Source organism: Actimicrobium antarcticum (genome assembly GCF_039536745.1).
In the GTDB taxonomy this organism is placed as follows: domain Bacteria; phylum Pseudomonadota; class Gammaproteobacteria; order Burkholderiales; family Burkholderiaceae_D; genus Actimicrobium; species Actimicrobium antarcticum.
This window is the reverse complement of record NZ_BAAAZE010000012.1, coordinates 172,488-230,158: the sequence shown is the minus strand read 5'-3', so window position 1 is coordinate 230,158 and position 57,671 is coordinate 172,488. Positions and strand designations below refer to the sequence as shown.

The following is a 57,671-nucleotide window of genomic DNA, read 5'->3' as shown; positions in this document are numbered from 1 at the left end:
GCTCCACTGACATTGAGCGCCAGCGTGCGGTAGCCAACCGCCGTGTTGTTGACTCCTGTCGTAGTGGCATTCAGTGCATTCAGACCCACGGCGACGTTAAAGTTGGTGGCCGGTGCAGAATCCGACGCGAGGGCGCCCGATCCGAGACTGACGCTGCCTGCTGTAATCCACATGCTGCGGGTACCTGCTACGCTGACGCCGAACTGCCCCGCTGCCGGACGATACAGGCCGGTCGTCAAATCGAATGAAAAGGTATGACTAGGTGCGCCAGCTGTACCGCTCGCGGTTCTCAAAACGCTGGAAAGGGTCAGGTTTGTGAAGGTAGGCGAATTTACTGATCCAAGTTGTTGCGGGTTGGTGAACGTAATTGTGGCCGTAGTACCGTTACTAGCAGTGCCAAGAGTACCGTTCACGAAACTTAACGTCGTCGGCAACAACTTGCTGCCATCCGACATGAATATGTTGCCAAAAACCGGCACTGTACTGTTTCCCGTGCCACCTGAAGTGATCGGCAGTACTCCGCTCACATCGCTGGTCAGATTGACCGCAGACCAGCTCGGATTGCCCGCCGCATTGCCGTGCAAGACCGTGGTGGTAGTGCCTTGATTGGCGAAATCAGCCGATGCCAGGATGCCGCCTGCAGCGCCGGCGGCGATCCTGTTCCAGGCACCACCGGTGTCGCGGTAAATTTCATTGGTGTCGGTGCTGACATAGATCCGGTTGGCGACGCCGAATGCCGGGCGTGCAGATAGTAAACCGCTGACCGTGCCGCTGCCGAGTACCAGGTCGCCACCGGCCACCCTGAGCCCGCCGGTCAGGGCCTTGATGCCGCCGGTAACCTGCAACTGGTAACCCGACACATCATCGGCAGTCGCGCCGATGACAGTCACGTCGGAGGTGCGGCCGAGCACGACCGTGTTGGAACTCGATACCAGGGCCGCGGCGCCCAGCGCGGTGGCGTAATTAATGGTCGCCGTCGTCCCGGTCATCGCACGGTTGCCGAGGAAGGTGTTGTAGTTGCCGGCGACGTTGGCGTTGGTCGTCCCATTACCCGCATCCTGAAAACCGGCAAACCGTCCCACGGCGACATTGCCGTTACCCGTGGTGTTGGCTCGTAATGCGTTGCCGCCGAGGGCGACGTTCTCCGCACCGCTATTGTTGCTGAACAACGTCCCGTCACCCATGGCGATGTTGTCGCTGGCGGTATTGAAGAAAAGTGCCGCATTGCCGACGGCGACATTGCTGCTTCCGTTGACATTGCTGAACAAGCTGCCGCCGCCGACAGCGACGTTGCTGTTACCAGTCGTATTGAAGAGCAACGCATTCGGACCGGCGCCAACGTTGGAATTGCCCGTAGTGTTGTACAGCAGTGCCTGGCGGCCAAAGGCCGTGTTTTCATTGCCGGTGGTGTTGAACTTCAGGCTTTCAAAGCCGGTGGCGGTATTTTTGATGCCGGTGGTATTGCTGGTCAGTGCATTGAAGCCAAAGGCAGAATTTTCGATGCCGGACGTATTGGCCGTCATGGCGTTGGTACCGACTGCGGTGGCGTTAGCTGAGGTGTCATTGAGCAGGGCGCCCTGGCCGATCGAAGCGCTTCCAGTGGTGAGCCACACGCTGCGTGTGCCGGCCACGCTGGCGCCAAGCTGGCCGGTGGCCGGCAAATAAAAGCCGGTCGATGGTTGTCCCGCAAATGCATAGCCGGGTGCGGCGACAGTGCCATTGTTGGCCACCAGTTGCGGATTGACGCTGTCAACCCGGAAGGCCTCGACGCCACGCACGGAAACGCGCATCGGGACCGCCGTAGAGGCTGCCAGCGTACCGATGTTCATCAGGTACTGGGTACCACTGCCGCCCGTCGATGCCGCCGTTTCGCCGATCGAAAATGCACTCGTATTGCCGGTCAGTTGCCAGTTCCAGTTTTGTGCGTTGACACCGTTGGCGATCGTGTTGGCGGTGGTAGCTGCCGTCAGGGATGACAGCGATGCGGCTCCCGCGCTGCCGAGCGCAACCCAGGCAGAGCCGGTATCGCGATAAATGGTGTTGGTGTCGGTGCCGATATATATTCGGTTGGCGACACCGAAAGCAGGGCGTGCCGACAGCAGACCACTGACCGTGCCGCTGCCGAGTACCAAGTCGCCGCCAGCCACGCTGAGTCCGCCGGTCAATGCCTTGATGCCGCCGGTGACCTGCAACAAGCTACCGCTACCGTCATCCGTCGCAGACCCGATCAGCAGTTTGCCATCGGAAGTCAGGCGCATGCGCTCGGTATCCGGGTTGGCGGCAGCGCCAGTGTTTTTTGTACGGAACGTAATGTGATCGGTCCAGAAACCAGCATCGATAAAGCGGATCGTCGCGGCATTGCTGTTGGTTGCACCCGGATAAGTCGATGCCCCGATATCCAGGTAGCTACCGAAACCACCAACCGTCTGGATCATATTGAGCCCCGTGCCGCTGCCGGGAATCGTGGATTGGATGCCGCCGGTAACTTGCAATTTGTAGCCAGACAGATCATCGGCAGTCGCGCCAATCACGGTGGCATCAGCAGCACGACCCAGCACGATGGTATTTGGTGAGCTCACGAGCGAACCCGACCCGAGGGCGGTGGCGTAGTTCAGCTGTGTGGCACTGCCCGACATCGCGTTCGCGCCAATGAACGTATTGTTGTTGCCGGTGGTGTTGGCGTTAGCGATTGAAAAAGTAGCATCCCGATATCCGGCATTTTCGCCCAAGGCCGTATTGTTATTCCCTGATGTATTCGCATACAGCGCTGCACTCCCAAGCGCGGCATTGTTCATGCCACCCAGATTGCTAAACAATGTGGCGTCACCGATGGCGACATTATCACCGGCGGTATTAAAAAAAAGTGTCGCATCGCCGACCGCAACATTGCTTGACCCTGTGTTATTGGACAGCAGACTGCCGCCACCGACAGCAATGTTCTTGTTTCCGGAGATATTGAAGCGTTGCGAACGGGTGCCGACAGCGACGTTGCTGTTACCAGAGTTGTTGTCGTAGAGCGCTTCTCTGCCGAAGGCATTATTTTCTACCCCTAGCGTGTTTGAACGCATGGCCTGGTATCCGACCGCGGTGTTGTATTGTCCTGTCGTATTGCTAAGCAAGGCATTGCCACCGACCGCGGTGTTTTGGGCACCTGTCGTGTTCGCAGCCAGCGCACTGGCACCGATCGCGGTGGCGGTGGCCGATGTATCGTTGAGCAATGCGCCACTGCCGAACGATGCACTGCCTGCGGTGAGCCACAGGCTGCGCGTTCCTGCCACGCTGGCAGCAAGCTGGCCGGTGGCCGGCAAATAAAAGCCGGTCGATTGTTGTCCTGCAAATGCATAGCCGGGCGCAGCGACGGTGCCATTGTTAGCCACCAGTTGCGGATTGACGCTGTCCACCCGGAAGGCCTCGATGCCACGCACGGAAACGCTCAGCGGGATCGCGGTAGAGGCTGCCAGCGTACCGACGTTCATCAAATACTGGGTGCCGCTGCCGCCCGTCGATGCGGCAGTTTCGCCGATCGAAAACGCACTTGTATTGCCAGTCAGTTGCCAGTTCCAGCTCTGCGCATACGCGCCATTGCCGATCGTGTTAGCCGCTGCCGCCCCCGTCAGCGAGGACAGCGATGGCGTGATGGCGATATTGGCGGCCGCAATCAGGCGGCCCTTGGCATCGACCGTGAAGGTGGGTACCGACACGTTCGTTCCGTAGCTGCCGGGGTTCACCCCGGTGCTGGCCAGCACCAGTGCGCCCGTGGCATCGCCGGAACCATCGAACGCTACCGACCAGTTGCCGTCGCCGGTCATACCGATGTTGCGCGCGACGGCTAGCCGTGTCGCGGTATCGGCATTGCCGATGACGTTGCCGGTGATATTTCCGACCAGGTTGCCCGTGACATTGCCGGTCAGGTTGCCGGTAATGCCAGCGCTGGCAGCCAGGGTAGTGAACCCGCCAGATGATGGCGTGACGTTGCCGATCGCCGTGCCGTTGATGGTGCCGCCGGTGATGATGACGTTGTTGGCGGTATAGGTGTTGCTGGCGCTGGTCCAGTTGCTGCCGGCCGTGTTCCAGCGCCACAGCGTGTTGTCCGATTTCACCAGGCGCAGTTCGCCATCTCTGGTGCTGGTGAGCGCGCCCAGCGCAGTCATGTCCGCCACCGGGTCGCCAAAATACACGGTGCCGCCGACACCCTGGCGAATTTGCGCGGTGGAATAGCTGGCGACGAAGTCATCGTCGGTCGTCACCGCGCCGCTGGCGATTTGTGCGCAGGTGCGGTTGAACACGCCATCGAGTCCGGCCGACACGACCGCGAACGTGACCGCGCCGGTGTCGCTGGTACTGCCGGGAAGGCGGTTGGTGCTGACCGTCACGCTGCCGTTATCCCATGCGCAATAGCCGAGGTTGGCGCCGTAGCCATCGGTGATCGGCGCACCCAGGTTGAGCGGCACCAGTCCGCCACCCGCCGGGCCGGCGCCGGTCCGGAATGGTGGCGGTTCCGGGAACGGGTCGCCGTCGGTATCCACGGACGACGCAATATAGGTGGTGATGATGGTTGCTGCCTGCTTGACTGCCAGCTCTTGCGACGAGCGGCGCGACAGGTCGGCGGCGATCTTGAACGAGCCGACCAGTTCATTGGTGCGCACCGCCTGGGCTGGCAAGGCCAGCAGCAGGGTGGTGGTGATGAGCAGGCGGGGCGGCTTCATGGCGATATCCTCATGGGTGGCGGGCACGCTTGCCCGCGGTGATGGTGCATGCGCGCCGGTAACGTACTCATGGGCTCACCAGCGTGATGGTCAGCGTGTCGTTGTTACGCACGGCCTGGTCGCCAACCTTGGCAATGACGGCATCGAGCAGATTGCGGTAGAACGTCGACCCGGCGTCGAGGGCCGTGACCGCAATGCGGATGCTGGTGGCATCGTTGACATAGGTCCACGGCGTGAAGCCCGCCAGCGGCCGCGGCTTCATTGCGCTGGCGTCGCCGGACCAGATTGATAGCATCGGCTTCGGGCAAAGCAGCGAAGCGACCAGGCTATCGCCCGGCGTGGCCGGATACGACGGATGAAAACCCGTGCCGTTATTCCCATCCGGATAGACCGCCCGGCACAGCACCAGCATGTTGGCGATCAGGTCACGCTGCGCCACCATCTGGTCCTTGGTTGCATGGAAAATTTCCGCCCGGGCGTTGTTGCGTGCAGTGTTGGTCGCCACGAAGCCCAACAGTACGAACAGCGCGATTGCAAACAGCGCCGTGGCGGCGGCAAAACCGTTTGCGGGTCGGGGCGGGTGGCGGGTCATCGCAGTACTTTTCAGGCGACCCGGTAACGGGTATCGATGTACGGAAAAAACAGTTTGTCGACATCGATCACGTGACGCATCAGCCAGAACGACAGCGCCGTGCAACTGTCGCGTGTCAATGCTGGGACGAGTTCAGTGCTGTCCGAGCGGGCCAGTTGGAGGCGCGCCGTGCGGATGATGCTGCGAGCCTGTTCGTGCAATTTGCAATGGAAGGGCAGCTCGGGATAGGCGATTTCGGCCAGTTCGGCTTCTTCTTCCAGCAGCAGGGTCTCGAACTGCGTGTAGACCGTGCGCAGCCAGCGCGTCAGGTCCGGCGCATCGAGACGCTCGATCCGGTTGCCGGCGGCAGCGAGCTGCTCGAACACATTGCGGTTGCGACGGTCGAGCGCGACACTGCCGACGGCGAGGTCGGGGCTCCAGAGGGTGGGGTGGGGAACGGTTGTCATGACGGATCAATTTTCGGCGAGAGTGCTGTAGAACGCGTAGCTGTTATCGACCAACTTGATGCAACCGGTTGCCCTGCCAGTAAATGTCGGAGACAGGATGGTCGCTCCGGCCGTGGCCATCGCCGCAGCGTCGGCCAATGCGGTCTCCACCGGCACGGTAATCACGCCATACATTTGCGAGTTGACCTGCTCGCACACCTCTTTGATCAGCCCGGTCACGTAGACGATGCTATCGGCACCAGCGGTGCCTATGCCGGTGACCACGACGCTATTGTTGTAAAGCCAGAGCGAAGGGGTGGCGAATGCTTTCACCGGCGGATCTTGCTGGACGCCGTATTGCTTGATGTTGTTGAATAATCCGGTTGTCGCCGCGGTATCGAACGTCATGTTTGCAGCGATGCCGCCATCGAAAATATACCGGTTGTAGGCATCGCGGTATTCGGCACTTTGCTTGAGCAGCACCGAGCTGAACACTTTGGCACTTTCGTTCGAGAAGGCTTTTGAATTACCCCGGCTACCATAGGCCAGTGCCGCCCCGACCAGTACGATCAGCGCGATCGTGAACAGGATGATGGTGGCACCCATGCCGCGCTGGCCGGACAGGTGGTGCCGTTGAAATGATGTGGTCATGATCGTGCTCCGTTTGTCTGTTAAAGAAATGTCCGTGGAAAAACGAGTTACCGAGACTAGCTATGCAATTCGATTTTTGCTGCCGCCCTGCGTGCCTTCATGTCGTCGTTGAAGCGTTCCGCTACCAGCAAATCCTTGATTTCTCCTTCGACCTTGGTCAGTTCGGGTTTCGGATTGGCCTTGACGTCGTCGACGTACAGCACCAGCGCACCTTCGCGCACGGTGACCGGTTGCAGGCGCTGGCCTGCCTTCAGTTTCTTGACCGCGATGCCCAGCCCGTAGGGCACTTCGGCGGCCGTCAGGTAGTGCTCGCCATCCTTGCGCACCCAGGTCAGTTTTGCCATGGCGTCCTTCTCGCCGCGACCAACGCCATCGAAGACGTCCTGCGCTTCCTTGCCATCGACCGAGACAAAAAATTTCAGCTTGAAGGTGGTGAAGTCTTCGGCATTGACGCGCGTGTCGTAGAACGTCTTGACGTCCTTGTCGGTCACTGCGTTACGCACTTCCTGCGAGCGCTGGTTGATGAAGACGCTGGCCAGTACCTCATTGCGCGCACTCTGCAACGCGGTCTTTGCGGCCTGGCGGTACATCTTGTCGGCGCTGTTTGCGGCGACCACCTTGTTGATGGCGCGGTCGACCGCGACGGCCTTATCGAGTCCGGCATTGAGGAAGGGCAGCAATTCGGCTTCGGCAATTTCGGCTCCATCGACGACGGCGACAATGCGGTTGCTGCCCTGCTTGACAGTGTTCATGTCGTTGCGTGATTCTTTGGCGGCGGCCGAGCGCAGGATATCGAGACCGAAGTAGGCGCCACCAGCCAGAACCATGATGCCGACAACGATGCTGCTGATCAAAGGCTTGCTGTAACCGGACGACTTGTTCATGGTTTTTCCTTCAAAATGTTTGGACAGATGTGAGTGACTCATCGAGCGCTCAGCCCGCTGAATGAAATCGCCTGTGTGTAGCCCGTGATGTCCGCGCTGGCGGCGACGCCGCCATCGCATTTGGCGAGGCAAATCCTGCTGGCATTCCAGGCCACGCCCTGACGAAACGACTGCAGTGTGGCCAGTGCGTACATGAACTCCGGCAACAGGGCTGCGTCCTTGATGCTGATCTGTACCGAACTGCGATTGACTGGTAACGAGATGGTGACTGCCGCATTGTTCTTTGCCATGACGTTTGCAACACTCTGGTAATCGGCAGGGCCGAGCGGTTTCTTGTCCAGTAGCGGGGCGATTTTGTTGGCTTCCGAACTTTTGATATCACGCGTGACGGCTGTAATGAAGGCCGCGCTCTGGTTGGCGGCAAGTATGCTCAGCACTACTGCAGCAACGAACATCAACGGCGCAATTAGCGTGAAATTCTGGTACGCCGCCGCCATGAACGGCGCGACATGGTGGGCCGGTTTGCCGAACGCATGGGCGCGCGGAGCTTGCCGCTGATTGGTGCCGGCAACGTCAGCCGGTGCGAGGGAGGCGAATGGATTTTTCATGATCAGCGGAGTGCCTTGGCGGGAGTGTTGTTCTTCAGGGGGCGCGCAACCGGTGTGGTGCCTGCCAGCGGCGTACCCATCGAAAGGCGGATCAGGTTTTCATCGCCAGTCTGGTCGGCTTCGACCTTTGCCCCGAGCGCATCGACATAATCTTTGGTAATCCAGGCGGGCATCATCAGGATGAATTTTTCATCGCCGCTTTTCATGTCGTATTCATCGATCCAGCCGCCTGCGCGCACCACCAGCGCAGAGACTTTTTGCACGCGCGCCAATTGCTGTGAAAGCGGCGAAACAAAATCGATCCGCGTCACGGCATCGCTGACGGCATTCATGTGGGCCTGGCTCGATTTGTCGGCCGAGGCATTCTGAACCGACACACCGATTGCCGCCGCGATGTAGAGCAGCAGCGCAATGCCCGATACCATCAGCGAATATTTCGTCGTCGCCAGCGAGATATTGTCGGCAATCCGGCGATACGCGCCGGAGATCGATTCCATCGCCCACGGCTCGTCGTTCTCTACCGCATGGATGGCAACGTCCGACTGTTCGGCAAGCCAGCTGGCCATCACGTCGGGTGTGTTGGCGATCAACCGGATATGGTCGCGCGATTTTTCGATGGCCACAGCGAGCGTGACATCCTGCAAAAAATAAATACCGTCGCCGCGATGCTGCGGGTGGCCGGGCAGGGCAGCGGCCAGTGGCGTGTTGAATGAAGGAATCGAGGTGAAGGCACTCGATGGCGCGGCAAGGTAATACACGGTCTTGTTCTCACGATCAACCGCCACCAGCAAATGCATGCGTGCAGTGTCCAGCACATCCTGCGCAACCATGAAGATGCTTTTGTCGATATCGTCACTGTGCAGCGGAATCGCGCCAGCGATCATGCCGGAGTAGGCGCTCTCGAAGTTGACGGGACTAAGATTGAGCATGGCTGTCTGGTAGTCCTATAAAGAGGTCATCGAGGCCAGGCTGCCCTCGCTCTGAAGCAGGGCGACGAACAGTGCGATCAGCACTGCCGCCAGCGAAAACGCCAGGGTGGCAAAAAAGGAAAAGACCTGGAATTTTTTGGCGGCGCGCTGTGCCAGTACTTCGCGTCGCTCGGCAATGACTTCGAAGGCGCGCGCCAGCTGATGGCGATCGGCATGCGAACGAATCAGGGTCCGTTCCGAGTTTTCAAGCGGGACCTGCGCCAGTGCATGAGCCACGTCCTCACCGTCTTCGATGCGCTTGACGGCGTTGCGCCAGAAGTTCAGCACCCGGGGCACCTGTGAGGCTTTTTCGGCGATCGCAAACGTCGCCATCAGGTCGACGCCACCCCGGATCAGCGACACCGCCACCTTGGTGCTGTTGGCCATGCCGCCATGCAGGACGATGTCCTTGAGTTGCGGGATACGCTGTATCACATCATCTATTTTCTGGCGGTAGTCGCGGCTGCCATTGAGATAGGCAAACAGGCAGGCAGCGGCAAACGCCATCAGTGCCAGCGACACCACCAGCATCAGGTCATTGGCAAAGTAGGCAATCGCGATGCCGCGCTTGATGCCTTCTATTTTTGCGGGCGTGGCATTGTCGGCCATTTCCTTTTCGATGGCCGGTAGCACGGCCATCCGGTTGCCGATCAGTGACAGGACCGAGAACGCTACTTCGACGGTCGTGAATATGGCTGTCGCCATCAGGATTTTCAGGGTGCCAGCTCTGGCCTTGTAGTAGTCGATGGCCGTGTTGATTGCCTTGGACAACGTGCCGGCTTTTTCGCCAGCCTCCAGTATGGCCAATGTGGTCTGGTCGAAAAATGCCAGCGCATCCATCGCCTCCAGAAAGCTGCCACCACCATCGAGGATCAGATTGGCGAAATTCAGGCGCTGGCGCAACGGACCGTTTTCGGCTTCGATAACCAGCTTCAGCGCCTGCCCGGCACTCAGTCCGGCCTGCGTATTGAAGTAGATCGCCAGCAGAAATTGCTGTTTATAGTCGCGCGACACCGGATTCAGGAACGCCAGTGTCGGCTTGATGACGCGGATATCGACCGGAATGCCGCCGTTCTGCCGTACCTCGTGCACCACCTGTTCGGTGGTGACCGCGACGACGATGCTGCGGTGCCGAAAGTACTTGCGGGCACTGCGGTCGCGCACGGCCTCTGCATCGGCAGCAAAGGGCAGCAGATAGGTGACCGAGAAATTTTTCAGGCCGTCCATGTCAGAAGCCCGCCCGGATGGCCTGGGTGACGGTTTCCGCATCGACGACATGGCATTCGAGCAGCCGCGCCATGACTGCGTGTTTGTCGATATGCGTGACGCCGTCCATCTTGAGCACGGCCTGGAAATGATGGATCGATTCGAACAGCAGGCGCGTTATGCCGTCGCGCAACTGCGTACTGGTCGGGATGATGACGGTCTCGTGGATGGCGACACGACCACGATAGCCGGTCTGGTTACAGGCAGGACACCCGCGACGGCGCAGGAACTGCGCATGGCCATGGAAGGTCATTGCATGTGCAGTGTGCAGTTCGGCAGCCGACTCGGTATCGACCTCGCTGGCACAGGCGCAGAGTTTTGGAATCAAGCCCTGATTGACCACCACGCTGAGCTGGTTGGCGAGTACGTACAAGGCTTCCTGCTTGGTCGCAACGTCGCAAAACGAGAGCACGCGTTCGAAGGTTTGCGCAACGTTTTTGGCATGCACGGTGGCCAGCACCAGATGACCGGATTCGGCAAATTTCAGCGCGGCGCGCATGGTGTCGTTGTCGCGGATTTCACCGAGGATCAGGACATCCGGGTCCTGGCGCAGTACCGATCGTTCGAGATCGGCGGATTTTTCGTTGAGCAGCTGGTTGAGCTGAATCTGGCGGGCAAACGGCAGGATGTATTCCACCGGTTCTTCGACCGTAATCACATTGATGCGGTCACGACTGAAGTTCTGCGCCAGTGCGTACAGCGTCGTCGTTTTGCCTGAACCGGTAGGCCCCGAAATAAGCACCAGTCCGCCGGTTTTGCCGCGCACGTTGGCCAGTTGCCGGAACAGCTCATGCATTTGCAGCTGAAACGGGAACAACGCATCAAGACCGATCATCGAGGCCGGATCAAGCACGCGGATGGCGATGGTTTCGCCACCGGCGATCGGTTGAGTGGCGACCCGAAATTCGACCCCGGCGCCGGCATTGATTAGCGAGAGCCGGCCATCCTGCGCCCGCCTGGTATCCGATGCATCCATGCCGGACTCATTCTTGATCCGCGAAAACAGCGCCGCCATGATGCGTTCGGGAACCAGGTGGGTCGGCTTTAACACACCATCGATGCGATAGCTGATCCAGGCATTCGGATCGCGCAGCTTGTCCAGGTGGATATCGGAGGCGCGCAACACGATGGCTTCACCCAGCAGCGCATTGAGGGCTTGCTTCAACAGCAATCCATTGATCTCTTCGTTGCGCAGGCGTAGCGCAATCGATTCAAAGGTATGTTCTTCACGATAGATGCCGGCCAGCGAGCGAAGAATGTCGCCAATGTCGGTCGGCATGACACGCAGGGCCGTGACGCTGACTTCACAGGCGCTGATCAGGATAGCTTTGGTGGCGGCGGTCATGACTCGGGCGGCTTTGAGAATCAGAATGCCACCCTCGACATCAATCGGAAAAACGCTGTACTGCTTACACAATGACAATGGCAGCAGGCGCCGAAACAGGATCGAATCGCGCTCGCTGTCCAGCCGTTTTACGGCGAAGCCAATTTGCTCCTGGCTGGCGAATTTATTACGCGCAATGACTTCCGCCAGCAGTGCCGGCTGGCCGCTGTCGCGTGACGACTTTTGCTGACGCAGGCAAACATCGAGTTGCTGCGGCGTGATGACGCCGGTTGTCACCAGGTATTTGCCGATTTGTCCTTGCAGGCTGTTGTCCGGAGTGATGAGCGTATTCATGGCGGTCCCTGTGCTTATTGCGGTGGCAACGCTGGCGGATTCAGGGGAGGCACATTGGTGCTGTCGGTTTGTGGCGCTGATGCGCTGCGTGTTTTGGTTTCGACGGAAATGCTGCGTTTGTAGGCCGGGTCGGGCCGCTCCAGAACGATGGCGGGCTGTGCCGGGCTGCCGGAGGTTTCCAGTTCGCCAACGAAAATAATCGCGCGGCGTTGGGTGTTTTCCTGAACCCGATAGATAACGACCTGTCGGTTGCTGATACGTGCCAGCAGGCTGCCAACGTTGCCGGTTGCCTCGAATGACTCGCCATCCCTGAGCATCAGTGCCTCATTGCGGGCGGTTGGCTGGCTCTGCGACGATATCGCGCCGAATGGCACGGGCGCCATGCTGCTGCCCACAGGTTGTAGTCCGGCAGCAGCCGGATTGAGGCCGATGCGCTGTGCCTGCGAGCGTCGCAGCACGGCCTCTTTGCCGCTGATGGCCGATACGTAAAAGGTAGCGAAGCGTTCTTTCAATTCGTTGAGTTCCCGGGCAGCGGCGTCATCGGCATACTGCGGACCGCCGGGATTACCGGATATGGGCGGATAAGCAGCTGTTGCGCCGGGATTGGTCGTGCCACGTTGCGCGTTGGCGCCCGGCAGCTGAGGAATGTCGGACGGCACCGGATTGCTGATGCTGCGCGGACGTATCAGCGGATTGGGTATCTGCATTTGTGCCGCAGCCGGCACGCTCAATGACGCCAGCATTGCAGTGCTAGCTATCCAGCGGGCGGTCATGGGGCGAGTATGCATCGTCTAGCCTTGAATAAATGGGACGTCTATGTGGTCATGTTGAACAAAACGAATCTAAAGTACCGATTTAATAATAACCAATAGTAAGTATTCTTGTGGGAATTATTTTGAGTTTTGTTGTTTGGCAACTATGCGTTCCGTCGCGCGAGATACTTTTGTTGAACACCGTGAAAACTCCCGTCCTACGGTGAGATCGCGGTGATTTCGCGGCAAGGACCAGAATGACTGTCGCGGAGGGCGGGTGGCTTGCCGGATGCGACAAGCCGGATTGGTGTCGACACTGACGAATAATGGCAACTTTGCCGAACCCGTCTCGTGGACCACCACCACCGGGACGGAAAACAGGCGCAAAATTGGTGCCCGGCGCAGAGGCCAGCTTGACAACTTCAGGTATCCACACTTACCCTTGGACCAATTCCGGATGGCCCTGCTCGTACCTGCTTTTGCGCTCTGGCCCGCTTCCATCGCTCACTGTTTCGCCTGACTTTCAAAGACTCCTGTGCCTCCTTTATCAATGATTGCAATTTTTTCTGACAAGCCTGTCGGGAATCTCCAAACCAGCTGCGCGGCGACGCGCATTCCGGCCGTGAAGGCAGCTACGGCATGACCGATCTTCAGACCAGCCTGATCGCCATTGGCGGTGCCATCGTTGCAGGCGTCATCGGCTACAACAAATGGCAGGAGTACAAGGCCAAAAAAAGTGTCGAACGGGCTTTTTCATCGACCAGTGACGATGTCCTGATGACACCCTCCAGCCGCAGTGACACGCCGGCACCAGCGCGCCAGGAACCCGGCTTTTTTGCTGCCGAGCCGGATGTGGCCAGTACTCCTGACGGCATCGTCACCAGCGACGACGCGCCACTTCCGGAAGGCGCTGCGGCATCCGCCGAAACGGTGGCCACTGCGCGCCCGATGGTGCGCAATTTGCCAGTCGATGATCTGGTCGACTGCCTGATTCCACTCACACTGGAAAACCCGCTGCGGGGCGACAAGATACTCGGCCCGATCCACAATCTGCGCCATGTCGGCAGCAAGGCCGTGCATTACATCGGCCTGCGCGAGGGTGGCGACTGGGAGGCAATTACCCATGCCAATGTGTATACCGCGTTGCAAGCGGGGGTACAGCTTGCCAACCGCGCGACGGCTCTCAATGAAATCGAATACTCCGAACTGATCATGTCCCTGCGCGCCGTGGCCGACGAGCTTGGTGCCGAACCCGATGTGCCGGACATGACCCATGTGATGCAGAGCGCGCGCGCACTGCACCAGTTCATCTCCGAATTCGATGCGCAACTGAGCGTCAACATCCAGTCCAATGGTGCACCGTGGGCCATCAATACCTTGCTCACCGCGCTGGAAAAACAGGGATTTGACCTGCGTCCGGAAGGTCGTCTGGTGATGTCTGACGGTGAGGGCGGCGTGTTGTTTTCGCTCTCGACCAACGTCACGCTGGCTGCGGACACGACCTCGCGTCTGACGCTGCTGCTGGATGTGCCGCGCGTGGCGCCGGGACACAATGCCTTCGGCGCACTGGTCGCCTGTGCCCGTTCTCTGGCGCTGCGCATGGACGGTACCGTCGTTGATGATGGCAACCAGCCACTATCGGATCAGGCACTCAGTGAAATCGCCAGCCAGGTAGACGATTTTTACGCCAACATGGAGTCGGCCGACATTCCGGCAGGATCAATGCGGGCCTTGCGCCTGTTCAGCTGACCATGGCGACAGTGTCATCGGCGGAATTCGCCGTGCGTGTCGCTGCGCTGCGTGACTTGCTGGATCGCCACGCCCACGCCTACTACGTGCTCGATAGCCCGACCATTCCCGATGTCGATTACGACGCGCTTTTTCGCGAACTGGAAGCGCTTGAATCCGCCCACCCGGAGCTGATCTCGCTGCAATCGCCGACGCAGCGGGTCGGCGCTGCACCGCTACCGGAGTTTGCCCAGGTGCGGCATTCGGTACCGATGCTCTCGCTCGGGAATGGCTTCGCCGATGAGGACATCCTTGCGTTTGATCGCCGTGTTCGGGACGGCCTGCAGGCAACTGAAGAAGTGGCCTACGCCGCCGAATTGAAGTTCGACGGCCTCGCAATCAACCTGCGCTACGAGGCAGGCGTGCTGGTCGAAGCGGCCACCCGTGGCGATGGCGCCACCGGCGAAAACGTCACCGCCAATGTCCGTACCATCCGCGGGATTCCGTTGCGGTTGCAGACCGAACATCCTCCGGCGGTCATCGATGTGCGTGGCGAGGTATTGCTGTTCAAAGCGGATTTTGCCAGCTTGAATGTACGCCAACGCACCGCCGGCCTGAAGGAATTCGCCAACCCGCGCAATGCCGCGGCAGGCAGCTTGCGCCAGCTTGATTCCCGCATTACCGCAAGTCGCGCCTTGCGATTTTTTGCGTACGGCGTCGGTGCCCTGGACGGCATGCCGATGCCGGCCTCGCATACCGCGTTGCTAGATTGGTATCGCCAACTCGGTATCCCGGTCTGTCAGGAGCGCCGGGTCGTCAGCGGCGCGCAGGGCTTGCTGGCGTTCTATCGCGACATTGGCGCGCGCCGCGCCGCCTTGCCGTATGAAATCGACGGCGTGGTCTACAAGGTCGACGCGGTGGCCGAACAGCAGCAACTCGGTTTCGTCTCGCGCGCACCGCGCTTTGCGCTGGCGCATAAATTCCCGGCCGAGGAGGCCAGTACCGTGGTGCAGGACATCACCGTCCAGGTCGGTCGTACCGGTGCCATCACGCCGGTGGCGCGGCTGGCGCCGGTCTCGGTGGGCGGCGTCACCGTCACCAATGCCACGCTGCACAACGAGGATGAAGTGCGCCGCAAGGATATCCGGATTGGTGATACGGCGATCGTGCGGCGTGCCGGTGACGTGATTCCGGAGGTGGTGTCGTTCATCGCCGAATTGCGTCCGGTCGATGCGCGCGAATTCGTGATGCCGACGGCGTGCCCGGTGTGCGGATCGCCGATTGTCCGGCTTGACGAGGAAGCCATTGCGCGATGTTCGGGCGGCTGGCTGACATGCGCCGCGCAACGCAAGGGTGGCCTGCAGCATTTTGTCTCGCGTCGCGCGATGGATATCGAAGGACTGGGCGAACAACTGATCGAGCAACTGGTGGATCGCGAAGTCATCCGTACCCCCGCCGACCTGTACAAGCTGGGACTGGTCGGCTTGGCAGAGCTGGAGCGCATGGCCGACAAATCGGCGCGCAACGTGATTGCCGCGCTGGAAAAATCCAAGGCCACCACGCTCGCCCGTTTTATCTATGCGCTTGGCATCCGGCATGTCGGTGAAGCCACTGCGAAAGCGCTTGCCGCCCACTTCGGCCAGCTCGACGCCGCCATCGCAGCGACCGAAGCCCAATTGCTGGAGGTGGCCGATGTCGGCCCGGTGGTCGCGCAGTCGATCCTGGCTTTTTTCGGCGACCCGCTCAATCGCGAACTGATCGACCAGTTGCGTGCCGCCGGGTTGCACTGGAAAGAAGGCAGCCCACAGCAGGTCCGGGCCTTGCCACAAAGCGGCAAGACTTTCGTGCTTACCGGAACATTGCCCACGCTCGGCCGTGATGACGCCGCGGCATTGATCGAGGCAGTTGGTGGCAAGGTCGCCAGCTCGGTCTCCAAAAAAACCAGCTATGTCGTCGCCGGTGCCGAGGCCGGCAGCAAGCTCGTCAAAGCCACCGAACTCGGTCTGGTCATCCTCGATGAAGCCGGCTTACTGCAACTTTTGAAAGGACAAGTCGATGCGACAAATTAAGAAAGCCGTGTTTCCGGTGGCCGGTCTCGGGAGCCGCTTTTTACCGGCCACGAAAGCACAACCGAAAGAGATGCTGCCGATCGTCGACAAGCCCTTGATCCAGTACGCCGTCGAAGAAGCCGTCGCTGCCGGCATCACTGAATTGATCTTCATTACCGGCCGTAACAAGCGTGCCATCGAAGACCATTTCGACAAGGCGTATGAACTCGAAGCCGAACTCGAAGCCGCCGGCAAGACGCAGTTGCTGGAGTTTGTCCAGAACGTGATTCCGAAACACGTGAGCTGCATTTACATCCGCCAGTCCGCGCCGCTGGGGCTCGGTCATGCGGTGTTGTGCGCACGTCCGGTCGTGGGGCTGGAGCCATTCGCGGTATTGCTGGCGGATGACTTCATGGATGTGCCGGATGGCACGGCACCGGTGCTGGCGCAGATGACGGATATTTTTTCGCGCCAGGGGTCGAGCATTCTTGCCGTGCAGGACGTGCCGCGTGCCGAAACCCGGCAGTACGGCATCGTCAGTGTGTCGCCGTATGCCAGATCGCTGGAACAGGTGAATGCAATCGTCGAGAAGCCCACCCCGGACAGCGCGCCATCGACGCTGGCAGTGGTAGGGCGGTATGTGCTGACGAACGGGATTTTTGATTATCTGGAAAATCTCGGGCAGGGCGCTGGTGGCGAAATCCAGCTCACCGATGGCATCTCGGCCATGATCGAATCGGAACGCGTGCTGGCGTATCGCTATAACGGCCAGCGTTACGATTGCGGGTCCAAGCTCGGCTACCTGAAAGCCTCGATGGCGATGGGACTGAAACATCCCGAAACCGGGGTGGCCTTTGCTGCTTATTTGAAGACATTGCTGGAGACGCAACGATGACTGTCCGAGAGATATTGAAAATGGGCGACCCGCGTTTGTTGCGGCAAGCCGAACCGGTGACCGAATTCGACACCCCCGCGATGCGTGAGCTAATTGCCGACATGTTCGACACGATGCATGCGGCCAATGGTGCTGGTCTGGCCGCGCCACAGATCGGCGTGAACCTGCAAGTGGTGATCTACGGTTTCAAGCAGAACGTGCGTTACCCGGAGGCGCCGGAAGTGCCTGAAACCGTGTTGATCAATCCGGTACTGACACCGCTGTCGGACGACACCGCAGAAAGCTGGGAAGGCTGTCTGTCGGTGCCGGGACTGCGCGGTGTGGTGGCGCGCTGGACGCAATTGCATTACGAAGGAGTCGATCAGTTTGGCGGCGTGATCAGCCGCGATGTCGACGGTTTTCATGCGCGCGTGGTGCAGCATGAATGTGACCATCTGGATGGGATTCTTTACCCGATGCGGGTGACGGATTTCAGTCGGTTCGGCTATACCAGCGTGCTGTTTCCGGAGCTGGACGGCGACGAAGACGACTGACCCGGCCGTTCACGCTGGCACTCTGGCCATGCGTGAACATCCTGTCTTCATTGACTTCAAAACACTTCATCCGCGCCCAGATAGCGCCATTCGCCGACCGGTAAATCGCCCAGCTTGACATTGCCTATCCGTACCCGTTTCAAGCCCAGCACTTTCAGACCCACCATGTCGCACATGCGACGGATCTGGCGCTTCTTGCCTTCGCGCAGGATAAAGCTCAGCTGATCGTCGTTCTGCCAGCGCACCTTGGCGGGCAATAATTCCTTGCCATCCATGGTCAGGCCATGTTGCAGGCGCTTTAGCTGATTGTCGGGCAGGCGTCCGGGACGGTCGTACTGCACGCGCACCAGATACTCTTTTTCCACGTCGGTGGTTTCGCCGATGAGCTGCTTGGCCACGCGGCCATCCTGCGTGAGTACCAGCAAGCCGATCGAATCGATGTCGAGTCGCCCGGCTGGCACCAGGCTGCGCAGCTGGGTCGGATGAAACTGTAGCGGTGCACCATCTTCGCTCCAGCGGTTTTCGGCTTTCACCAGCGTTACCGCCGGCTGATACCCGTCCTCGGCCTGGCCGCTGACATAGCCCATCGGCTTGTTGATCAGGACCGTGACCAGCTTGGATTGTTGCGCGGCTGCCTGGCGTTCGATGGTGACGGTCTGGCTGGGCAAGACCTTGCTGCCAAGTTCGGAAATGACCTGGCCATCGACTCTGACCCAGCCTTTGGCGATCCATTCATCAGCTTCACGGCGGGAGCACAGACCCAGTTCGGACATGCGTTTGGAAAGGCGGAGAGGTTCGGTCATCGTAGTGTGTCAAAAAATGGGTGGGATCAAACGCGCAGGGCGTCGAGCAAATCGGTTTCCAGCTGAATCTGGCTGCGCGCATTATTGAGCGTCGGGCCGTCCACCAGGAAAACGTCTTCGACTCGCTCACCGAGCGTCATGATCTTGGCGGTATGCAGGCTGACCCGGTAGCGGGCCAGCACGCTGGCGATGGAATACAGCAAGCCGTTACGGTCGTTGGCCGAAATCGTCAGCAGATAATACTGGCCGCGTTCGTCAGGGCGCAAGTCGACTGCCGGTGTTATCGGGAACGTGCGCGAGAGGCGCGATAAACGCCCCCGGGTAGGCGCTTGCAACGGTTCCGCACTGGTCAGAAACTGCGTCAGTTCGTGCTCGATCAGACTGATGATATCGCGGTAGTTATTGGCAAAATTGGGCTCGGTCACGAGGAACGTATCCAGAGCATAACCGTGCCGCGTGGTGTGAATTTTTGCATCCAGAATGCTGAAGTTCTTCTGGTCGAAATAACTGCAGGTCCGTGCGAACAGGTCCGGCTGATCTTTCAGGTAGACGGTGACCTGCAGGCCTTCGCCGATCGTGGCCAGGCGACATTTGACGACGGGCACCGGGCTATCGAACTTACCGTACAACGCGCGGGTTTGCCAGGCAATATCCGAGGCATCGTGACGCAGGAAGTAGGCGACATCCAGATGGTTCCACAGCTGTTCATGGGCATCGGCAGGAAGGCCGTACAGGCGCAATGTCGCCAGTGCCGCCTGCTGGCGATTTTTCAGTTCCCGATCGGCCGAGGGGGCCTCGCCACCAAGCACGCGCAAGGTAATCCGGTACAGATCCTCCAGCAATTTGCCCTTCCACGCATTCCAGACCTTGGGGCTGGTGCCGCGTATGTCAGACACCGTCAACAGATACAGTGCGGTCAGATGCCGCTCATCCTTGACCAAAGCTGCAAAAGTCTGGATCACCGCAGGATCGGACAGATCCTGCTTCTGGGCCGTCTGCGACATGGTCAGGTGATGCTCGACCAGAAACACGATCAGTTCGGTGTCTTCTTTCGATAGTCCGTGATCGCGACAGAATTTCTCGGCATCGGCCATGCCCAGTTTGGAGTGATCACCGCCGCGGCCCTTGGCGATATCGTGGAACAGGGCCGCGATGTAGAGCAGCCACGGACGTGAAAAATTGGCGATCAGCTGGCTGCAAAACGGATATTCGTGCGAGTGCTCCGGCATCGTGAAGCGGCGTACATTGCGCACCACCATCAGGATGTGCTGATCGACCGTGTACACATGAAACAGGTCGTGCTGCATCTGGCCGACGATACGCCGGAAATTCGGCAGGTAGCGGCCCAGGATGCTGGTCTGGTTCATGTTGCGCAGGGCATGCGTGATGCCCTGCGGCGAACGCAAAATGTCGAGGAACAGCGCCTTGTTGACCGGGTCGCGGCGGAATGCCGCATCGATCTTGAGGCGGGCGTGCCACAGTGCGCGCATGGTGCGTGCGGTCATCCCTTGCAACAGACTGTTTTCGGCCAGCAGCAGGAAGACTTCCAGCATCGATGATGGGGTCGTCAGGAAGGTATCTTCGCGGGCAATATCGATAAATCCGTTGATCTCATTGAAGCGCGGATTGATCGGCACCGGCACGGAAGGCATCGGCAACAATTGCGCACCGATATTTTGCAGCAGGATGGCGTTGAGCTGGGTGACCGCCTTGGCTGCCCAGTAATATCGCTGCATCAGGTACTCGCTAGCGCGACGGGTTTCGGTAGTGCTGAATCCGAACTTTTCGGCGATGGCGGTCTGGACATCGAAGACCAGCCGGTCTTCGCGCCGGTTGGTCAGGATATGCAGCCTGATCCGGATATCCTTGAAGGCGCGCTCCTTTTGTACCAGCTGACGTGCTTCAACGCTGGTGATCAGGCCACGCTGCGCCAGCTTGCGCCATGAGTCACCGAGTCCGGCAGCCTTGGCAACCCACAGAATCACCTGCAGGTCACGCAAGCCGCCCGGGCTTTCCTTGCAATTCGGTTCGAGGCTGTAGGGCGTATCGTCATACTTGGCATGGCGCTGGCGCATTTCCAGAATTTTGGCTTGAAAAAATGCCAGCGGTTGCATCGCCGCCGAGCAGCGTTCCTGCAAGAAGCGGAATAGCTTGCGATTCCCCGTGACCAGGCGCGCTTCGAGCAGACTGGTTTGTACCGTGATGTCCGCCGCCGCTTCCGACAGGCATTCCGGAATCGTGCGTATGCTGTGACCAATTTCGAGGCCGATGTCCCATAGCGTTTGTACCAGCTCTTCGAGCTTCGCTTGCAGCGCCGGGCCGGGTGCGGACTCCAGCAGAATCAGGACATCGACATCGGAATGCGGAAACAGCTCGCCGCGCCCGTAGCCGCCGACGGCCACCAGCGCAGCGCTGGCCGGCAGGCCGCATCCGGTCCACGCCTCCGCCAGCACGGCGTCGACGCTTTTGCACAGGTTCGTCAGCAGCGCTTCCGGTTTTCCGTCCAGTTCGAATTGGGCAATCAGCTTGAGCCGTTCGCTTTTGAGTTTTTCTTTCAGCGTAAGCGCAAGCGATGCCATTGTCAGGAAGCCGCGATCTGTTCGGCGGAGGTCTTGATGAACTCCGGTGGTGGCGGCATCCCTGCTGATACGGTCAGGACTTCGTAGCCGGTCTCGGTGACCAGCACCGTGTGTTCCCACTGCGCCGACAAACTGCGATCCTTGGTCTTGATGGTCCAGCCATCGCCCATTTCGCGGATTTCCCTGCGGCCCGCGTTGATCATCGGTTCGACCGTGAAAATCATGCCGGCTTTCATTTCTTCCAGTGTGCCCGGACGACCGTAGTGCAGGATTTGCGGCTCTTCATGGAAGATCGTGCCGATGCCGTGGCCACAAAATTCGCGTACCACGCTGTAGCCCGCTTTTTCGGCATGCTGCTGAATCACGTAACCGATATCGCCCAGATGCGCACCTGGCCGGATTTTTGAAATGCCGAGCCACATGCATTCATACGTAATCAGCCCGAGGCGTTTTGCCATGATCGATGGCTCGCCGATGTAGTACATGCGGCTGGTGTCTCCGTGGTAGCCGTCTTTGATGACGGTGATGTCGAGGTTGATGACGTCGCCGTTCTTGAGTACCTTGTCGCCGGGAATCCCGTGACAGATCACGTCATTGACGGAAGTGCAAATTGCTTTCGGGTAGGGTGTGTAGCCGGGTGGGCAGTAGTTGAGCGGCGCTGGAATGGTGCCTTGCACATTGACCATGTACTCGTGGCAAAGGCGATCGACTTCGCCGGTGGTAATGCCGACTTTCATATAGGGAGCGATAAAATCGAGTACTTCAGCAGCCAGGCGGCCGGCAATGCGCATGCCCTTGATATCGGCTTCGGTCTTGATGGAGATGGTGCTCATGTTAATACTCTGCCTTTCGCAAATAATACTGGTTCAGGTGCCGATTATAGTCGACCCGGTTGCACCGCCGGTATTGCGGCATTCCGCATCGCATCATCGCGATCGCGAAGCATGCTTGAATCAGCGGCAGGTTTTCGAGTACAATCGCAGGCTGTCTAGAAAAGCAATTCAAGGCAGTGCAGTAAAAATCGCGAATCCGTTCGACAAGGGTGCCTGTACTACAGCATGCAATGTTTGCATCGCCAGTGCCGGTCACCGGGCGGATTCCAGACCCCAACCCTGGAGAAAACTATGTCAGTAACAATGCGTGAAATGCTGGAAGCCGGCGTCCATTTTGGTCACCAAACCCGTTTCTGGAACCCAAAAATGGCACCGTTCATTTTTGGTCACCGCAACAAGATTCACATCGTCAACCTCGAAAAAACCCTGGCCATGTACCAGGACGCGATGAAGTACATCAAGCAACTGTCGTCCAACAACGGCACCATCCTGATGGTTGGCACCAAGCGCCAGGCGCGCGAAATCATGGCTGCAGAAGCGCAACGCGCCGGTATGCCATTCGTCGACCAGCGCTGGCTCGGCGGCATGCTGACCAACTTCAAAACCATCAAGACCTCGATCAAGCGCCTGAAAGAAATGGAAGCCTCGATCGAAGACGGTTCCGTTGAAAAGCTAAGCAAAAAAGAAGGTCTGATGTTTGAGCGCGAGATGATCAAGCTGCAAAAATCCATCGGCGGTATCAAGGATATGGGCGGCATCCCTGACGCAATTTTCGTGGTCGACGTTGGTTACCACAAAGGTGCGATCACCGAAGCTGCCAAGCTTGGTATTCCTGTCATCGGTGTGGTTGATACCAACCACAGCCCGGAAGGCGTGACGTATGTCATTCCAGGCAACGATGACTCGTCAAAAGCCATCATGTTGTACGCACGCGGTGTTGCCGATGCCATCCTTGAAGGCCGTGCCGGCGCGTTGAACGAAGTCGTCGAGGCCGTCAAGTCCGGTGATGATTTCGTTGAAGTAAGCGAGCAGGCTTAATAGTCGGTTTGATGGTGTGAGCTTCAGAAAAGGGGCAACGTGTTTTGCTCCTTTTTTTCGAGCAAAATTTTAAGCGGTATTTGATTGTGGATGGCCAAACAGGCGTCCCTCATGCAAGGAGATTGTGATGACGGTAATTACAGCAGCGATGGTTGGTGAACTGCGCGCGAAGACCGATGCGCCTATGATGGAATGCAAAAAAGCGCTGACCGAAGCCGGTGGCGATGCAGTAAAAGCGGAAGAACTTCTGCGTGTCAAACTTGGCGGCAAAGCCTCCAAGGCCGCATCGCGGGTAACAGCCGAAGGCGTCGTGACTGCCTTCATTACCGACAAAGTCGGCGCCATGGTTGAAGTCAATTGCGAAACCGACTTCGTGACCAAGAATGACGAGTTCATCGCGCTGGCAAATGCCTGCGCCAAGCTGGTTGCAGAGCACAATCCGGCGGACGTCGCCGCATTGCTGGCCCTGCCGCTGGATGGCAAGACCGTCGATGAGCAACGCGCTGCCTTGATCGGCCGTATCGGCGAAAACATGTCGGTGCGTCGCTTTGAGCGTTTCGATACCAGCGCCAAATTGGCCTCGTATCTGCACGGTACGCGTATTGGCGTGATGGTTGAATTTGACGCTGCGGATGACCAGGTAGGCAAAGACGTTGCCATGCACGTCGCCGCCATGAAGCCGGTCTCGCTGTCGTCGGACGAAGTGCCGGCCGACCTGATCGAAAAAGAGCGTTCGGTTGCTGCTTTGAAGGCCGCTGAATCGGGCAAGCCCGCTGAGATCGTCACGAAGATGGTTGAAGGATCGATCCAGAAGTTCCTGAAAGAAGTGTCTCTGCTGAACCAGACCTTCGTCAAGAATGACAAGCAAACGATCGAACAGATGCTGAAGGCCAATAGCGCTTCCATTAAATCGTTCAAGATGTTCGTGGTCGGTGAAGGCATTGAAAAGAAACAGGACGACTTCGCAGCAGAAGTGGCAGCGCAAGTTGCTGCCGCCAAGCAGGCGTAAGACTGAATAGCGGGCCGAAAGGCCCGCTTCTTCATGTACAGGGTGGTGTCGCTATCCCCGGCTGCGGAGTAGTTATCTGCAGCATGGAACGCCTGACAAATGCCACTGACCGTTATCCCGTCAGCGGCTTTTGTCAGATGCTCCAGGAGCTGATTGAAAAGTCTCCAAGCAGACCGGTTCGGATCGCTTGCCAAAAGCAAGCTGGATTTCCAGCCGGTTTGGCCTGAAAATGGCGGGCGATTGTGCCCGCTTTCCCATTCATGATCTCGACGACGAGGTCATTACAAGGAGTCCAGTTCATGAACCAACCTGCTTACAAGCGTGTGTTGCTGAAACTTTCCGGCGAAGCCCTGATGGGTGACGATGCATACGGAATCAATCGTGCAACCATCGAGCGGATGGTCGCCGATGTCGCCGAAGTCGCCGCCCTGGGTGTCGAGTTGGCCATCGTGATCGGTGGAGGTAATATTTTCCGCGGTGTCGCACCCGGTGCACAAGGCATGGATCGCGCAACTGCCGACTACATGGGCATGCTGGCAACCGTGATGAATTCACTCGCGCTGGCCGACGCGATGCGTCAGGCCGGTATTGTTGCCCGGGTCATGTCTGCCATCAGCATCGAGCAGGTGGTCGAGCCCTACGTGCGTCCGAAAGCTCTGCAGTATCTGGAAGAGGGCAAGATCGTCGTCTTCGCCGCCGGTACCGGCAATCCGTTCTTTACTACCGATACCGCAGCGGCGTTACGCGGTTCGGAAATCGGTGCACAGATCGTTCTGAAAGCCACCAAGGTCGATGGCGTCTATAGCGCCGATCCGAAAAAAGATCCGACCGCAACGCGGTATTCCACCATCACGTTCGATGAAGCGATCTCCAAGCATTTGCAGGTGATGGATGCGACGGCGTTTGCGCTGTGCCGCGACCAGAAGCTGCCGATCAAAGTCTTTTCCATCATCAAGCCGGGTGCGCTCAAACGCGTCATCATGGGCGAAGATGAAGGTACGCTGGTCCATATTTAATTTAGTCGTTACCCGAAAAAATCACAGGAGAGCAGCATGACCATCGCTGACGTCAAGAAAAGTACCGATCAACGGATGCACAAATCCATAGAGACCCTGAAGGCGGATCTGGCGAAAGTGCGTACCGGACGTGCCCATGTCGGCATGCTCGACCACATCATGGTCGATTATTACGGCAATCCAACCCAGCTCACGCAAGTCGCCAATGTGACTCTGGTGGACGCCCGTACACTCGGTGTGCAGCCATGGGAAAAAAAGATGGTCTCGGTCGTCGAGAAAGCCATCCGTGACGCCGACCTCGGTCTGAATCCATCGACTCAGGGTGACCTGATCCGCGTACCGACGCCGGCACTGACCGAAGAGCGTCGCAAGGAAATGGTCAAGCTGGTCAAGAGCGAAGCGGAAGACGCCAAGATTGCCATTCGTAATATCCGTCGCGATGCCAACGAGAATTTCAAGAAGCTGTTGAAAGACAAGGATTGTTCGGAAGACGATGAGCGTCGTGCCCAGGACGATATCCAGAAGTTGACGGACAAGTTCGTTGCCGAGATCGACAAGCTGGTCGTCGACAAGGAAAAGGAAGTGCTGACGGTATAGCCGTTGGCCAGGTCAGCCATCTTTTTCCACCATCTAATTTCGCCATGACGCATCCAAGTTCTACCGCCGCAGTGCCACCGGTTTCTGTCGTGCCCCGCCATATTGCCATCATCATGGATGGCAACGGGCGCTGGGCCACGAAGCGGTTCCTGCCGCGTGTGACAGGGCACGTCAAGGGCGTCGATGCGGTGCGCGGCACCGTAGAAGCGTGTGCGCGGCGTGGTGTCGAATTCCTCACCCTGTTTGCCTTCAGTTCCGAAAACTGGCGGCGCCCCGCTGATGAAGTGTCGCTGCTGATGCGCCTGTTCGTCACGGCGCTGGACCGCGAAGTGGCAAAAATGCATGCGAATAATATCCGCCTGAAGGTGGTTGGCGACTTGTCCCGCTTTGACGAAAAGCTGCAGGGAATGATCGACAGCGCCCACCGCCGCACTGCCAATAATACGGGCCTGACGGTCACGATCTGCGCCAACTACGGTGGTCGCTGGGATATCACGCAGGCGATGAACCAGCTGGTTGCCAGGTTTCCGGGCCGGGCTGACTTCACCGAAGAAGAACTCGCCGGCTTCCTGTCGATGTCGTATGCGCCAGAGCCGGATCTGTTCATTCGCACAGGTGGCGAGGAACGGGTATCGAACTTCCTGTTGTGGCAACTTGCCTATTCCGAATTTCACTTTACCGAGACCTACTGGCCTGACTTCGATGGCGACCAGCTTGACATTGCCATCGCCTCTTACCAACAGCGCGAGCGCCGTTTCGGACGCACCAGCGCGCAACTCGTCGATCAGAAAAAGGCATCCTGATGCTTAAGACCCGTGTCGTCACGGCAGTCATCTTGCTGGCGGTACTCCTGCTGGTGGTGTGGTCCCGTTCTTCGGAACTGTTTTTGCTGACGGCAGCCGCGTTTTTTGCCGCCGCCAGTTGGGAAATGTTGCGCTTGTTCGGTAGCAAGCGGCCACTGATCGGCGCTGCGCTATGGACCGGACTATTTATTTTCCTGATGTTCAATGCGCGCTTCGTCAACCAGAAGGTTTTTTTCGGTATCTGCGTTGCGCTGTGGCTGATCCGTTTCGTGCCTTCCCTGAAACTTGGATTGCCGGCCATGGACGGATTCGCCAACCGACTGCTCGGACTGGTGGTCGGTATTGCCATCCTGGGCTGCTTTCTGTCGATTGCCGTACTCTACAGCTGGTCGCCGCTGTATTTGCTGTCGGTGATGGCGCTGGTCTGGATTGCCGACATCGGTGCCTATTTTTCGGGCAAGGCCTTTGGCAAGCACAAGCTCGCGCCGTCGATTTCGCCGGGAAAAACATGGGAAGGCGCGATTGGTGGTGGTGTCGCCGTCCTGTTGCTGTCATCGGTCTCGGTGGTGATTCCTGTTTTTGCTGATACCTTTGCGGTACATGTCCAAGGCCGTTGGGGCTGGGGCGGGCTGATTGCCGTCATGGTGCTGTTTGTCGCAGCAAGTATTGTGGGTGACTTGTTCGAGTCGCAATTGAAGCGACGCGCCAACATGAAGGACAGCAGCAACCTGCTACCCGGACATGGCGGTGTGCTTGACAGGATCGATGCCTTGTTGCCGACACTGCCACTGGCAGTGCTGATCGGCTACTGGCTTTAATCAACATTAAAAGCAGAGGGCGCGGATGCAACGCATAACGATACTCGGCGCAACTGGCTCCATCGGAATTTCTACCCTGGATGTGGTGGCACGTCATCCCGACCGCTATCGGATTCATGCGCTGACAGCGCATAGCAAGGTCGACGAACTCGCTGCGCTGTGCGTGCGGTTTCGCCCTGACGCTGCGGTGGTCGGTTCGCCAGAAGCGGCACAAACCCTGACGGCATTACTCAAAAATCTGGGTGTTCCAACCGAAGTCAGCCATGGCGAAGAGGCCTTGTGCGCCGTCGCCAGCAGCGCCGGGTGCGACACGGTCATGGCAGCCATTGTCGGTGCCGCCGGCCTGGCACCCACGCTGGCAGCGGCTCGTGCCGGAAAAAAAATCCTGCTCGCCAACAAGGAAGCGCTGGTCATGGCCGGGCAGCTGTTCATGGATGCGATTGCCGCCAGTGGATCGACCTTGTTGCCGATCGACAGCGAGCACAATGCGATTTTTCAGTGCCTGCCGCAACCGTATCAGCGCGATCCCGACCACCATGGTATTGCCAAAATCTTGCTGACCGCATCCGGTGGCCCTTTCCTGCATCGTGATGTGGCCACGCTCGACAGCGTCACACCCGACCAGGCCGTGGCGCATCCGAACTGGGTCATGGGCCGCAAGATTTCGGTCGACTCCGCCACCATGATGAACAAGGGTCTGGAAGTGATCGAAGCGCACTGGTTGTTCGGGGCCAGTGCCGACCGGATCGAGGTGGTGATCCATCCCCAGAGCGTGATCCATTCGATGGTGTCGTATCTGGACGGCACCGTGCTGGCGCAACTCGGCAATCCCGACATGCGCACGCCCATTGCCCATGCGCTGGCGTATCCGGAGCGCATCGCTTCCGGCGTTGCACCGCTCGATCTGACCAAGCTCGCCAATCTCGAATTCCACGTACCCGACCTGGAGCGCTTCCCCTGTCTGCGGCTGGCGTATGATGCCCTGGCGGCTGGCGGAAGTGCACCGGCCATCCTGAACGCTGCCAATGAAGTCGCTGTCGAGGCGTTTCTGGATGGTCGCATCGGCTTTCGCCAGATCGATCAGCTGATCTCCCGTGTCATGCATGCCGCTACGCCGGAGGCGGTGGCGGATATCGCGGGTCTGTTCGAGCAGGACAGGCATGCCCGCCAACTGGCCAACGCATTTCTGACAACATGACACTGATACAAACGATATTGGCTTTTCTGGTGGCGCTTGGCTCGCTGGTGATCATTCACGAGCTGGGCCACTACTCGGTCGCGCGCCTGTGTGGCGTGAAGGTGCTGCGTTTTTCGGTGGGTATGGGAAAAGTCATTTACTCGCGCAAGGTCGGCCCGGATCAGACCGAGTGGGCCATTTCGCTATTGCCACTCGGTGGTTACGTCAAAATGCTGGACCAGCGTGAACAGCCCGATATCAAACTCAGTCCCGAAGAGCTCAAGCGCGAATTCACCCATCAGTCGGTGTGGCGTCGCATCGCCATCGTCGCAGCCGGTCCGATCGCCAACTTCCTGCTGGCGATCGCCATCTTTGCCGGACTCTATATGTACGGCGTTCCTGAGCCCGCAGCCAAGTTGCGCGCACCGGCCGAACAATCGGTGGCCTATCAGGCGGGCGTGCGTGGCGGTGAAATGGTGACCGCGATTAATGGTGCCGCCATCAACAGCTGGGCAGACGTGCGCTGGAAACTGGTGCAGCTGTCGGTTGAAAAATCCTCCGCAAAACTCGACCTGCAGCGAGCCAATGATGGCCCGTCCGGTGGCTCGCGTATCACCACCGTCACGATTCCGGCCAGTGCCCTGGGAACCGATGACCTGGAAGGTGATTTCATGGGCAAGCTGGGCCTGGCGCTGGCCCGATCAAAAACCGTGCTGGGCCAGGTCGACGCGGCCGGCGCCGGCCAGCAAGCCGGTTTGAAAACGGGTGATACGGTCGTCGCGGTCAATGGCACGCCGGTGGCCGATGGCGATGCCTTTGTCAAACTTGTGCAGGCCTCGCCCGAGACGCCATTGCAAGTGGCGGTGCTACGCGCAGGACAGGAATTGGTGCTGGTTGTTACGCCAGCAAAGATTGTGCGGGAGGGGCGCAGCATTGGCCAGATCAAGGTCGAGATTGCCAGCGGCGTCGAAATGGTGACGTTGCAGGCGGGGCCGATCAAGGCACTCTCGCAAGGCGTGGTCCGCACCTGGGATAGCAGCATCCTGCAACTCAAGATGCTCGGCAAGGTCATTACCGGTGAAGCGTCGATCAAGAATATTTCAGGACCGATCACGATTGCCGATTATGCGGGACAGACCGCACGTATCGGCTTGATCACGTATCTGGGTTTTATTGCTGCCATCAGCATCGGTCTTGGCGTGATGAACCTGCTCCCCATACCGGTTCTGGATGGGGGTCTTTTGCTGTATTATTCGCTGGAAGTTTTTACCGGTCGTCCTGTTTCCGAGCGTGTCGGTCAACTGGGCCAGCGTCTTGGCATCGGACTCTTGATGACGTTGATGATGGTCGCTGTTTTTAACGATATTGCCCGTCTCATTTCCTGACTTTCGACCTGCTTTGTGCCACGAGTGCCCGGCCCAGCATCGAACTTGCATTGAACTTAACTATAGCCAATGAAATTACATTCCGCGCGTCACCTCCTGCCAGTCTCACCTCGTCGCCTTGTCGCCCTTGCTGCCTTCGCCCTGTGTTCCGGGCAGGCGCTGGCTGCGGCGCCATTCACCGTCAAGGATATCCGGGTTGAGGGTATCCAGCGTACCGAGGCAGGTACGGTATTCAGTTATTTGCCAGTTCGCGTCGGCGAAACCTTCACTGATGAAAAAGGCTCTGCCGCCATCAAGGCTCTGTATGCCACGGGCTTCTTCAAGGATGTCCGCATCGAAGCCGATGGCGATGTACTGGTGGTGCTGGTCGAAGAGCGTCCGGCAATCGCTGCTGTCGACTTTACCGGCATCAAGGAGTTTGATAAGGATCAACTGAACAAGGCACTCAAGGACATTGGCCTTGGCGAGTCACGTACCTATGACAAGTCGCTGGTAGATCGTGCAGAGCAGGAACTCAAGCGCCAATATCTCGGCCGCGGCCTCTACGGTGTGCTGGTAACGACGACAGTGACACCGATCGAGCGCAACCGCGTCAACATCACCTTTGCGGTGGACGAGGGCGAAACCGCCCGTATTCGCCAGATCAATGTGGTCGGCAACAAGGCCTTCGGTGACAGCGAAATTCGCAGTCGGTTGGCGTTGTCCACACCGGGCTGGTTCAGCTGGTACACCAAGTCCGACCAGTACTCCAAACAAAAGCTGACCGGTGATATCGAAGCGCTGAAATCGTTTTACCTGAATCGTGGCTACCTCGAGTTTCAGGTGGAATCGACCCAAGTCTCCATCTCGCCAGACAAAAAAGACATTTACATCACGATCAATATCAGCGAAGGCGAGAAGTACACCGTCTCGGCTGTAAAGATCGAGGGCGAAACCTTCGGCCGCGAAGAAGAGTTGCAAAGTTTGTTGTTGCTCAAGCCGGGCGAATTGTATGCAGGTGACAAGCTTACTGCCAGCGTCAAGCGTATTTCGGAGCGCATGGGTAACTTCGGTTACGCCTTCGCCAATGTGAATGCCAATCCCCAGATTAATCGCGAGAAAAAAGAAGTCGCATTTACCATCCTGATTGACCCGGGCAAGCGCGTCTACGTGCGCCGGATCAATGTCGCCGGTAACACCAAGACCCGCGATGAAGTCGTGCGTCGTGAGTTCCGCCAGTTTGAAAACTCGTGGTACGACGGTGAAAAAATCCGCCTCTCCCGCGACCGTGTCGACCGTCTTGGTTACTTCAAGGAAGTCACGATCGACACGCCGGAAGTCACGGGCACCACCGACCAGGTCGACATCAACATGGCCGTCACCGAAAAGCCGACCGGTAACATCCTGATCGGCGCCGGTTTTTCCAGTAGCGAGAAGCTGACCCTGACCGGATCGATCCAGCAAGCCAATGCATTCGGCAGCGGCACGACCATCGGTCTCGATGTCAACACCAGCAAGCGCAACCGCACCATTGCGCTGTCGCAATCCAACCCGTATTTCACCGATGACGGTGTGAGCCGCAGCTACGAGACGTTCCTGCGTACCACACGTCCGCCGGACATCAATACCGGCGATTACCGGGTCCAGCAGCTGGGCGCGAACATGAAATTCGGTGTGCCGTTCTCCGAATCCGATACTGTCTTCTTCGGTGCTGGCGTCGAGCGTACCCGTGTCGAAACGTTCACGGGCGATCCGCTGCATAACGACAGCCCGGAGCTCTACAAGACCTACGTACGCAATTTTGGCGATGGCACCAATGCCGTAACCAACAGCTTTCCATTGACCATCGCATGGCAGCGTGACAGCCGAGATAGTGCGCTGTCCCCGTCGGCCGGGCGTTACCAGCGCGCCAACCTCGAAATAGCACCAATCGGCGACCTGAAATATTACCGTGCGATTTATCAGCACCAGTATTTCCTGCCATTGTTCCGGACGATCACGCTGGCGACCAACGGCGAGCTCGATTACGGTCGGGGTTTCGGTGGCAAGGCGTATCCGATCTTCAAGAATTTTTATGCGGGCGGTATTGGGTCCGTACGTGGCTACGACAGCTCGTCGCTTGGACCAAAAGCACTGAATGGCGATCCATTGGGTGGCTCGTCGCGGTTGATCCTGAACGCCGAACTGCAGTTCCCGTTCCCGGGTTCGGGCGCGGATCGCAGTTTGCGCTGGTACACCTTTGCCGATGCCGGTAATGTCTACGCGGACCGCGAACGCATCACCGTCTCGGCGTTGCGTTATTCGGTCGGTATCGGTATCAGCTGGATATCTCCGGTCGGTCCGCTGCGGTTGAGTTACGGTAAGCCATTGAATGCGAAGCCGGAAGATCGCCTGCAAAGCTTCCAGTTCCAGCTTGGTCAGGGCTTCTGATCAGAGTGGCATAATCATCTATTTGTAATCCGGAGAAACGCCTTGAAGTTACCGATATCATCTTCGACTGCGATGCGGCTCGTCGCAACTTTGGGCCTGTGCATCGCAGCGTCAGCACCGGCAAAGGCGCAGGAAGCGCGGATCGGCTTTGTCAACACCGAGCGCATTTTTCGGGAAGCGACGCCGGCAAAGTCGGCTCAGGTAAAGATCGACCAGGAATTTTCCAAGCGCGAAAAAGAGTTGCAGGATGTCGCGGCGCGGCTCAAATCGTTGTCCGAAAAACTGGACAAGGACGTGGCGGTTATCGCGGAGTCGGACCGTATCAAGCGGCAACGTGAACTGACGGACCTCGACAAGGATTTCCAGCGCAAGCAGCGTGAATTCCGTGAAGACCTGAACCAGCGCAAGAACGAAGAGCTGGCTGCGGTCCTTGAGCGCACGACGCGTGTCATCAAGCAAATTGCAGAAGCCGAGAAATACGACATCGTGTTCCAGGATGCCGTGTATGCCAGTCCGCGCATCGATATCACGGACAAAGTGCTCAAGGCGCTCAACAAATAATTTTCACGAAAGCCATCATGAGTATTCGACTGGCTGAACTGGTCGCACGCTTCGGTGGCCAGTTGATTGGTGATGCCGACCTGCTGGTCAGTGGCATTGCGCCACTCGATCAGGCGAGCAGCGCGCAGCTGACTTTTCTGACCAACCCGAAACTACGTGCCGCTGCGGCGCAAACAAAGGCGGCAGCGATCATTCTTTCTGTGTCCGAGAATGCGCTGCTGGGTGACGTCTACGCCGGCGCTCGTCTGGTGGACGACAATCCGTATGCCTACTTCGCCCGCGTTGCCCAGCTATTCGCAGCGCAAAACGCACCCGCAGTCATGCCCGGCATTCATCCGAGCGCCTGCGTTGCTCCCTCTGCCATGATTGCCAGTAGTGCCAGTATCGGAGCGCATGTCGTGATCGAACATAACGCGGTCGTGGGATCGAACGCGCTGATTGAAGCCGGCTGCTTCATCGGGCGCGGCGCAAAGGTGGGTGCCGATACGCATTTCCATGCGCGCGTGACGTTTCAGGCAGGTTGCGAAATCGGCGCACGCGGCATCATCCACTCGGGTGCCGTGATTGGCTCGGATGGTTTCGGTTTCGCCAACGAACGCGGCGCCTGGATCAAGATTCCGCAAACCGGACGGGTCATGATTGCCGACGATGTCGAGATCGGTGCCAACACCTGTATCGACCGTGGAGCGCTGGCCGACACCATCATCGAAGAGGGCGTCAAGCTCGATAACCAGATCCAGATCGGTCACAACTGCCATATCGGCGCCCATACCGCGATGGCCGGGTGCGTTGGTATTGCCGGCAGTGCAGTAATCGGAAAATATTGTACTTTCGGTGGTGCGGCGATGGTGTTGGGTCACCTGACTATCGCTGATAAAGTACATATTTCGTCCGGCAGCATGGTGACGCGATCGATCCTCGAACCTGGCCAATACACCGGCTTTTATCCATTGGCAAAGAATGCCGATTGGGAAAAAACTGCAGCCGTAGTGCGTAATTTAAGCAAGATGCGTGAGAAAATCCGCCAGCTGGAAAAAACCGTCAAATCGATTACCGAAAAGAACAATGAATAGCCTCGACATCAATCAAATCAAACAGTACCTTCCGCACCGTTATCCCATGTTGCTGGTGGACCGCGTGCTGACCTGGGAGTCGGGCAAGACCATCACGGCAATCAAGAACGTGACAGCCAACGAAGAGTTTTTCAGCGGGCATTTTCCGCACAAGCCGGTGATGCCTGGTGTACTGATGATCGAAGCGCTGGCACAAACTGCCGCGCTGCTGTCATTCCTGTCGCTGGGTCAGAAGCCGGACGAAAACAGTGTCGTGTATTTCCTCGGGATCGATGGTGCGCGTTTCAAGCGTCCGGTCGTGCCCGGCGACCAGATTCGCATGGATGTTGAAATCCTGCGCCACGCACGCGGCATCTGGAAATACAAGGCCCGTGCCACCGTCGATGGCCAGCTGGCGGTCGAAGCCGAGCTGATGTGCACCATGCGCAGCGCCAGTGATGCCACCCAGGCAGCGGTGCCGTAATGGGAGTGAGGATTCATCCGACGGCATTGGTCGATCCGCTGGCAGACCTCGACAGTACAGTGGAGGTGGGGGCGTTTTCGATCATCGGTCCCCATGTCCGGATCGGAGCCCGTACCAAAATTGGTCCGCATGTGGTCATCGATGGCCACACTTCGATCGGCGAAGACAACACCTTCTTCCAGTTTTCATCGATCGGTGCGCCGCCGCAGGACAAAAAATATGCGGGTGAGCCGACGCGTCTTGAAATCGGCGACCGCAATACCGTGCGTGAATTTTGTACCTTCAATATCGGTACCTCCCAGGACGTTGGCGTGACCCGTCTGGGGAGCGATAACTGGATGATGGCGTATGTGCATCTGGCGCATGACTGCCAGATCGGCAACCACACTATTTTTGCCAACAATGCGCAGCTGGCGGGACACGTGCAGGTTGGCGACTGGGCCATCATGGGCGGATTTTCAAACGTCCATCAGTTCTGCAAGATCGGCGCCCATGCGATGGTTGGCATGAGCACCAGCCTGACGCAGGATGTGCCACCGTTTGTAATGTTGTCTGGTAATCCGGCAGCTGCCCACGGCATCAATGCCGAAGGTCTGAAGCGACGCGGTTATACCCGCGAGCAAATCAGCGCGATTCGCAATGCGTACAAACTGATCTATAAATCCGGACTCACAATGGAGCAGGCCAAAGCCGCGCTGCTCGCCGAAGAGGCGAGTGCAGAGCCGGAGTGCCTGCCGGCGCTGGCGCTGCTGCGTACCTTCCTGGAAAATACCAGCCGTGGCATCGTCCGCTGACCTCGTGAGCGCACCCATCATTGCAATGGTTGCCGGCGAAAGCTCCGGCGACCTGCTCGCCAGTCGTTTGCTGGCCGGGTTGCGGCCACAACTGCCAACTTCGCGCATGCACGGCATCGGTGGCCCGCACATGGCCGAATACGGTTTCACGAGCGACTGGCCGATCGAAAAACTCTCCGTGCGCGGCCTGTTCGAGGTGCTGGCTCACTATCGTGAAATCACGAACATCCGCAATTCGCTGCGCGCCGGCCTGGTCGTCGAGCGGCCGTCTGTCTTCATCGGTGTCGATGCACCGGATTTCAATCTCGGCCTGGAAACCGACCTGAAAAAAGCCGGCATCCCGACCATGCATTTCATCAGTCCCTCCATTTGGGCCTGGCGCGGTGGCCGGATCAAAAAAATCGAACGTGCCGTCTCGCACATGCTGGTGGTGTTCCCGTTCGAGGAAGCCATTTATCGCAATGCAGGCATACCGGTGACCTATGTTGGTCACCCGCTGGCAGAAATCATTCCGATGCAGCCCGACGTTGCGGCCGCTCGCACGGCGCTGTCGTTGCCGGTATCCGGCCCGGTCGTCGCGATCCTGCCGGGTAGCCGGATGTCGGAACTGAAGTACAACACCGCAGCGTTTGTCGCTGCTGCTGCCTTGCTGCTCAAACGCGAACCACGCATGCGCATCATTGCACCGATGGCCGGCGAAGCGCAGGCGCGTTATTTCACTGAAGTGATTGCCGCAGCGGGCTTGTCGGACGTGCCCATTGATCTGCTGCAGGGGCAGTCCCATCTGGCGATGGCCGCAGCCGACGCCGTGCTGGTGGCGTCGGGTACGGCATCGCTGGAAGTGGCGCTGTTTAAAAAACCGATGGTGATTGCGTACAAGATGTTGCGCGCCTCCTGGGAAATCATGCGGCACATGGGTTACCAGCCGTGGGTCGGCTTGCCGAATATCCTGGCCCAAGAATTCATCGTGCCGGAACTGCTGCAACAGGCAGCAACGCCGGAAGCGATGGCGCAGGCGTTGTGGCAGCAACTCGATGATCATGCCGGTCGTGCAACCCTGGTCGCGCGTTTTACGGCGATGCATCACGCGCTGTTGCGCGACACTGCACAAGAAAGCGCCAACGCAGTGCTGACGTTGATTGACCAGTCGCGCACGCCATCGTCATCAACATACCGTTCGCCACCGTGATCATGAATTCCGCTGCGCTGCCCTTGTTCGACCATGGTGCTGAGTTGATTTGTGGCGTCGATGAAGCCGGTCGCGGTCCGCTGGCCGGGCCGGTCTTCGCGGCGGCCGTCATCCTCGACCCGGCCCACCCGATCATCGGCCTGCGCGACTCGAAAAAGCTGAGCGAGGCGCGTCGTGATGCGCTGGCGCTGGAGATCAAGGCGCATGCATTGGCGTGGTCGATTGCAGAGTCTTCGCATGAAGAAATCGATGCGATCAATATTCTTCAGGCCTCCATGCTGGCCATGAAACGCGCGGTCGAAGGATTGTCGATCGTGCCGACGCTGGCGTTGATCGATGGTAATCGCTGCCCGGTCATGGCGGTGCGCTCCGAAGCCATCGTCGGCGGCGACGACAAGGTCGATGCAATTTCGGCGGCCTCCATTTTGGCCAAGACGGCGCGCGACGCCGCTCTGATGGTGTTGCATGCGCAATATCCGTTGTACGGATTCGACCGGCACAAAGGCTATCCGACCGCACTGCATCTGGAACGGCTGCAGTTGCATGGCGTGACACCGATTCATCGCCGCTCGTATGCACCGGTACGCCGGATTCTGCTGGCGGGCAAATCATGAAGCCGATCAGCTCGCGGGATAACCCGCTGTTCAAGGAACTCAAGCTGCTTGCCACGAGTTCACAGGCGCGACGCAAAGCAGGGCGTACCTTGCTCGATGGCGTGCATTTGTGCGAAGCGTATTTGCAGCATCTTGGCCTGCCGCCGATGTGCATCGTTAGCGAAAGCGCTTCCGTGCATCCGGAAGTGGTGCCACTGCTGATGCAATGCGAAGCCGGACGCGTGCAATGCATCGTCTTGCCGGAGGCGTTATATCAGGCGGTGAGCCAGGTCGAGCATGGCATTGGCCTGATGTTCGTCATCGACACGCCGGCTATCGAAGTGCCAGCCACTCTCACAGGGTCGGCCGTACTGCTCGATAATTTGCAGGACCCCGGCAACCTGGGATCGATCCTGCGTAGCGCCGCCGCGGCCGGTATTGAGTATGTGTTCTGTAGTCCGGGCACTGCGTTTGCGTGGTCACCCAAAGTCTTGCGCGCCGGAATGGGGGCACACTTTCTGCTGAAGATCATTGAGAACACCGATCTGGCTGCAGTGATTCGTAACGCCAGCGTCACGGTACTGGCGACCAGTTCGTATGCGCAAGAGCGCGTCTACGACGTCGACCTGACACAACCGGTTGCGTGGCTGTTCGGTCACGAAGGGCAGGGCGTCGCTGACGAGTTGCTGGAACTCGCCACGCATCGGGTCGCGATTCCGCATCTTGGCGCGATGGAGTCGCTGAACGTGGCGGCTTGTGCTGCGGTGTGTTTTTTTGAGCAGGTGCGGCAGCGGGAAGCTGGTTCGGCGAAGTCACAACGGCATTTGCTGGGTTGAATCCCGGATCTGGATTTCCATTCGACGATAGCGTGCAATAAAGTTCTGTTGCACATCGATGGGCCGTATCACCCACCGTCCTGCACGCCACCGAAGGTCATCGCCATCTGACGCAACGACATCAAAAGCTCACCCGTCTCAGCCTCGAACCGTTACATCCCTACCACCTAGTTTCTCAGGCAAACTTGCTCCCACACCCCGAACAAAACTTGGCCGCCGACAATTGCGGCACCCCACACTCACTGCAAAATTTATCCGCTGGAGTTTGCGTGGCCGATGGCATCAAATTCTGCAGCGTCTGCGTCACCGATGCCTGATCTGCACCCTGACTGACCTGCATCGCCGCGATCTTGCTCAGGTCCTCCGGATTGGTCGGTGCCACAAACATCGACCGCGCCCGGGCAAAGGCCGACAGGTGATCGGCCAGACCTTTGGTGGTTTCACTTTGCCCATTCATGCCGGTAATCCAGCGCTTCGCATCCTTGCCGAATACCACCGATTCAACCCGCGCTGTCCACACGCGCATGGTCATTGAATCGACATGAATGCCATTGCTTTCGGTGCGGACGGTGCTGGAAAAGTCATTGCCCAGTCGATTGCGCGCAGTGGTGTATTGGCCAGACAATTCCAGCCAGATAATCTCGGATACAAAGTCAAACCGACCCCAGAGTTTTTCCGACGCCTGGAAGCAAAAACGCCCGACCGAGAAGGCCACGAGGGCAAACGTCAGATTGGTGCTGATCGACATGTCCAGGGTTTCGCTTTCGAAGCGATAGACCAGCAACAGCAAGGCTGCTGCGCCAGCGCACAGCAGCAGCGTACCAAATAGATTGAGGTAGACCAGCCATCGACTGCGTGCGCCGGCCAACGCGCTCGACAAGGAGAGTGGTGCCATTGTCTGTGAAGGCATTGGTTGGGTTTCTTCGACGATTTCACCTGTGAAACTGCCGGTCGCCGTATCAGAGTTGATCACGGGATCAATCCGGCCATAGCGTCGGTTGGGAATTTTCTCGACCCATTTTTGCTGCATCACGCGGTCGAATTCATTGATGATCTGGGCCGGATGCGTATTGATGTTCAGGCTCATCACTTCGCAGGTCATGTTGGTGGCTGGCGGCACCGAGAGCTGGCGGATCAATGCAGCAAAAAACAGGGCAACCGAACAAAGCGATGCAAGTAACAGAAACAGCGCCTGCCAATGCAGCGTCAGCCACGACAGCCGGGGCAGCGAGCTGGCAAAAAAAGCCACGATGACCGGGCCCAGGATCGAGGCCACGAACAGCACGATGATGCCGGTTTCGTTCACCGCTGACTGTTTTTTCTGGTCGGATGTCATGGGCCTGAGCACCAGCCAGGAGGCAAACACAAAGTAGAACAAGCCGACCCATTCCGCTGTTTGCGGTCGTGCAAAACCCAGCCATGCCACCAGCAACGAAATTAGCGTGAAGGCGATCAGCAAGCCATTGCGGAACTGCACCTGGGCCAGTTGCTGAACCGGTAATGGCGCGAGGATCAGTCGCGGAAAACGGTCGTACAGTAATCCGTTCAGTGCGCCTACCGGTTCCGGAAAACTCAGGGTGCCGCGCCGCAGGTCTTCTTGTACCACTTCAATCTGATGCGATTTTCCGATGACGCCGTTGGCCAGTTCGGGTGCAAGCCCGACCGGGAGTGCCCGTCCGAAGAAAAAGCGCAAACGGGTCATGCCGATCGCGGCACAGCGAATGCCGTAGCCAATGAGTAATACTCCGGCGATCAGCGGAACGACGAATTTCGCACTCATGCCTTCGAGGTTGCTGCGCGCCGCCAATAACGCGAGCACGCCGCACGCCAGATAGACAACGCTGATGGTGAACTGAAATACATTTTCTACCCGATACGGGTTGGGCAGTTCGAGGCGCTGACTCTCTGAGCTGTAATCGTAGGCCATCGGTTCAGGTCTTTCGGAGAAGAGTGACGGGATTCACCAGCGGCATCGCTGCGTTGGCGTGGTGGGGGTATCTGCTGTTTGCCGAGAGCCAGCCTATCAATAGGCGCGTTTGTCGGATTTGATTTCCTGCAGGATCATGGTGGCAATTTCCTCGATCGACTTGGTGGTCGATGACATCCACTGGATACCTTCCCGCCGCATCATGGCTTCGGCTTCGTTGATCTCGTACCGGCAATTTTCCAGCGACGCATATTTGCTGCCAGGACGGCGCTCATTGCGCACTTCCGACAGGCGGTCCGGTGCGATCGACAGGCCAAAGATCTTGTCCTTGAATGACAGCAAACCGCTGGGCAACTTGCCCCGCTCGAAGTCTTCCGGTATCAGCGGGTAGTTGGCGGCCTTGATGCCGTACTGCATGGCCAGGTACAGCGTGGTTGGTGTCTTGCCGGAGCGCGACACACCCACCAGGATCACATCGGCCATGGCCAGATTCTTGTGAGATTGGCCGTCGTCGTGCGCCAATGAAAAGTTGATGGCTTCGATGCGGTTCTTGTAGTCATCGGAATCCGCAATATTGTGGCTGCGGCCAACCGTGTGGGTCGATTTGACGCCAAATTCCTGTTCCAGCGGGATGACGAAGGTATGGATCAGGTCCATTACCATGCCATTCGATGCTTCAATGATTTTTGATAACTCGGCCTGGATCAATGTAGAGAAAATGATGGGCCGCTTGCCTTCCGCCTTGAATGCGTCATTGATGCGTCGCGCCGCATCATGGGCTTTGTCGACGCTGTCGATAAACGGCATGCGGATTTGCCTGAAGCGCAGGTCAAACTGGGTCAGGACCGCGTGACCAAAAGTTTCTGCCGTAATTCCTGTTCCGTCGGAGACAAAAAATACGGTGCGATCAATTGCCGTAAGTTGGTGTGCAGTAAGTTCAGGTGAGTTCATAGTCTGTAGGTGCGAAAAAGTCAGGGTGGCGAAGGTCAAATCAAGTTGCAGCGGGTAAAATGGCCGCCAGAGTGAATGCCGGCTGGTCTTGTCAATAACGACAAAGTGTAAAGGCCAACCCGGCACGCGTGCAGATTTCTTATCATCAAGTAGAGGTAGTTATGTCCAACGCATCACAAACAGGAGCATCTGCAGAGACAAGTTACGTCGTCTCTTTTGAAAATTTGCGCATGACGGATGTGGATTCCGTCGGTGGCAAAAACTCGTCACTGGGTGAAATGATCAGCCAGCTCGCTGGTGCCGGCGTCCGCGTCCCTGGTGGTTTCGCAACGACGGCCCAAGCCTTCCGCGATTTTTTATCCTATAGCGAGAACGGTAATCCTACGCTGGCTCAGCGCATTGCCGACCGTCTGGTGTCACTGGATATCGATGACGTGCGTGCACTGGCAGCTGCCGGACACGAGATCCGCGAATGGATCGTCGCCACACCTTTCCAGCCACGCCTGCACGCCGAGATCGATACGTTCTATCAGCAACTGGTGGCGGATTCGTCCAGCGAAATGTCGTTCGCCGTGCGTTCATCGGCAACCGCAGAAGACTTGCCGGATGCCTCATTTGCCGGTCAGCAGGAAACTTTCCTGAACGTTGTCGGGATCGATAACGTGCTCGAAGCCATGAAGCACGTCTTCGCATCGCTGTACAACGACCGTGCCATTTCCTACCGTGTTCACAAGGGCTTCACACATGCTGAAGTCGCCTTGTCGGCAGGCGTTCAGCGCATGGTGCGTTCCGATCTCGGTGCTGCCGGCGTGATGTTTACGCTCGATACCGAATCCGGTTTCCGTGATGTGGTGTTTATCACCTCCAGCTATGGCCTGGGCGAAACCGTGGTGCAGGGTGCCGTCAATCCTGACGAATTCTATGTGCACAAGCCGATGCTCGAAAAAGGCAAATTACCTATCATTCGCCGCAATATCGGCTCGAAGCTGATCAAGATGGAATTCACCGGCGAAGCCAAGGCTGGCCGCTCGGTCAAGACCGTCGATGTACCGATCGAAATGCGTAACCGCTATTCGCTGGATGACAACGAAATCGTCGAGCTGTCCAAATATGCCGTCATCATCGAAAAGCACTACGGTCGCCCGATGGATATCGAGTGGGGCAAGGATGGTCGCGACGGCAAGCTGTACATCCTGCAGGCGCGTCCGGAGACCGTCAAATCACAACAGAAAGCCACTGACGCGCAACAGCGCTTCAAGCTCAAGGGCAGCAGCACAGTACTCGTTCACGGTCGTGCGATTGGTCAGAAGATTGGCGCCGGTCCGGTCCGTGTGATCCACGATGCGGCAGACATGGAACGCGTCCAGCCGGGCGATGTGCTGGTCGCCGACATGACCGATCCGAACTGGGAGCCGGTCATGAAGCGCGCTGCAGCCATCGTCACGAACCGCGGTGGTCGCACCTGTCATGCCGCGATCATCGCGCGTGAACTCGGCGTACCAGCTGTGGTCGGTTGCGGCGATGCGACCGAGATCCTGAAAGACGGCACGTTCGTGACGGTGTCCTGCGCAGAAGGCGACGAGGGCAAGATCTATGACGGCCTGCTCGAAACCGAAATCACCGAAGTGCTGCGCGGCGAACTGCCGAAGCTGCCGCTGAAGATCATGATGAACGTCGGTAACCCGCAACTCGCGTTTGATTTCCAGTCGATCCCGAACAACGGTGTTGGCCTGGCGCGTCTTGAGTTCATCATCAACAACAACATTGGCGTTCATCCGAAAGCGATCCTCGAGTATCCGAACATCGATGCCGACCTGAAAAAAGCTGTCGAGTCCGTCGCGCGCGGTCACGCGTCGCCGAAGGCGTTTTATGTCGACAAGCTGGCTGAAGGCATGGCGACCATCGCCGCGGCGTTCTGGCCCAAGCCAGTGATCGTGCGTTTGTCGGACTTCAAGTCCAACGAATACAAGAAGCTGATCGGTGGATCGCGCTACGAGCCGGACGAAGAAAACCCGATGCTGGGTTTCCGCGGCGCAGCCCGCTATCTGTCGGCCGATTTTGCCGAGTCGTTCGAAATGGAATGCCTGGCCATGAAACGCGTGCGCAATGACATGGGCCTGACCAACGTCGAGATCATGGTGCCGTTCGTGCGTACGCTCGGGCAAGCTGAAAAGGTCGTCAATTTGCTCGGCAAGAATGGGCTGAAGCGCGGCGAAAATGGCCTGCGCCTGATCATGATGTGCGAAGTGCCATCGAATGCGATTCTGGCCGAACAGTTTCTCGAATTCTTTGACGGTTTCTCGATCGGTTCGAACGACCTGACTCAGCTGACGCTGGGTCTGGATCGTGACTCCGGCATGGAACTGCTGGCGGCCGACTTTGACGAGCGTGATCCGGCCGTGCGTGCCTTGCTCTCGAAAGCGATTGCGGCTTGCCGTGCAGCAGGCAAGTACATTGGTATTTGCGGCCAGGGGCCGTCCGACCATCCTGACTTCGCAGAATGGCTGATGCTGGAAGGGATCGAATCGATTTCGCTCAATCCTGATTCGGTCATCGATACCTGGCAAAAACTGGCGTTGCTGAAAAAAGCGGATTGAAAATCTGAAGTGTCAGTCAGGTTAATGCAACTACCAATTCTGGAAATTGCCTTAATATGAAACAAACCCCCGGGGCACTCGTGGCGCCGGGGGTTTTCTTATTTTCGGGGGAGAAAAGCCGTGGCGCAATGGATGATGTGGCTGGCAGCAGCAGGGACGCTGGTGATTCTGGAAATTTTTACGGGTACGTTTTACTTGCTGATGATCGCTGTCGGCCTGTCTGCCGGCGCACTTGCCGGATACCTGGGGTTGTCTGCTCCGGTCCAGTTCGTTGTAGCTGCAGTCGTGGGGGTGATTGCCACCGTGGCACTGAGTCGCAGCAAACTTGGCAAGGCCAGTCGTGCTCACGCTTCGCGTGACCCGAATGCCAGTCTGGATATCGGCCAATCGGTCACCATCGACGCGTGGCATACCCCCACGGGGGGCAAGCCCATGGCACGCGTGATGTATCGCGGTGCCATGTGGGATGTCGAATATGCCGGTGCCGGCACGCCTGCCGCCGGCGTTCATCACATCATCGAAATTCGCGGTAGCTGCTTGCTGGTATTGCAGGCTCATCCGGCTCCCCACACCGCATCCGATCCACAACCAATGAGGTAATCCATGGAATTCAGTTTCGGTAGTGTCTCGCTAATCATCTTCATCCTCGCAGTCGTGTTTGTGATGAAGACCATCAACGTCGTTCCACAGCAGCATGCACTGGTCGTCGAGCGGCTGGGCAAGTACCACACCACACTCACGCCGGGTTTGCATATCGTGATCCCGTTCATCGACCGGGTCGCCTACAAGCACATCCTCAAGGAAATTCCGCTCGATGTGCCGCCGCAGGTATGTATCACCAAGGACAACACACAGCTGCAGGTCGACGGCATCCTGTATTTCCAGGTAACCGATCCGATGCGCGCATCGTACGGCTCATCGAACTATATCAACGCCATCACGCAGCTGGCACAGACCACGCTGCGCTCGGTCATCGGCAAGATGGAGCTCGACAAGACCTTCGAAGAGCGCGACCACATCAACACCACCATCGTCAATGCGATCGATGAATCGGCGGCGAACTGGGGTGTGAAGGTGCTGCGTTACGAGATCAAGGATCTGACGCCACCGAAAGAAATCCTGCATGCGATGCAGGCACAGATCACGGCAGAGCGCGAAAAACGGGCATTGATTGCCGCGTCGGAAGGACGCAAGCAGGAGCAAATCAATATCGCGACCGGTGAGCGTGAGGCGTCGATTGCCAAGTCGGAAGGGGAGAAGCAGGCATCGATCAATCGCGCCCAAGGTCAGGCTGCAGCGATTCTTGCATTGGCTGAAGCGAACGCCGAAGCGCTGCGCAAGATCGCCTCCGCCATTCTGTCACCGGGTGGCTCGGATGCGGTGAACCTGAAGGTGGCGGAGCAGTATGTAGCAGCCTTTGCGCAGCTGGCCAAGACCAATAATTCGATTATCGTGCCAGCCAACCTGAGCGACATCAGCGGGCTGATTGCGGGCGCCATGCAAGTCGTGAAGTCACAGCAAAAGGTCTAGAAAGTGGCGAGGGTAACGTTTGTCTGATGACCGCCGGAAGTGCTGACGGATTGGCCTGCTCGCCGATACTTTCTGCACCGTAATATGCGAAGATTGCGCCGGGGAGCAACATTCGTCATGGCGCTATCGCCAGGACAGTGCCCCGACGGCCATCAGGCCATGCGCCTCGGCGCGGGCAGCCATGCTCGCAGCCGGGGCGACATAATAAAAACGGAGACCATCAATGCAAAACAGGAATGAACGAACTTGCCCGGCAATCACGCTGCGCAAAGTGGCAGTGGCAGTAGCCGCCTTAGCGCTGGCGGGAGTTGCCTCCATATCGTTCGCCCAGGCACCTGCCGAGGCTAAGCCCAAGCGGATGACGCAGCTCACCATGGAAAATGTACCGCCCCAGTCGCGCGCGCTGGCGGAGGAAATCGTCAAGATTTCCAGCGTGGGCCTGGCGGGTCCGTATAACGTCATGTTGCGCAGTCCGGTCTTTGCCGAGCGCATGAAGCGCTTGCTCGACTACCTGCGTTTCGATACCTCACTCCCGAAACGCCTGAACGAATTTGCCATCCTGATCCAGGGCCGGCTATGGACTTCGCAGGTCGAGTGGTATGCGCATTACCCGCTGGCGTTGAAAGCCGGTCTGCCGCAATCGGTGGCCGATGACCTGAAGGCCAACATCCGGCCCCGCGGCATGCAACCGGACGAAGAAATCGTCTATGACATCAGCATGGCGCTGGCAAATCAGCACACGGTAAGCGATGAATTGTTCAAGCGCGGCGTGGCCATCCTCGGCGAGCAGCAGCTGGTCGACCTGGTGGCGGTGAGCGGCACCTACGTCACTGTTGCCATGTTGCTGGAATTGGGCGGGGAATCGTCACCGGCGGACAAGCCGCTGCCATTCCCGGAAAAGCCGCGCTAAGCGGCGTTGCAATTGATCGCGGTGGCGCCGTGCAACGACGGTCCATCGCCTCCGGAGTCATCCGGTCCGGCACAAAGTGTTTTGCGGTGCAGGCCTAGCGGCGATGTTGCTTCATCGCCGATGCCACTTCGCGCTGACCGTCGCGATCGCGTTCGGTGGCGCGCTTGTCGTGCTGCTTCTTGCCCTTGGCAAGACCGACTTCGCATTTGATGCGGCCGCCCACGTAATGCAGGTTGATCGGTACCAGCGTGTAGCCGGACCGCTCGACCTTTTCGATCATCTTCTTGATTTCGGCGGCGTGCAGCAGTAACTTCCGGGTGCGGGTTGCTTCCGGGTGAACGTGGGTTGAGGTTGAGGTGAGGGCGCTGATGTGCGCGCCGAACAGGAAAACCTCATTGCCGCGCACAATCACATACGCTTCCTTGAGCTGGACCCGGCCGGCGCGGATCGACTTGGCTTCCCATCCTTGCAGGGAAAGACCGGCTTCAAAGCGCTCCTCGACGAAGTAATCGTGAAAAGCTTTTCTGTTATCAACTATGGTCATGAGGTAAAGATCGGTGCGGTCGGTTAGAATTTCGGACTTCTGATTTTATCAAACGGTTCAACTCCAATGGCAGTCGTTCACAAATCCGTTTTTCTCGGCTACAGCGCAGAGCAAATGTTCGCGCTGGTAGACAAAGTCGAAGACTATCCCATATTCCTGCCGTGGTGTGGCGGCGTTGATGTCCGTTCGCGCGAAGGCAATACGCTGACTGCGACCTTGCACATCAAGTATCACGGCATCAAGCAAACCTTCACCACCGAAAACACCAACGTGCCATCGTCGTCGATGACGATGCAGCTGGTCGATGGTCCGTTCAAGCGACTGCATGGTGCATGGACCTTCAAACCGTTGCGCAGCGACGCCTGCAAGATCGAATTTGATTTGCAGTACGAGTTTTCGAATCGCCTGATCGAAGGCGTCATCGGGCCAGTGTTCAACATGATTGCGAACAGCTTCGTTGATTCTTTTTGCAAGCGTGCCGAGGTGGTGTATGGCTGATGCGGGCGAGGCAATGATTCCCGTCATGGTGTGTTTTGCGACACCCGCGGAACAGCGCATGATCTCGATTGCGATGCCCGTTGGCAGCACCATTGTCGATGCCGTGCGCCAGACAATGCCGGAGATTGGGCTGGATCATCATCGCGTTGGTATTTTCGGCAAGCTGAAAACGCCAGAAACACTGTTGCGCGCCAATGACCGGGTCGAAGTCTACCGTCCGCTGCTAGCGGACCCGAAAGAGTCGCGCCGCAAACGCGCCAGACAATAGCCGTCTGCACGACGGGTCACGGACAATCGCTAGTGATCTTTTTGACGTTGCGCATTTCGACGACGCGTTGTTCATCGGACATGGTGGAGCGTTCCCCATCCTTGTCGGTGGTAACAATGCGGATGCCGTCGTCGAGGCTGCGGGCATACGAACGTGCCTTCTCGCAATTGGCGGTTTTGTTGGCAGCAAGTTTGGCAGCATCGGCAGCTTTCTGGTCTTTCTCGGTCTGCTCCATTTTGCGTTTCTGAAAATCGGCATTGCGCTCCGCGGTCGTCATCGGTGCGTCTGGCGGGGGCGACCTGGACTGATTGGTGTCGGCTTTGTCTGCCGTTCTTGCAATCGGTTCTGCCGGCTTTGCGCCGGGTTCTTTCAGGATATTTTTTCGCGGGACGGATGGCGGTGGCGGCATATCGGAAAACTGCTTGTTGCCACTTGCGTCTACCCACGCATACTGAGCCGCCGCGAGGCTAGCGGCACTGGACAGGGCCAACAGCACAGCGAGTTGCAGACAGGCGATTGATCGGTTTTTCATGATCTCTTTCGGGAATGGCATTGAGGTATGGCAATGATTTCGCCATGCTTTCGCTGGTCTGTCAATCAATGCCGCAGTCTCTGTTGGCAGATGGCATTCTGACGATGACTTCGGAGGGGTTTTCTGTATAATTCGCTTTTGCGCCAATAGGAAAAACTATGCGTCTTCTTCAAAAGGCACTCACATTCGATGACGTGCTGCTCGTCCCGGCTTACTCGAACATCCTTCCCAAAGACACCATCCTGCAAACGCGCCTTTCGCGCAATATCACGCTGAACATACCGCTGTTGTCTGCTGCGATGGATACCGTGACCGAATCCCGGCTGGCGATTGCAATGGCGCAAGAAGGCGGCATCGGCATCATCCACAAAAACCTGACTCCGCGAGAGCAGGCCCGTGAAGTTTCCCGGGTCAAGCGGTTCGAGTCCGGCGTGGTGCGCGACCCGATCACGATTCCACCGAACATGAAGATCCGCGATGTCATTTCCTTGTCGGCGCAGCACGGCATCAGCGGCTTCCCGGTCGTCGAAGGCAAGAAGGTCATCGGCATCATCACCAACCGCGACCTGCGTTTTGAAGAAGAACTGGACGCCGAAGTCCGCGCCAAGATGACCGTCCGCGAGAAACTGGTTTTCGTCAAGGATGGGGCGGAGCTATCCGAAGCCAAGCGCCTGATGAACAAGCACCGTCTCGAGCGCGTCCTGGTCGTCAACGACGACTTCGAACTGCGCGGTCTGATCACCGTTAAAGATATCCAGAAATCTACCGAACATCCGTTTGCCTGCAAGGACGAACACGGTAAATTGCGCGTCGGCGCCGCCGTTGGCGTCGGTGCCGACAACGATGAGCGCATTGAATTGCTGGTAGCTGCCGGTGTCGATGTGGTGGTGGTCGATACTGCCCACGGTCATTCGCAAGGCGTACTGAACCGCGTGAAATGGGTCAAGACCAACTTTCCGCATGTCGATGTCATAGGCGGCAACATCGCTACAGCCGCCGCCGCCAAGGCGCTGGCGGACCATGGTGCCGATGGCGTCAAGGTCGGCATCGGCCCGGGTTCGATCTGCACGACACGGATCGTCGCCGGCGTCGGCGTGCCCCAAATTTCTGCCATTTCGAATGTCGCACAGGCCTTGAAAGGTACCGGGATTCCGTGCATCGCAGACGGTGGTATCCGTTTCTCTGGTGACATCGCCAAGGCACTCGCGGCTGGAGCCTCCAGCGTGATGATGGGCAGCATGTTTGCCGGTACCGAAGAAGCACCGGGCGAAGTGATCCTGTTCCAGGGTCGCAGCTACAAGTCGTATCGCGGCATGGGCAGCCTGGCTGCGATGGCGGACGGCTCGGCTGACCGGTATTTCCAGGATGCCGGTAGCGGCAATGACAAATTCGTGCCGGAAGGTATTGAGGGTCGTGTTGCCTACAAGGGCAGCGTGCTGGCTATCCTGTATCAACTGGTGGGCGGCGTGCGCTCCTCGATGGGTTACTGCGGCTGCGCGACCATCGAAGAGTTGCGCGAAAAAGCCGAGTTCGTCGAAATCACCTCGGCCGGCATGCGCGAGTCGCACGTCCATGATGTGCAAATCACCAAGGAAGCGCCGAACTATCGCGCCGAATAAGTAGCATAAGCACTCTGAAATTATCGACAAGCAGGGCTGCCGGAACTCCGCGCAGCCCTGCTGACGTTTTATTGATCCGTATTTTTTTAAGTCGACCATGGCCATGCATTCCAAAATTCTGATTCTCGATTTCGGTTCCCAGGTGACCCAGCTGATTGCGCGCCGCGTGCGCGACGCCGGCGTGTTTTCCGAAGTCTTCCCGTATGACGTCAGCGATGAATTCGTGCGCAACTACGGTGCTGCCGGCGTCATCCTTTCTGGCGGTCCGAACTCGGTCACCGATGGCGATACGCCGCGTGTTCCGCAAGCGGTGTTCGAATTGGGCGTGCCCGTATTCGGCATCTGTTATGGCATGCAAGCCATGGCCGAGCAGCTTGGTGGCAAGGTCGAAAACGGCAAGGTGCGCGAATTCGGTTACGCGGAAGTACGCGCGCGCGGCCACACGGCGCTGCTCGATGGCATTAGCGACTTCACCACCGCTGAAGGTCACGGCATGCTCAAGGTCTGGATGAGTCACGGCGACAAGGTCACCGAGATGCCGGCCGGCTTCAAGCTGATGGCGTCCACCGAGAGCTGTCCGATCGCCGCGATCGCTGATGAAACACGCCACTTTTACGCGGTGCAATTCCATCCGGAAGTCACCCACACCCTGCAGGGAAAAGCCATCATCGGCCGCTTCGTGCATGAAATCTGTGGCTGCAAATCGGACTGGAACATGCCGGATTACATTGCCGAAGCAGTCGCATCGATCCGTCAACAAGTCGGCAGCGATGACGTCATTCTCGGATTGTCGGGTGGTGTCGACAGCAGCGTTGCAGCAGCGCTGATCCATCGCGCCATCGGCGACCAGCTCACGTGCGTGTTTGTTGATCACGGCTTGTTGCGCCTGAACGAAGGCGACATGGTGATGGACATGTTTGCCAACAACCTCGGCGTCAAAGTCATCCGCGTCGATGCCACCGACCAGTTCATGGGACATCTGGCCGGCGTCACCGATCCCGAAGTCAAGCGCAAGATCATCGGCCGTGAATTCGTCGAAGTGTTCCAGGTCGAGTCGGCCAAACTGAAGAATGCCAAATGGCTGGCTCAGGGCACCATCTACCCGGACGTCATCGAAAGCGCTGGCAAAGGCAAGAAGGGTCACACGATCAAGAGCCACCACAATGTCGGCGGCCTGCCTGAAACCCTGAACCTGAAATTGCTGGAGCCGTTGCGCGAACTGTTCAAGGACGAAGTACGGGCGCTGGGTGTTGCGCTGGGCTTGCCGGCCACCATGGTGTACCGCCATCCATTCCCGGGTCCGGGCCTGGGTGTGCGAATTCTGGGTGAAGTCAAAAAGGAATTCGCCGACCTGCTCCGGCGTGCCGATGCCATCTTCATTGAAGAGCTGCGTAATTGCACGATTGACTTGCCAGCCGGTATCGACCAGCAAGGCATCGTCAAGAACTGGTACGAAGGTACCAGCCAGGCGTTCGCAGTATTCCTGCCGGTGAAGTCGGTTGGCGTGATGGGCGATGGCCGGACGTACGAATACGTGGTGGCACTGCGTGCAGTGCAGACGCAGGATTTCATGACGGCGCACTGGGCGCATTTGCCGCATGAGCTGCTGGGACGGGTGTCGAACCGGATCATCAATGAAGTGCGCGGTATCAATCGCGTGGTCTATGATATTTCGGGCAAGCCGCCGGCGACGATTGAGTGGGAGTGAGTTGAGGGCGTCACCTGTTGGTTATTCACCGGGCAAGCGCCGACCGCGTTACATCAATTTTCCGGTGATATTGAACCCCTTGAAACCTTGATACCTTGATCTAACAACAAGCCCGGCACGCAAGTGGTCGGGCTTGTTTAATCAGCACCTACCGCAACCGTAACCCCATCCATGCGTAATGCAATCACCCTGCATTCCCGGCATCCCACCAATCAATGCTTCATGCTCCGATGCATGCTTCGATGCATACGCCGCAACCCCATCCACACCACGAACACCACCACCGGCACCATCAGCCCGGTGACGACATCGGCATTGATCGGCAGGCCGGCCGCCTTGGCCGCCTTGGCGCCATAGCCGCACAAACCCACCATGTAATACGACACCGCCACCACCGACAATCCTTCGACCGCCTGCTGCAAGCGCAGTTGCTGGGCGGCGCGGGCGTTCATCGATTGCAGGATTTTGCGGTTTTGCAGTTCCTGCACGATGCCTACGCGGGTGCGCAGCAAATCATTCGAGTGCGCGATGCGTTCGGCCAGTGCTTCCTGGCGACGCGCGGTGGCGGCGCAGGTACTCATGGCGGGGGCCAGCCGGCGTTCCATGAATTCGCCGAGTGTCGGAATGCCGTCGATCCGGCTTTCGCGCAATTCGTCGATACGTGCCTTGACCAGCTGAAAATAGGCTTGCGAGGCCGAAAACCGGTAACTGTTGTCGACCGAAATTTTTTCATTACGCGCAGCCAGGCTGGTGATGCTGCGTAGCAGCGTGCGTTCGCCGTCGTCCTGTTCTTCGGCGGTGCTGTTGATCAGTGCATCGGCCACGGCACCATCGCTGTCGACCATGGTCGCCGTCAGCAACGCCAGTTCGGCTTCGATGGCATTGAGGGTGGGGGCCGATGCCTGCGCATGGGGCAGGCCGAGCAAAGCCATCATCCGGTAGGTTTCGATTTCCAGTACGCGCTGTACCAGTCGTCCCAGCTGTTGCTGGCGCAAGCCGACATCGCGTATCACGAAGCGGCTGAAGCCATCCGACTGGATCAGGAAATCACTCCATACCTCGGCACCTTGCAGCACCGTACTGGCAGCCAGCGACAGTCCCTCGAACGCGTCGCGTATTTCGGCACTGGCGCTGTCGCTGGGGCCGTCGGCTTTTTCGAGGACGACGTGGGCGGCCACCATGATCTTGCCACCCAGGCCATGCAACCACTGCTGCGGAATCTGCATCAACGGTACCCGCTGGAAGGCCTCTGCCAGTGGTACGTTGTCCGGAGTGCTCTGGGCGAAGGTGTAGGTGGCGAATTCGGTATGGCATTCCCACTTCAAACGAAAACGGCCGAAGTCATGATAAAAATATTTGGCATCGAGCGCCGGACCAGCCATGCCGAAATACCCGCACAGCTCGCGCAAGGTATGCAGCTGCCAGTCCGGCGTCTCGATGGTGCGGTCATACAGCGCCAAATGGGTCACGGTTTCCGGCGCATCGAGTTGCAGGAACGGACGCGAATGGGCTTCTGCGGCCAGTGGCATGCGCAGTGGGTGGTTCAGGGACGGATTGGCGATGGGCATGGCGTCAGGCGATCAGGTTGTCAGGCATAAAAACAGGGCTGGCGCGCAAGTTATCACACGACCAGTCTGTCATCACGGATCAGCACAATAAAAAATCAGCGCAATAAGTACTCTTCCAGAAACCGCACCAGCGAAAAAAAGTAAAAATCGGCATTCGGCTTGCGCGCAAACCCGTGCCCTTCGTTGTCTGCCATCAGATACCAGACCGGCACGCCATTCTTGCGGACCCGCTCGACGATCTGCTCGGCTTCGTTCAACGGCACGCGCGGATCGTTTTTTCCCTGCACCACAAATAGAGGTTTGGTGATTTTTTGGGCATTGTTCAGTGGCGCGATCCGTTCCATGAAAGCGCGCATCGCCGGATCACGTTCATCGCCGTATTCGACCCGACGCAGGTCGCGCCGATAGCTTTCGGTACGTTCCAGAAAACTGACAAAACTGGAGATGCCGACCACATCCACCGAGCCGGTAATCCGGTCTGCATAATTGGTCGATACCGCCAGGCTCATGTAGCCACCGTAACTGCCGCCCATCACGACCACCCGCGTCGGATCGAGGTCGGGCTGGGTGGCAATCCAGTCCAGCAAGGCACCGATATCCTTGACCGAGTCTTCGCGCAGCATGCCATTGTCGAGCTTCAGGAAGGATTTGCCGTAGCCGGTCGAGCCACGCACATTCGGCTGGATCACGGCAATGCCAAGCTCGTTGACCAGATAATTGATGCGACCCAAAAAGCCCAGTCGCGCCTGGCTTTCGGGGCCGCCATGGATCTGGATCACGACCGGGCGCGGGCCTTTGAATTTGCCGTCGGCGCGTGCTTCGGGGCGCGACATGATGCCGCTGATCATGCGGTTGTCAAAGCTCTTCCAGCGCACGATGGCCGCATCGCGAAAGCTGCCGGTATCGATGCCGGCAGTGGGCGCGGTCCATTGTTCGGTGGCGCCGGTGCGCAGGTTCAGCGTCATCACTTCGCCCGGGCTGCGGGCCGAATTCAGGCTCAGTCCCAGTTCATCGGCAGTGCGCCATTTGATGCGCGAGACCGCACCGGATGGCAGCGCCGGGTGTGGCAATTCGCGCCCGTGTGCCGCATCGAACAGATGTAGCTCGGACATGCCATCGTTGTTGACGACGGTGGCAACCCGATCGTTCAGGCTGGCCGGTTCGACATGGGTTACGTCCCAGGCGATCTTTTTTGACAGGATGGTTTGCTTGCGTGTGGCCAGGTCGATGCGCACCAGTTGCTGGAATTCGCCAGCCGCATCCGAGGTCGCCAGCAGGCTCTTGTCATCGCGCGAAAAATGCACTTCGCCGTAAAAGACCGGCACGCTGACGGCTCCCGGCGCAGGCAGTATCTGGCGTCGCGCACCGCTGGCCACATCGATCAGCCAGACCGTGCTTTCATTGGCCGAGACAAAATTGGTGGCCACCAGCTGGCGGTCATCGCGCGACCATTGCGCTGGTACTTCGCTCCAGCCACCGCCCGGTAGCGACGCGATTTTGCGTTTGGCGCCAGGCTGCAGCGGATCGAGCAGCCAGAGTTCGGTGGTGACGTCGGCGCGTCGGGCGGCACCGGCGGTCTTGTCGAGCTGGGTGGAATAGACCAGCACACGATCCTTTGCGTGGTTCCATTCGCCGGCACCGTGCTTTTCGTTCGGGTCGGTCAGCAGCGTGACCTTGCGGGTGGCCAGATCCATCCGGAACAGCTGGCTGGCTTCGCTACCGCCTTCGTCTTTTTCAAACAGGATGTAGCTGCCGTTCTTTGGCTCGAACCAGGCGGCGCGCACCGGGTCCGGATAATCGGTCAGCTGTTCCAGTTCGCCCATGGGTTTACGCAACAGATGGACTTGCACGCCCACGCCGCTGGTACGGGTGGCGACCAGCATTTCACGCCGGGTCGGATGCCAGTCGAGCAGCACGCGTGACCGGAAATCGTTGTAGCGTCCGGCCAGTTGCGCCATCGCGGCGGGAATCGGCGGAATGCCTTCGGCGGTCAGGTGCGGGTTGGGGGCAATGACGTCCTCCGGCCCGGTGTGTGCGGACGCGGACAGACAGGCCATCAGCAGCGTGGCGGCGAGGGTCACAGTACGTAAAGGCTGGGGGAGCAAGTGGTTCAACACGTTTTCATTCCTTTGCATGGGAGCAGAGCGGGCTCATGGGCACATCATTATTTGGCGAGAGAACTACGCGGATTCCAGCGCCGCAGCAATCACTCTGGCGATCGATAAAATCCGTGCATCCGCCATCGCCGCACCGACCACCGACAAGCCGACCGGCAGCGTTCCGTCCGCATGGCACGGCAGTGATACGGCGCAACCATCCAGCAAATTGACCCAGGCGGTATTGCGCAACACCAGATTATTGATGCGGAAGTACACCTCGTCCGACGCTTCCAGCCATGCCGTGGGAGGCGCGACGATCGGCACCGTCGGCAGGATGAGCGCATCGAATGGCGCCATCGCCTGTTCCATCCGCACGATCCAGTTGTCGCGTGCCAGGTGCAGGTGGATGTAGTCGGCCGCACTCATGCCGGCGCCGTAGGCGATGCGCTTGCCCACACGCGGGTCGTAGCCGTTACCGGAGCGTGCCAGCAAAGCGCGATGCCATGCATACGCTTCCGCCCCCGAAAACTGACTTAGTGCGATGAACTCATCGAGCTCTGCCAGTGGCGTATCGAGGATGACGGCACCCGCCGCCGACAGTCTTGACAGCGCAGCCGCAAAGCTGCGCGCGACATGGTCCTCCATCTGATCGAGCACGATGGCTTGCGGTATCGCCAGTCGCAAACCGGCCAGCGATATGGATTTGACGATCAGCGGCGTGTCGGCAATCAGGCTATCGACCAGCACGCAATCATCGACCGAGCGGGTCATCGCGCAAATCGTGTCGAGTGTGGTGGAAAGCGGGATGGCGCCGCGTGTCGGCACGCGCCGGGCGGTCGACTTGAAGCCCACCAGCCCACAAAACGCCGCCGGTATCCGGATCGAGCCGCCGGTGTCGGAGCCGATCGCCGCCACGCAGATGCCGGCAGCGACCGAGACCGCTGCGCCCGAGGACGAGCCACCCGGAATCCGTGCGACCAGTGCATCGGCCGGATTGTCCGGTGTGCCGTAATGTGGATTGAGCCCGACACCCGAAAACGCAAACTCGGTCATGTTGGTCTTGCCGATGATCGCAGCGCCAGCCCGCCGCAAGCGTTGCACCACGGGCGCGTCGTGCAGGGCGGGGGTGGCGTCGCGCAGCACCGTCGATCCTGCCAGCGTCGCTTCGCCTGCCACGTCCAGCAAATCCTTGATCGACACCGGCAAGCCGGCCAGTGCCGACAGTGGCGTCACGCCAGCGACATGCATCGCATCGGCATGGCGTGCGGCGGCGAGGGCTGCGTCGGGATACAGGCGGGTGAATACGGCGCTGCTGTTTGTTGCCGCGGCGAGGCTGGCTTCGATCAGGGGCAGGCGCTTCTCCTGGCCGAGGGCAGGGATGCTGGAAAGGCGTTGCTTGGGCATGAAGGCGGGATCTTTCTGATGATCAGCGGTCGAAAAAAGATAGCACAGAGTAACGATTTCGCCGTCACGAGTTTTCTGTCGCGCAAGCCTTATGCATGTCGGCTTGCCACCAGATCAGGTCATCGTGATCTGTTGCCTATAAAAGAGGCAGCGCCGCAATCCGGCACCGCGACTGGCTTGCGACAGCGTTCCACACGGTTATGCACAATGTTATTCACAGAAAGCGGGCATAAGTCGGTGGCATGTCACCAATGATGGCGAAGCCGGCAGCGGATTGGAAAAGATCAATGCCCGAGCGTTGCATGGATTACCGGCACTGATGCGGCACGGTATAATTCGCGTTTTCCGTTCCACACCGTGATGCCGTCTGCGGTATCACCACAACTCTCCTCATGCCATGTTGATTTTGCCGGGCTCCAACGCGCTCTCCGCTTTTCGTTCCCAACGTCTTTTAGCGCAACTGCAGAAGGTTGATCACGCGATCATTTCGGTCACGGGCCGCTATCTGCATTTCATCGGCAACGGCAGCGAACTGTCGCATCAGGACAGTGACCGGCTCAAAGGCTTGCTGACCTACGGCGAGCCATTTTCGGGTGTCGCCGACGGTGACGAGTTTGTCGTGATTCCACGTTTCGGAACGATTTCGCCATGGGCCAGCAAAGCCACGGACATCGCGCATAATTGCGGCCTTCAGCAAATCCACCGCATCGAGCGCGGCATCGTGTATCACATCCGTGTCAAGGCCGGCCTGCTGCGCGGCGTCAAGCATCTGGCCGACGCCAGCGTGCGCGGCGTGGCCGATGCGCTGCATGACCGCATGACCGAGATGGTGCTGCGACATCCCGATGATGCCGCCGACCTGTTCCGCGAGCTCGATGCCAAACCGCTCGAATCGATCGACCTGATCGGCGGCGGCAAGGCCGCGCTGGTCAACGCCAACAGCGAACTCGGGCTGGCCTTGTCGGACGACGAAATCACCTATCTGGCCGAGGCCTTCACCCGCGCCGGTCGCAATCCGACCGATGTCGAACTGATGATGTTCGCGCAGGCCAATTCCGAACATTGTCGCCACAAGATTTTCAATGCCGACTGGACCATCGACGGCGTGGCGCAGTCGAAGACGCTGTTCGGCATGATCAAGAACACCCACGAGCTGCATCCGCAGGGCACCATCGTGGCCTACAGCGACAACTCGTCGATCATCGAAGGCGCCAGCGTGATGCGGTTTTATCCGCGCGGTGCGGCTGCGGGCAATGAATACGCCCCTTCGCAAGAGCTGACCCATATCCTGATGAAGGTCGAGACACACAATCACCCGACTGCGATTGCGCCATTCCCGGGCGCGGCCACCGGTGCCGGTGGCGAGATTCGCGATGAAGGTGCGACCGGCCGTGGTGCCAAGCCGAAAGCCGGCCTGTGCGGTTTCACGGTATCGAACCTGATGTTGCCGGGTGCCATACACAACTGGGAAAACGCCCACGATGTGACTACGCCCGAATCGGTTAGTCACCCCTACGGCAAACCGGACCGGATCGCTTCGGCGCTGCAGATCATGATCGATGGCCCGATCGGTGCAGCCGCCTTCAACAATGAATTCGGTCGCCCTATCCTGGGTGGCTATTTCCGTACCTACGAACAGAATGTCGCTGGCACCGTGTACGGCTATCACAAGCCGATCATGATCGCCGGCGGCATCGGCAGCATCGCCGACCAGCACACCAAAAAGAACGACCTGCCGGTCGGCAGCCTGCTGATCCAGCTGGGTGGTCCCGGCATGCGCATCGGCATGGGCGGCAGTGCAGCGTC

The 57,671-nt window shown here is 58.5% G+C and carries 49 protein-coding genes (2 of these 49 cut by a window edge); 29 read left to right on the top strand and 20 right to left on the bottom strand.

The window, feature by feature from the left end; all coding sequences use genetic code 11:
- From ABD720_RS15325 to ABD720_RS15280, 10 genes are all read right to left on the bottom strand, one after another.
- Window positions 1-4,706, bottom strand: partial view of a tail fiber domain-containing protein gene (locus tag ABD720_RS15325; RefSeq protein ID WP_344764473.1) — the 5' portion only. 3,895 nt of this gene lie to the left of the window's left edge; only the first 4,706 of its 8,601 coding nucleotides appear in the window; the start codon lies at window positions 4,704-4,706; its stop codon lies beyond the left edge, outside the window.
- A 67-nt stretch (window positions 4,707-4,773) separates the two neighbouring features.
- Window positions 4,774-5,298: a hypothetical protein gene (locus ABD720_RS15320; protein WP_344764471.1), complete on the bottom strand. Its 525-nt coding sequence runs from the start codon at window positions 5,296-5,298 to the stop codon at window positions 4,774-4,776.
- Between the two features lie 11 nt (window positions 5,299-5,309).
- Window positions 5,310-5,744, bottom strand: coding sequence for a hemerythrin domain-containing protein (locus ABD720_RS15315; protein ID WP_344764469.1), 435 nt, complete (start codon window positions 5,742-5,744; stop codon window positions 5,310-5,312).
- Window positions 5,745-5,750: 6 nt separating this feature from the next.
- A complete protein-coding gene (locus ABD720_RS15310; RefSeq protein WP_344764467.1) occupies window positions 5,751-6,374 on the bottom strand; it encodes a hypothetical protein in 624 nt (207 codons plus the stop codon).
- 56 nt (window positions 6,375-6,430) lie between these two features.
- Window positions 6,431-7,258 carry a peptidylprolyl isomerase gene (locus ABD720_RS15305; protein WP_344764465.1) on the bottom strand — a complete coding sequence of 276 codons (828 nt, stop codon included), beginning with the start codon at window positions 7,256-7,258 and terminating at the stop codon, window positions 6,431-6,433.
- Window positions 7,259-7,296: 38 nt separating this feature from the next.
- The gene (locus ABD720_RS15300) at window positions 7,297-7,866 is read right to left on the bottom strand and encodes a hypothetical protein (RefSeq protein WP_344764462.1); all 570 of its coding nucleotides are present in this window, start codon (window positions 7,864-7,866) and stop codon (window positions 7,297-7,299) included.
- 2 nt (window positions 7,867-7,868) lie between these two features.
- Complete coding sequence (locus ABD720_RS15295; RefSeq protein WP_344764459.1) at window positions 7,869-8,795, bottom strand: hypothetical protein; 927 nt, start codon at window positions 8,793-8,795, stop codon at window positions 7,869-7,871.
- 15 nt (window positions 8,796-8,810) lie between these two features.
- Entirely contained in the window at window positions 8,811-10,061 is a 1,251-nt protein-coding gene (locus tag ABD720_RS15290) for a type II secretion system F family protein (RefSeq protein ID WP_344764456.1), read from the bottom strand.
- A gap of 1 nt (window position 10,062) precedes the next feature.
- Window positions 10,063-11,778: a GspE/PulE family protein gene (locus ABD720_RS15285; protein WP_344764453.1), complete on the bottom strand. Its 1,716-nt coding sequence runs from the start codon at window positions 11,776-11,778 to the stop codon at window positions 10,063-10,065.
- Between the two features lie 14 nt (window positions 11,779-11,792).
- Window positions 11,793-12,566 carry a hypothetical protein gene (locus ABD720_RS15280; protein ID WP_344764448.1) on the bottom strand — a complete coding sequence of 258 codons (774 nt, stop codon included), beginning with the start codon at window positions 12,564-12,566 and terminating at the stop codon, window positions 11,793-11,795.
- A 603-nt stretch (window positions 12,567-13,169) separates the two neighbouring features.
- Here ABD720_RS15280 and ABD720_RS15275 point away from each other — a divergent pair.
- From ABD720_RS15275 to def, 4 genes are read left to right on the top strand one after another with little or no spacing between them, the layout of a single operon-like run.
- Window positions 13,170-14,279, top strand: a complete 1,110-nt coding sequence (locus tag ABD720_RS15275) for a cell division protein ZipA C-terminal FtsZ-binding domain-containing protein (RefSeq protein ID WP_344764446.1) — start codon at window positions 13,170-13,172, stop codon at window positions 14,277-14,279.
- 2 nt (window positions 14,280-14,281) lie between these two features.
- Window positions 14,282-16,327, top strand: coding sequence for an NAD-dependent DNA ligase LigA (gene ligA, locus ABD720_RS15270; RefSeq protein ID WP_344764443.1), 2,046 nt, complete (start codon window positions 14,282-14,284; stop codon window positions 16,325-16,327).
- A complete protein-coding gene (galU, locus tag ABD720_RS15265; protein WP_344764442.1) occupies window positions 16,314-17,201 on the top strand; it encodes a UTP--glucose-1-phosphate uridylyltransferase GalU in 888 nt (295 codons plus the stop codon). Before ligA ends, galU begins: the two co-directional genes overlap by 14 nt.
- A complete protein-coding gene (gene def / locus ABD720_RS15260) occupies window positions 17,198-17,734 on the top strand; it encodes a peptide deformylase (protein WP_344764439.1) in 537 nt (178 codons plus the stop codon). Before galU ends, def begins: the two co-directional genes overlap by 4 nt.
- 56 nt (window positions 17,735-17,790) lie before the next feature.
- On the opposite strand, the gene ABD720_RS15255 is transcribed toward def, so the two are convergent.
- The 3 genes from ABD720_RS15255 to map are packed head-to-tail and all read right to left on the bottom strand — an operon-like array spanning window position 17,791 to window position 21,949.
- Entirely contained in the window at window positions 17,791-18,537 is a 747-nt protein-coding gene (locus ABD720_RS15255) for a pseudouridine synthase (protein ID WP_344764436.1), read from the bottom strand.
- Between the two features lie 26 nt (window positions 18,538-18,563).
- Window positions 18,564-21,116, bottom strand: a complete 2,553-nt coding sequence (locus tag ABD720_RS15250) for a [protein-PII] uridylyltransferase (protein ID WP_344764433.1) — start codon at window positions 21,114-21,116, stop codon at window positions 18,564-18,566.
- Between the two features lie 2 nt (window positions 21,117-21,118).
- Window positions 21,119-21,949, bottom strand: a complete 831-nt coding sequence (gene map, locus ABD720_RS15245; RefSeq protein WP_344764431.1) for a type I methionyl aminopeptidase — start codon at window positions 21,947-21,949, stop codon at window positions 21,119-21,121.
- A gap of 291 nt (window positions 21,950-22,240) precedes the next feature.
- Between map and rpsB the strand changes: the two genes are divergently transcribed.
- The 16 genes from rpsB to ABD720_RS15165 all read left to right on the top strand — a co-directional run bounded on the left by rpsB (window position 22,241) and on the right by ABD720_RS15165 (window position 37,710).
- Window positions 22,241-22,987 carry a 30S ribosomal protein S2 gene (gene rpsB, locus ABD720_RS15240; RefSeq protein WP_344764429.1) on the top strand — a complete coding sequence of 249 codons (747 nt, stop codon included), beginning with the start codon at window positions 22,241-22,243 and terminating at the stop codon, window positions 22,985-22,987.
- 127 nt (window positions 22,988-23,114) lie between these two features.
- Window positions 23,115-23,996 carry a translation elongation factor Ts gene (gene tsf, locus ABD720_RS15235; protein WP_344764426.1) on the top strand — a complete coding sequence of 294 codons (882 nt, stop codon included), beginning with the start codon at window positions 23,115-23,117 and terminating at the stop codon, window positions 23,994-23,996.
- Window positions 23,997-24,295: 299 nt separating this feature from the next.
- Window positions 24,296-25,012: a UMP kinase gene (gene pyrH / locus ABD720_RS15230; protein WP_344764423.1), complete on the top strand. Its 717-nt coding sequence runs from the start codon at window positions 24,296-24,298 to the stop codon at window positions 25,010-25,012.
- A 36-nt stretch (window positions 25,013-25,048) separates the two neighbouring features.
- Window positions 25,049-25,609, top strand: a complete 561-nt coding sequence (frr, locus tag ABD720_RS15225) for a ribosome recycling factor (protein ID WP_344764420.1) — start codon at window positions 25,049-25,051, stop codon at window positions 25,607-25,609.
- Window positions 25,610-25,653: 44 nt separating this feature from the next.
- Window positions 25,654-26,412 carry a polyprenyl diphosphate synthase gene (gene uppS / locus ABD720_RS15220; RefSeq protein WP_344764416.1) on the top strand — a complete coding sequence of 253 codons (759 nt, stop codon included), beginning with the start codon at window positions 25,654-25,656 and terminating at the stop codon, window positions 26,410-26,412.
- The gene (locus ABD720_RS15215; RefSeq protein ID WP_344764413.1) at window positions 26,412-27,230 is read left to right on the top strand and encodes a phosphatidate cytidylyltransferase; all 819 of its coding nucleotides are present in this window, start codon (window positions 26,412-26,414) and stop codon (window positions 27,228-27,230) included. The genes uppS and ABD720_RS15215 overlap by 1 nt, the downstream gene beginning before the upstream one ends.
- Window positions 27,231-27,255: 25 nt before the next feature.
- On the top strand, window positions 27,256-28,428 hold the full coding sequence (ispC, locus tag ABD720_RS15210) for a 1-deoxy-D-xylulose-5-phosphate reductoisomerase (protein WP_344764411.1): 1,173 nt from the start codon (window positions 27,256-27,258) through the stop codon (window positions 28,426-28,428).
- Window positions 28,425-29,792 (top strand): RIP metalloprotease RseP, encoded by a 1,368-nt coding sequence (gene rseP / locus ABD720_RS15205; RefSeq protein WP_344764409.1) that lies wholly within the window; start codon window positions 28,425-28,427, stop codon window positions 29,790-29,792. Before ispC ends, rseP begins: the two co-directional genes overlap by 4 nt.
- A gap of 69 nt (window positions 29,793-29,861) precedes the next feature.
- Complete coding sequence (gene bamA / locus ABD720_RS15200) at window positions 29,862-32,201, top strand: outer membrane protein assembly factor BamA (RefSeq protein ID WP_344764406.1); 2,340 nt, start codon at window positions 29,862-29,864, stop codon at window positions 32,199-32,201.
- A gap of 72 nt (window positions 32,202-32,273) precedes the next feature.
- Entirely contained in the window at window positions 32,274-32,762 is a 489-nt protein-coding gene (locus ABD720_RS15195; RefSeq protein WP_344764530.1) for an OmpH/Skp family outer membrane protein, read from the top strand.
- 17 nt (window positions 32,763-32,779) lie between these two features.
- Window positions 32,780-33,835, top strand: a complete 1,056-nt coding sequence (lpxD, locus tag ABD720_RS15190; RefSeq protein WP_344764404.1) for a UDP-3-O-(3-hydroxymyristoyl)glucosamine N-acyltransferase — start codon at window positions 32,780-32,782, stop codon at window positions 33,833-33,835.
- Window positions 33,828-34,298, top strand: coding sequence for a 3-hydroxyacyl-ACP dehydratase FabZ (gene fabZ, locus ABD720_RS15185; RefSeq protein WP_344764402.1), 471 nt, complete (start codon window positions 33,828-33,830; stop codon window positions 34,296-34,298). The genes lpxD and fabZ overlap by 8 nt, the downstream gene beginning before the upstream one ends.
- Window positions 34,298-35,092, top strand: coding sequence for an acyl-ACP--UDP-N-acetylglucosamine O-acyltransferase (lpxA, locus tag ABD720_RS15180; RefSeq protein ID WP_344764400.1), 795 nt, complete (start codon window positions 34,298-34,300; stop codon window positions 35,090-35,092). The genes fabZ and lpxA overlap by 1 nt, the downstream gene beginning before the upstream one ends.
- Window positions 35,093-35,117: 25 nt before the next feature.
- Window positions 35,118-36,281 (top strand): lipid-A-disaccharide synthase, encoded by a 1,164-nt coding sequence (lpxB, locus tag ABD720_RS15175; RefSeq protein ID WP_344764528.1) that lies wholly within the window; start codon window positions 35,118-35,120, stop codon window positions 36,279-36,281.
- Window positions 36,282-36,283: 2 nt separating this feature from the next.
- On the top strand, window positions 36,284-36,895 hold the full coding sequence (gene rnhB / locus ABD720_RS15170; RefSeq protein ID WP_344764525.1) for a ribonuclease HII: 612 nt from the start codon (window positions 36,284-36,286) through the stop codon (window positions 36,893-36,895).
- A complete protein-coding gene (locus ABD720_RS15165; RefSeq protein WP_344764398.1) occupies window positions 36,892-37,710 on the top strand; it encodes a TrmH family RNA methyltransferase in 819 nt (272 codons plus the stop codon). The genes rnhB and ABD720_RS15165 overlap by 4 nt, the downstream gene beginning before the upstream one ends.
- Window positions 37,711-37,885: 175 nt before the next feature.
- Here the strand turns inward: ABD720_RS15165 and ABD720_RS15160 are convergent, their stop codons facing one another.
- Together ABD720_RS15160 and ppsR are read right to left on the bottom strand one after the other, a co-directional pair.
- Window positions 37,886-39,637, bottom strand: a complete 1,752-nt coding sequence (locus ABD720_RS15160) for a zinc ribbon domain-containing protein (protein WP_344764396.1) — start codon at window positions 39,635-39,637, stop codon at window positions 37,886-37,888.
- Between the two features lie 96 nt (window positions 39,638-39,733).
- Window positions 39,734-40,588 carry a posphoenolpyruvate synthetase regulatory kinase/phosphorylase PpsR gene (ppsR, locus tag ABD720_RS15155; protein WP_344764394.1) on the bottom strand — a complete coding sequence of 285 codons (855 nt, stop codon included), beginning with the start codon at window positions 40,586-40,588 and terminating at the stop codon, window positions 39,734-39,736.
- 161 nt (window positions 40,589-40,749) lie between these two features.
- On the opposite strand from ppsR, the gene ppsA reads away from it, so the two are divergent.
- The 4 genes from ppsA (at window position 40,750) to ABD720_RS15135 (ending at window position 45,625) form a co-directional block, all read left to right on the top strand.
- Window positions 40,750-43,185, top strand: a complete 2,436-nt coding sequence (ppsA, locus tag ABD720_RS15150) for a phosphoenolpyruvate synthase (protein WP_344764391.1) — start codon at window positions 40,750-40,752, stop codon at window positions 43,183-43,185.
- Window positions 43,186-43,305: 120 nt separating this feature from the next.
- Window positions 43,306-43,785, top strand: a complete 480-nt coding sequence (locus tag ABD720_RS15145) for an NfeD family protein (protein WP_344764388.1) — start codon at window positions 43,306-43,308, stop codon at window positions 43,783-43,785.
- 3 nt (window positions 43,786-43,788) lie between these two features.
- Window positions 43,789-44,715: an SPFH domain-containing protein gene (locus ABD720_RS15140; protein WP_344764385.1), complete on the top strand. Its 927-nt coding sequence runs from the start codon at window positions 43,789-43,791 to the stop codon at window positions 44,713-44,715.
- 223 nt (window positions 44,716-44,938) lie between these two features.
- Window positions 44,939-45,625, top strand: coding sequence for a carboxymuconolactone decarboxylase family protein (locus tag ABD720_RS15135; protein WP_344764383.1), 687 nt, complete (start codon window positions 44,939-44,941; stop codon window positions 45,623-45,625).
- Between the two features lie 94 nt (window positions 45,626-45,719).
- Here ABD720_RS15135 and smpB read toward each other — a convergent pair whose 3' ends face one another.
- Window positions 45,720-46,169 (bottom strand): SsrA-binding protein SmpB, encoded by a 450-nt coding sequence (gene smpB / locus ABD720_RS15130; protein ID WP_344764379.1) that lies wholly within the window; start codon window positions 46,167-46,169, stop codon window positions 45,720-45,722.
- 66 nt (window positions 46,170-46,235) lie between these two features.
- Between smpB and ABD720_RS15125 the strand changes: the two genes are divergently transcribed.
- Together ABD720_RS15125 and ABD720_RS15120 are read left to right on the top strand one after the other, a co-directional pair.
- Window positions 46,236-46,667: a type II toxin-antitoxin system RatA family toxin gene (locus ABD720_RS15125; protein ID WP_344764378.1), complete on the top strand. Its 432-nt coding sequence runs from the start codon at window positions 46,236-46,238 to the stop codon at window positions 46,665-46,667.
- A complete protein-coding gene (locus ABD720_RS15120) occupies window positions 46,660-46,935 on the top strand; it encodes an RnfH family protein (RefSeq protein WP_344764376.1) in 276 nt (91 codons plus the stop codon). The genes ABD720_RS15125 and ABD720_RS15120 overlap by 8 nt, the downstream gene beginning before the upstream one ends.
- 16 nt (window positions 46,936-46,951) lie before the next feature.
- Here the strand turns inward: ABD720_RS15120 and ABD720_RS15115 are convergent, their stop codons facing one another.
- Window positions 46,952-47,467 carry a DUF4124 domain-containing protein gene (locus ABD720_RS15115; protein ID WP_344764373.1) on the bottom strand — a complete coding sequence of 172 codons (516 nt, stop codon included), beginning with the start codon at window positions 47,465-47,467 and terminating at the stop codon, window positions 46,952-46,954.
- A 158-nt stretch (window positions 47,468-47,625) separates the two neighbouring features.
- On the opposite strand from ABD720_RS15115, the gene guaB reads away from it, so the two are divergent.
- Together guaB and guaA are read left to right on the top strand one after the other, a co-directional pair.
- The gene (gene guaB, locus ABD720_RS15110; RefSeq protein ID WP_344764370.1) at window positions 47,626-49,086 is read left to right on the top strand and encodes an IMP dehydrogenase; all 1,461 of its coding nucleotides are present in this window, start codon (window positions 47,626-47,628) and stop codon (window positions 49,084-49,086) included.
- A 103-nt stretch (window positions 49,087-49,189) separates the two neighbouring features.
- Window positions 49,190-50,794 (top strand): glutamine-hydrolyzing GMP synthase, encoded by a 1,605-nt coding sequence (gene guaA, locus ABD720_RS15105; protein WP_344764524.1) that lies wholly within the window; start codon window positions 49,190-49,192, stop codon window positions 50,792-50,794.
- Between the two features lie 212 nt (window positions 50,795-51,006).
- On the opposite strand, the gene ABD720_RS15100 is transcribed toward guaA, so the two are convergent.
- The 3 genes from ABD720_RS15100 to ABD720_RS15090 all read right to left on the bottom strand — a co-directional run bounded on the left by ABD720_RS15100 (window position 51,007) and on the right by ABD720_RS15090 (window position 55,865).
- A complete protein-coding gene (locus ABD720_RS15100; protein ID WP_344764368.1) occupies window positions 51,007-52,362 on the bottom strand; it encodes a DUF3422 family protein in 1,356 nt (451 codons plus the stop codon).
- A 95-nt stretch (window positions 52,363-52,457) separates the two neighbouring features.
- Entirely contained in the window at window positions 52,458-54,476 is a 2,019-nt protein-coding gene (locus tag ABD720_RS15095; RefSeq protein WP_344764366.1) for a S9 family peptidase, read from the bottom strand.
- A 66-nt stretch (window positions 54,477-54,542) separates the two neighbouring features.
- A complete protein-coding gene (locus tag ABD720_RS15090) occupies window positions 54,543-55,865 on the bottom strand; it encodes an amidase (RefSeq protein ID WP_344764364.1) in 1,323 nt (440 codons plus the stop codon).
- A gap of 397 nt (window positions 55,866-56,262) precedes the next feature.
- Here ABD720_RS15090 and purL point away from each other — a divergent pair, with 397 nt between their 5' ends.
- Window positions 56,263-57,671, top strand: partial view of a phosphoribosylformylglycinamidine synthase gene (gene purL / locus ABD720_RS15085; RefSeq protein ID WP_344764362.1) — the 5' portion only. Its footprint extends 2,593 nt past the window's final position; the window shows 1,409 of its 4,002 coding nt (coding positions 1-1,409); its start codon is at window positions 56,263-56,265; its stop codon lies off the right edge, out of view.

Coding starts and splice junctions, on each gene's coding strand:
- ABD720_RS15320 (WP_344764471.1), bottom strand. CDS start 5,298: ATGACCCGCCACCCGCCCCGACCCGCAAACGGTTTTGCCGCCGCCACG.
- ABD720_RS15315 (WP_344764469.1), bottom strand. CDS start 5,744: ATGACAACCGTTCCCCACCCCACCCTCTGGAGCCCCGACCTCGCCGTC.
- ABD720_RS15310 (WP_344764467.1), bottom strand. CDS start 6,374: ATGACCACATCATTTCAACGGCACCACCTGTCCGGCCAGCGCGGCATG.
- ABD720_RS15305 (WP_344764465.1), bottom strand. CDS start 7,258: ATGAACAAGTCGTCCGGTTACAGCAAGCCTTTGATCAGCAGCATCGTT.
- ABD720_RS15300 (WP_344764462.1), bottom strand. CDS start 7,866: ATGAAAAATCCATTCGCCTCCCTCGCACCGGCTGACGTTGCCGGCACC.
- ABD720_RS15295 (WP_344764459.1), bottom strand. CDS start 8,795: ATGCTCAATCTTAGTCCCGTCAACTTCGAGAGCGCCTACTCCGGCATG.
- ABD720_RS15290 (WP_344764456.1), bottom strand. CDS start 10,061: ATGGACGGCCTGAAAAATTTCTCGGTCACCTATCTGCTGCCCTTTGCT.
- ABD720_RS15285 (WP_344764453.1), bottom strand. CDS start 11,778: ATGAATACGCTCATCACTCCGGACAACAGCCTGCAAGGACAAATCGGC.
- ABD720_RS15280 (WP_344764448.1), bottom strand. CDS start 12,566: ATGCATACTCGCCCCATGACCGCCCGCTGGATAGCTAGCACTGCAATG.
- ABD720_RS15275 (WP_344764446.1), top strand. CDS start 13,170: ATGACCGATCTTCAGACCAGCCTGATCGCCATTGGCGGTGCCATCGTT.
- ligA (WP_344764443.1), top strand. CDS start 14,282: ATGGCGACAGTGTCATCGGCGGAATTCGCCGTGCGTGTCGCTGCGCTG.
- galU (WP_344764442.1), top strand. CDS start 16,314: ATGCGACAAATTAAGAAAGCCGTGTTTCCGGTGGCCGGTCTCGGGAGC.
- def (WP_344764439.1), top strand. CDS start 17,198: ATGACTGTCCGAGAGATATTGAAAATGGGCGACCCGCGTTTGTTGCGG.
- ABD720_RS15255 (WP_344764436.1), bottom strand. CDS start 18,537: ATGACCGAACCTCTCCGCCTTTCCAAACGCATGTCCGAACTGGGTCTG.
- ABD720_RS15250 (WP_344764433.1), bottom strand. CDS start 21,116: ATGGCATCGCTTGCGCTTACGCTGAAAGAAAAACTCAAAAGCGAACGG.
- map (WP_344764431.1), bottom strand. CDS start 21,949: ATGAGCACCATCTCCATCAAGACCGAAGCCGATATCAAGGGCATGCGC.
- rpsB (WP_344764429.1), top strand. CDS start 22,241: ATGTCAGTAACAATGCGTGAAATGCTGGAAGCCGGCGTCCATTTTGGT.
- tsf (WP_344764426.1), top strand. CDS start 23,115: ATGACGGTAATTACAGCAGCGATGGTTGGTGAACTGCGCGCGAAGACC.
- pyrH (WP_344764423.1), top strand. CDS start 24,296: ATGAACCAACCTGCTTACAAGCGTGTGTTGCTGAAACTTTCCGGCGAA.
- frr (WP_344764420.1), top strand. CDS start 25,049: ATGACCATCGCTGACGTCAAGAAAAGTACCGATCAACGGATGCACAAA.
- uppS (WP_344764416.1), top strand. CDS start 25,654: ATGACGCATCCAAGTTCTACCGCCGCAGTGCCACCGGTTTCTGTCGTG.
- ABD720_RS15215 (WP_344764413.1), top strand. CDS start 26,412: ATGCTTAAGACCCGTGTCGTCACGGCAGTCATCTTGCTGGCGGTACTC.
- ispC (WP_344764411.1), top strand. CDS start 27,256: ATGCAACGCATAACGATACTCGGCGCAACTGGCTCCATCGGAATTTCT.
- rseP (WP_344764409.1), top strand. CDS start 28,425: ATGACACTGATACAAACGATATTGGCTTTTCTGGTGGCGCTTGGCTCG.
- bamA (WP_344764406.1), top strand. CDS start 29,862: ATGAAATTACATTCCGCGCGTCACCTCCTGCCAGTCTCACCTCGTCGC.
- ABD720_RS15195 (WP_344764530.1), top strand. CDS start 32,274: ATGCGGCTCGTCGCAACTTTGGGCCTGTGCATCGCAGCGTCAGCACCG.
- lpxD (WP_344764404.1), top strand. CDS start 32,780: ATGAGTATTCGACTGGCTGAACTGGTCGCACGCTTCGGTGGCCAGTTG.
- fabZ (WP_344764402.1), top strand. CDS start 33,828: ATGAATAGCCTCGACATCAATCAAATCAAACAGTACCTTCCGCACCGT.
- lpxA (WP_344764400.1), top strand. CDS start 34,298: ATGGGAGTGAGGATTCATCCGACGGCATTGGTCGATCCGCTGGCAGAC.
- lpxB (WP_344764528.1), top strand. CDS start 35,118: ATGGTTGCCGGCGAAAGCTCCGGCGACCTGCTCGCCAGTCGTTTGCTG.
- rnhB (WP_344764525.1), top strand. CDS start 36,284: ATGAATTCCGCTGCGCTGCCCTTGTTCGACCATGGTGCTGAGTTGATT.
- ABD720_RS15165 (WP_344764398.1), top strand. CDS start 36,892: ATGAAGCCGATCAGCTCGCGGGATAACCCGCTGTTCAAGGAACTCAAG.
- ABD720_RS15160 (WP_344764396.1), bottom strand. CDS start 39,637: ATGGCCTACGATTACAGCTCAGAGAGTCAGCGCCTCGAACTGCCCAAC.
- ppsR (WP_344764394.1), bottom strand. CDS start 40,588: ATGAACTCACCTGAACTTACTGCACACCAACTTACGGCAATTGATCGC.
- ppsA (WP_344764391.1), top strand. CDS start 40,750: ATGTCCAACGCATCACAAACAGGAGCATCTGCAGAGACAAGTTACGTC.
- ABD720_RS15140 (WP_344764385.1), top strand. CDS start 43,789: ATGGAATTCAGTTTCGGTAGTGTCTCGCTAATCATCTTCATCCTCGCA.
- ABD720_RS15135 (WP_344764383.1), top strand. CDS start 44,939: ATGCAAAACAGGAATGAACGAACTTGCCCGGCAATCACGCTGCGCAAA.
- smpB (WP_344764379.1), bottom strand. CDS start 46,169: ATGACCATAGTTGATAACAGAAAAGCTTTTCACGATTACTTCGTCGAG.
- ABD720_RS15125 (WP_344764378.1), top strand. CDS start 46,236: ATGGCAGTCGTTCACAAATCCGTTTTTCTCGGCTACAGCGCAGAGCAA.
- ABD720_RS15120 (WP_344764376.1), top strand. CDS start 46,660: ATGGCTGATGCGGGCGAGGCAATGATTCCCGTCATGGTGTGTTTTGCG.
- ABD720_RS15115 (WP_344764373.1), bottom strand. CDS start 47,467: ATGAAAAACCGATCAATCGCCTGTCTGCAACTCGCTGTGCTGTTGGCC.
- guaB (WP_344764370.1), top strand. CDS start 47,626: ATGCGTCTTCTTCAAAAGGCACTCACATTCGATGACGTGCTGCTCGTC.
- guaA (WP_344764524.1), top strand. CDS start 49,190: ATGCATTCCAAAATTCTGATTCTCGATTTCGGTTCCCAGGTGACCCAG.
- ABD720_RS15100 (WP_344764368.1), bottom strand. CDS start 52,362: ATGCCCATCGCCAATCCGTCCCTGAACCACCCACTGCGCATGCCACTG.
- ABD720_RS15090 (WP_344764364.1), bottom strand. CDS start 55,865: ATGCCCAAGCAACGCCTTTCCAGCATCCCTGCCCTCGGCCAGGAGAAG.